This window comes from Nocardia arthritidis, from assembly GCF_011801145.1.
GTDB classification, from domain to species: Bacteria; Actinomycetota; Actinomycetes; order Mycobacteriales; family Mycobacteriaceae; genus Nocardia; species Nocardia arthritidis_A.
Window position 1 is genome coordinate 6,885,703 of sequence record NZ_CP046172.1, and the last position, 57,671, is coordinate 6,943,373.

Annotated in this window: 34 protein-coding genes and 1 pseudogene (1 of these 35 running past the window's edge); 8 read left to right on the plus strand and 27 right to left on the minus strand. The window is 65.4% G+C overall.

Annotation, left to right across the window (positions count from 1 at the left end; translation table 11 throughout):
* A protein-coding gene (locus F5544_RS31150) for an Hsp70 family protein (protein WP_167476485.1) crosses the window boundary here: on the plus strand, positions 1–668 show its 3' portion. Its footprint begins 229 nt before the window's first position; the window shows 668 of its 897 coding nt (coding positions 230–897); its start codon lies beyond the left edge, outside the window; its stop codon occupies positions 666–668.
* Positions 669–981: 313 nt separating this feature from the next.
* Here the strand turns inward: F5544_RS31150 and F5544_RS31155 are convergent, their stop codons facing one another.
* Positions 982–1,476, minus strand: coding sequence for a hypothetical protein (locus tag F5544_RS31155; protein ID WP_167476486.1), 495 nt, complete (start codon positions 1,474–1,476; stop codon positions 982–984).
* Positions 1,477–2,221: 745 nt separating this feature from the next.
* On the opposite strand from F5544_RS31155, the gene F5544_RS31160 reads away from it, so the two are divergent.
* The 3 genes from F5544_RS31160 (at position 2,222) to F5544_RS31170 (ending at position 4,948) form a co-directional block, all read left to right on the plus strand.
* Positions 2,222–2,737 carry a hypothetical protein gene (locus F5544_RS31160; protein WP_167476487.1) on the plus strand — a complete coding sequence of 172 codons (516 nt, stop codon included), beginning with the start codon at positions 2,222–2,224 and terminating at the stop codon, positions 2,735–2,737.
* A 91-nt stretch (positions 2,738–2,828) separates the two neighbouring features.
* Complete coding sequence (locus F5544_RS31165) at positions 2,829–3,560, plus strand: hypothetical protein (RefSeq protein ID WP_167476488.1); 732 nt, start codon at positions 2,829–2,831, stop codon at positions 3,558–3,560.
* A gap of 380 nt (positions 3,561–3,940) precedes the next feature.
* The gene (locus F5544_RS31170) at positions 3,941–4,948 is read left to right on the plus strand and encodes an Lrp/AsnC family transcriptional regulator (RefSeq protein ID WP_203217381.1); all 1,008 of its coding nucleotides are present in this window, start codon (positions 3,941–3,943) and stop codon (positions 4,946–4,948) included.
* Between the two features lie 90 nt (positions 4,949–5,038).
* Here the strand turns inward: F5544_RS31170 and F5544_RS31175 are convergent, their stop codons facing one another.
* From F5544_RS31175 to F5544_RS31230, 12 genes are all read right to left on the minus strand, one after another.
* Positions 5,039–6,274, minus strand: a complete 1,236-nt coding sequence (locus F5544_RS31175; RefSeq protein WP_167476490.1) for a phthiocerol/phthiodiolone dimycocerosyl transferase family protein — start codon at positions 6,272–6,274, stop codon at positions 5,039–5,041.
* Positions 6,271–7,767, minus strand: a complete 1,497-nt coding sequence (locus F5544_RS31180; protein ID WP_167476491.1) for an SDR family NAD(P)-dependent oxidoreductase — start codon at positions 7,765–7,767, stop codon at positions 6,271–6,273. Before F5544_RS31180 ends, F5544_RS31175 begins: the two co-directional genes overlap by 4 nt.
* Before the next feature lie 61 nt (positions 7,768–7,828).
* Positions 7,829–9,079, minus strand: a complete 1,251-nt coding sequence (locus F5544_RS31185; RefSeq protein WP_167476492.1) for a phthiocerol/phthiodiolone dimycocerosyl transferase family protein — start codon at positions 9,077–9,079, stop codon at positions 7,829–7,831.
* Complete coding sequence (locus F5544_RS31190) at positions 9,060–10,565, minus strand: MFS transporter (protein ID WP_167476493.1); 1,506 nt, start codon at positions 10,563–10,565, stop codon at positions 9,060–9,062. The genes F5544_RS31185 and F5544_RS31190 overlap by 20 nt, the downstream gene beginning before the upstream one ends.
* Positions 10,565–12,142 (minus strand): PfaD family polyunsaturated fatty acid/polyketide biosynthesis protein, encoded by a 1,578-nt coding sequence (locus F5544_RS31195; RefSeq protein ID WP_167476494.1) that lies wholly within the window; start codon positions 12,140–12,142, stop codon positions 10,565–10,567. Before F5544_RS31195 ends, F5544_RS31190 begins: the two co-directional genes overlap by 1 nt.
* Positions 12,139–16,830: a PfaB family protein gene (locus F5544_RS46035; RefSeq protein WP_203217382.1), complete on the minus strand. Its 4,692-nt coding sequence runs from the start codon at positions 16,828–16,830 to the stop codon at positions 12,139–12,141. The genes F5544_RS31195 and F5544_RS46035 overlap by 4 nt, the downstream gene beginning before the upstream one ends.
* On the minus strand, positions 16,823–18,979 hold the full coding sequence (locus tag F5544_RS31205) for an SDR family NAD(P)-dependent oxidoreductase (protein ID WP_167476495.1): 2,157 nt from the start codon (positions 18,977–18,979) through the stop codon (positions 16,823–16,825). Before F5544_RS31205 ends, F5544_RS46035 begins: the two co-directional genes overlap by 8 nt.
* Before the next feature lie 149 nt (positions 18,980–19,128).
* Positions 19,129–23,289: a type I polyketide synthase gene (locus F5544_RS31210; RefSeq protein ID WP_167476496.1), complete on the minus strand. Its 4,161-nt coding sequence runs from the start codon at positions 23,287–23,289 to the stop codon at positions 19,129–19,131.
* Positions 23,290–23,309: 20 nt separating this feature from the next.
* Positions 23,310–24,218, minus strand: a complete 909-nt coding sequence (locus tag F5544_RS31215) for a thioesterase domain-containing protein (protein ID WP_167476497.1) — start codon at positions 24,216–24,218, stop codon at positions 23,310–23,312.
* A complete protein-coding gene (locus F5544_RS31220) occupies positions 24,215–24,493 on the minus strand; it encodes an acyl carrier protein (RefSeq protein ID WP_167476498.1) in 279 nt (92 codons plus the stop codon). The genes F5544_RS31215 and F5544_RS31220 overlap by 4 nt, the downstream gene beginning before the upstream one ends.
* Positions 24,494–24,533: 40 nt before the next feature.
* Complete coding sequence (locus F5544_RS31225; RefSeq protein WP_194252441.1) at positions 24,534–26,504, minus strand: HAD-IIIC family phosphatase; 1,971 nt, start codon at positions 26,502–26,504, stop codon at positions 24,534–24,536.
* 782 nt (positions 26,505–27,286) lie between these two features.
* Positions 27,287–27,436 (minus strand): hypothetical protein, encoded by a 150-nt coding sequence (locus F5544_RS31230; protein WP_167476500.1) that lies wholly within the window; start codon positions 27,434–27,436, stop codon positions 27,287–27,289.
* A gap of 250 nt (positions 27,437–27,686) precedes the next feature.
* Between F5544_RS31230 and F5544_RS31235 the strand changes: the two genes are divergently transcribed.
* From F5544_RS31235 to F5544_RS31245, 3 genes are all read left to right on the plus strand, one after another.
* Positions 27,687–28,604 (plus strand): glycerophosphodiester phosphodiesterase family protein, encoded by a 918-nt coding sequence (locus F5544_RS31235; RefSeq protein ID WP_167476501.1) that lies wholly within the window; start codon positions 27,687–27,689, stop codon positions 28,602–28,604.
* A gap of 139 nt (positions 28,605–28,743) precedes the next feature.
* Positions 28,744–29,697, plus strand: coding sequence for a sphingomyelin phosphodiesterase (gene sph, locus F5544_RS31240; RefSeq protein WP_167476502.1), 954 nt, complete (start codon positions 28,744–28,746; stop codon positions 29,695–29,697).
* A gap of 852 nt (positions 29,698–30,549) precedes the next feature.
* A complete protein-coding gene (locus tag F5544_RS31245; RefSeq protein WP_167476503.1) occupies positions 30,550–31,776 on the plus strand; it encodes an MFS transporter in 1,227 nt (408 codons plus the stop codon).
* Between the two features lie 324 nt (positions 31,777–32,100).
* On the opposite strand, the pseudogene F5544_RS47655 reads toward F5544_RS31245, so the two are convergent.
* Positions 32,101–32,193: pseudogene (locus F5544_RS47655) on the minus strand (polymorphic toxin type 28 domain-containing protein); the annotation flags it as partial.
* A 432-nt stretch (positions 32,194–32,625) separates the two neighbouring features.
* Between F5544_RS47655 and F5544_RS31255 the strand changes: the two are divergent.
* A complete protein-coding gene (locus tag F5544_RS31255) occupies positions 32,626–34,635 on the plus strand; it encodes a CAP domain-containing protein (RefSeq protein ID WP_167476504.1) in 2,010 nt (669 codons plus the stop codon).
* An 80-nt stretch (positions 34,636–34,715) separates the two neighbouring features.
* Here the strand turns inward: F5544_RS31255 and F5544_RS31260 are convergent, their stop codons facing one another.
* From F5544_RS31260 to F5544_RS31320, 13 genes are all read right to left on the minus strand, one after another.
* Positions 34,716–35,981 carry a family 1 glycosylhydrolase gene (locus tag F5544_RS31260; protein ID WP_167479596.1) on the minus strand — a complete coding sequence of 422 codons (1,266 nt, stop codon included), beginning with the start codon at positions 35,979–35,981 and terminating at the stop codon, positions 34,716–34,718.
* Between the two features lie 397 nt (positions 35,982–36,378).
* A complete protein-coding gene (locus tag F5544_RS31265) occupies positions 36,379–37,560 on the minus strand; it encodes a hypothetical protein (protein WP_238846759.1) in 1,182 nt (393 codons plus the stop codon).
* 1,315 nt (positions 37,561–38,875) lie between these two features.
* Positions 38,876–40,867, minus strand: coding sequence for an RICIN domain-containing protein (locus tag F5544_RS31270; RefSeq protein WP_167476505.1), 1,992 nt, complete (start codon positions 40,865–40,867; stop codon positions 38,876–38,878).
* A gap of 925 nt (positions 40,868–41,792) precedes the next feature.
* Entirely contained in the window at positions 41,793–44,342 is a 2,550-nt protein-coding gene (locus F5544_RS31275; protein ID WP_167476506.1) for a hypothetical protein, read from the minus strand.
* Between the two features lie 12 nt (positions 44,343–44,354).
* Positions 44,355–46,556 carry a hypothetical protein gene (locus F5544_RS31280; protein ID WP_167476507.1) on the minus strand — a complete coding sequence of 734 codons (2,202 nt, stop codon included), beginning with the start codon at positions 46,554–46,556 and terminating at the stop codon, positions 44,355–44,357.
* Between the two features lie 2 nt (positions 46,557–46,558).
* Entirely contained in the window at positions 46,559–47,071 is a 513-nt protein-coding gene (locus tag F5544_RS31285) for a hypothetical protein (protein WP_167476508.1), read from the minus strand.
* 11 nt (positions 47,072–47,082) lie between these two features.
* Positions 47,083–49,782 carry a DUF6603 domain-containing protein gene (locus tag F5544_RS31290; RefSeq protein WP_167476509.1) on the minus strand — a complete coding sequence of 900 codons (2,700 nt, stop codon included), beginning with the start codon at positions 49,780–49,782 and terminating at the stop codon, positions 47,083–47,085.
* 379 nt (positions 49,783–50,161) lie between these two features.
* A complete protein-coding gene (locus F5544_RS31295) occupies positions 50,162–50,416 on the minus strand; it encodes an acyl carrier protein (protein WP_167476510.1) in 255 nt (84 codons plus the stop codon).
* A gap of 17 nt (positions 50,417–50,433) precedes the next feature.
* A complete protein-coding gene (locus F5544_RS31300; RefSeq protein WP_167476511.1) occupies positions 50,434–51,660 on the minus strand; it encodes a ketosynthase chain-length factor in 1,227 nt (408 codons plus the stop codon).
* Positions 51,657–52,931, minus strand: a complete 1,275-nt coding sequence (locus tag F5544_RS31305) for a beta-ketoacyl-[acyl-carrier-protein] synthase family protein (protein WP_342760388.1) — start codon at positions 52,929–52,931, stop codon at positions 51,657–51,659. The genes F5544_RS31300 and F5544_RS31305 overlap by 4 nt, the downstream gene beginning before the upstream one ends.
* Before the next feature lie 102 nt (positions 52,932–53,033).
* Entirely contained in the window at positions 53,034–53,567 is a 534-nt protein-coding gene (locus F5544_RS31310; RefSeq protein WP_342760389.1) for an aromatase/cyclase, read from the minus strand.
* A gap of 926 nt (positions 53,568–54,493) precedes the next feature.
* On the minus strand, positions 54,494–55,558 hold the full coding sequence (locus F5544_RS31315) for an alpha/beta hydrolase (protein ID WP_167476514.1): 1,065 nt from the start codon (positions 55,556–55,558) through the stop codon (positions 54,494–54,496).
* Between the two features lie 17 nt (positions 55,559–55,575).
* Complete coding sequence (locus F5544_RS31320) at positions 55,576–56,478, minus strand: LysR family transcriptional regulator (protein WP_167476515.1); 903 nt, start codon at positions 56,476–56,478, stop codon at positions 55,576–55,578.
* Positions 56,479–57,671: the final 1,193 nt, after the last annotated feature.

Genomic DNA, 57,671 nt, shown 5'->3' on the forward strand with positions numbered 1-57,671 from the left:
TGACGTCGGCGCCGACCGGCGCGGCCGTCGTCTCGACCTATCCGGCATGCTATTCGAACAAACAGGTGGCTCTGCTGCGGCAAGCGCACGATTCGGCGGGCGGGCGGCGGGTGCGGATGGTGCCGGAACCGATCGCCGCCGTGGAGTGGCTCCGGCACGAGCACGGTCACTCGGACAGCCGTCCCATCCTGGTCTACGACCTCGGTGCGAACAGCCTCGACATCACCGTTGTCCGCGCCGATCCGGACTGCGGCTGCTATGAGATCGCCGGAACATCCACGCGCTCATACGAATTCGGCGGCAGACCACTCAGCGCGCTGATCGCGCGGCAGGCCGCGACGATATCGGCAACAGGCTTCGACCAGCCGCATTCGGAGGTCGTGGACGTGGTGAAGGTGCGGAGCGCACATATTCGCGACTCCATGAGCCTCGTTCGGGAGACGGTCTGGCAAGCGGGTATGCCGATGTCGGAGATCGGCCGAATTCTGGTGGTGGGCGGGGCCTGCCGGGGACCCGAAGCGATGTATGTGCTCTCGGAGCTCGGCCCACAGGTGGTGCGGTCGGCCGATCCCGGACAGTGCGGCGCCGTCGGGGCCGCACTGTACGCGGCGCGCAGTCCCTGCTCCGCGGAACGAGATTCGCACTTCGCGGCCCATGGCCAGCGGTAATTTCCGGAGTCGCGACACCATCGCTGATGGCACTGGCCATGCAGTCGGATTCGGCGTGGGATGTGGCGCTGGGCCCGCTCCAGTCGTCGGCGAAGTTCACGCGAACCATCGGCGACGACGAATTGGCCGTGGCATGCGCGCCGGGCGGGAGTGCGGATCCGGTACGCCGTCACCGCACCGAATCATCGAGGCGACGACAACAGTCACCGAGGTCGCGCTGACGGCCAACCAGCGTCGTTGCGAGACGAGGACACCAGCGGTAGACGGCGACGCGCCACCCGTCGCGCCGCCGTACCGCATTCACACGGTGCCCCTATAACACCACAGCGAGGACGATCGCCAGGTTGAGGATCGCGGTGACCTTGGTGTTCGCGCCTTGCAGCGACCGTGTGCCTGTGCCCGCTTCGGTCTCGCCCGAGGGGTCGATCCCAGCGCCTGTACCGGACTCGACCACCGTCGAGGCGCCGGTGATGGTGCGAGTTTCGTTCACCGTGGCCACCGCCCCGGTGTTGAAGGTGATCGTGTCCGTGGTTTGCGTGACGATCTCCACGCCGGTGTCAATGGTGGCGGAGCCGCTGATGCTGACGGTGGCCGAGGTGATAGCCGGGTCCGTCGGTGAGGAGCAGCCGGTCAAGGTGCCTGTGCCGTCGACAGTCTGATCGGGATGCACCAACAGCCTGAAGGAGCCTCCCGTGCATGCCACATCCACCACCGTTTGAGCATTGGTGGTACCGGCGAGCACCCCGGGAACCGCCAGCGTTGCGGCGATGGCCAGCACGCCTGCGGATTTGCGAATACTGCTGAACATGACGTCCTCCTCAGGACGGAGGTCCGGCGTCGACCAATCTCTTTGTGACCGGCATAACGAACCTGTGACATGTTTTTCGTCACATACCTGCCGGTCGTTACGTAACTTGCATGGCCACCGCCCGGCGATCACCGGTGTACAGCCGGGACCACCGACGACCCATGCACACCTTCGAACAAAAAATCTCAGGCGTGGTCTGGCTGCACTTCTACCAACCGGCCGGTGAATAAGCTCAGTGGCTGGGGTTTCCGCTGATTGCTGCTTGTCGCCGAACTCGCCGACCGAGGCATCGACGGTTGGCTGGAATTGGAATGTCCCTGATCTGCTGTGACATCGAGGACGGTGTCACAGCGGATTTCCTGGCCCCGGCGGACATCGAGCCCGCTGAACTGCGCTGACGAAATAGGCCGGTATCGCTGGATACGAACAGAACACTCGCGACGGTAGCGCTCCGATTCCGAGGCGGGTGGATGGATGACCGGGCCTTACACCATATTGAAGAAGAGCTCATGCTCCTGGCCCGGATCGACTACCGACCCTACACTTCGCCTCGAAGTTCACATGCACCCGCGTTTGTCGCCGAATTTCTGTTGATCATTTCGGCTCAGCAAAATGGTTCGCCACAACGGAGTCGGGATTCCGGTTATCGAATTCGACAGGCGAGAAGACCGGGGCCGCGATCACAGGAATGAATAAGCGCGTCAGTTCCACACTCTCACCATCCACGAAAGACAGGTGTTCATAGATGTTGTCCGCACGACGAGTCGCCGCAGCTACGTTGACAGCCGCCGCACTGTTCGCTCCGCTGTGCCTCGGCGGAACCGCGACGGCGACCCCGCTTCAGGGTTCCTGCTCGGGTGGCGCGGTTAATTTCTCCACCAACCCCATCGGTTTGGTTCAGGGCCCGATCGGCGCGACATTCGTCGGCAACTTCGGCGGTTGCCAGGGCACGCCCGCGGGCGGCGGCACCTTCGTCGGGCAGTTCACCGGCTCCGGGAACTGCCTCGACGTCGCAGGCCAGGTGAACGCCAAGTTCAACTGGGCCAACGGTGAGGTCAGCACGCTGGTCGGTCCGTGGCGGGTGCCCGGCGGACTCGGCGCGCCCATGATCAACACCCTGGCCATCGTCGACGGACCTGGTGCCGGTGGTCAGTTGGTTGTCGACCAGGCCGCGGTGGACGGCCTGTCCCAGACCGGCCCGTGCGCCATCAACTCGGTGCGCTACCTGAACGTCGGCGTCAGCAACCTGCGCTTCAGCTGACATCTCAGCACGGTGGCGCCGGTATTCACCCGGCGCCGCCGTGGTCGCTCCCCCGCCGTCCGATACTCATTCCGACCTGCGAAGGAAACTCGTGGATTATCGCTATCTACCACGAAACCCGCTCCCCACCGGATGGCTGGCAGCGGCGATGATCGTGGTCGTGGTCGGCGTCTCCGGCGCCGTAGGTGGCTGGGTCTCGGATATCGAACGGCACGCGAAGGGTACGACCGTATATTCGAGCGACGATTCCGACGAATCGTTCCGGACTCGCCTACCGTCCACCCGGACCAGAGCGCTCCCCGCACCGTCACCGGCAGTGGCCGCACCGGCCGAGACATCCGCGGCCGCCGAGCCCCCGCCGGTCAGCACCGCGGACCCGGTCCCGGCCCGAACGGTACGTACCGGTGCCGAATGTTCCGGTGGCACCATCAATTTCACCGCGAGCCCGGTGCGGCTGGCAAACAGCCCGATCGACGCGACGGTCACCGGCAACCTCGTCGGCTGCCGGAACACACCGTCGGCCACTGCGACCGTCCGCGGCGACTTCACCGGCGCGGGCAACTGCCTCGACGTCGCTGGCCGGGTCGACGGCACGTTCACCTGGGCCAACGGCGAGATCAGCACGGTTGTCGGTCCGTGGCGGGTGCCCGGCGGCGCGGGCGCGCCCCAAACGAACACGGTCGTCATCACCCGCGGCCCCGGCACCGGCAAGCAACTGCTCATCGACCAAGGTCCCGTCGACGGTCGATCCCAGGTCGGTCACTGCCTCACCGCCGCGGGTCGCAATATCAGCTTGCCTATCAACGGCATACACGTCAGCTGATAGTCCTGCCGATTGCCGAAGGTCGGCTCCGCCCCAAGCGGGCTTGGACAACTACTCGATGCGATGGACCGGCACGCGGCGTCTACGCCGGGTTCCGCGCTTGAACAGGCCAGGTCGCGGACCCCTACCACGTTCGATGTACTCAGATCTGGCCGATATGCAGATGGCTGGGCGGGCATGCCTCGCCCGCGCACACCGTCGTCGGTGTGCTCCTCGATGCTCGAGCGATGCGTCCGAAGCGGAACGCACGGGCCCCTGGGTACCTGACGGCGTCGTCTCGGCGTGCAAGCGCGTGCGTTGTGCGTCCGACAGGTTGCTGTGGTGGAAAACATGGTCGATATCGTGCATTTTCTTTGTTCGCCATTGTTATCGTCAGTGGCGTGCCTCGGGAACTGGAGGAGACCGATCGGCGGATCGTGACCGCACTGATTTCCGATCCGCGCGCGTCCTGGCGTGAGTTGGCGCAGCGGCTGGAACTGTCCGAGCGCACCGTGGTGCGCCGAGCCATCCCGCTGTATGAGAACGGCGTCCTGCATGCCTCGGCCGTGCGAAATCCGTGTTGTTTTCCGGAGATGCTCGTGCTGACCCTGCGGCTCAAATGCGTGCGGGAACGGATCAGCGCGATCGGCGATGCCCTGGCCCGCAGGCCGGACACCATCAGTGTGGTTGTGCTCGATGGCGGTAACGAGATCAGTGCGCTGGTGCAGTTGGACGGTCCGCAGGAGCGGGACGCGTTGCTGCTGCGGGACCTTCCCGCGACAGCCGCGGTGACCTCGTGGACGGCGCAGCGCGTGCAGCGGATATTTCCTACTTCGGACCCGGAACACCCGCCCGCTGCCACGGAGCTGAATCTGGGACAAAGCACGCCCGGACCCGCGCGGCCACCCAACCTACTCGAGGTCGACGAAGCGCTGATCCAGGCGCTGATCCGCAACGGCCGCGCCAGCTATACCGAGCTCGCCGCGGCGGCCGGTGTCACCGCGCATACCGCGCGGCGCCGACTGGATACGCTGCTGCGGGAATACGTGATCCGCCCGATGACGGTGGTCGACCTCGCCCTGATCGGACTGAAATGCCAAGCGCTGCTGTGGCTTACGGTGCAACCGGGTGCATTGGAGGCGGTCGGTCGCAGGCTGGGTGTGCATCCGATGGTGTTCGCCGCCTCCGCCGTCAGTGGGCCGACCAATCTGGTGGTGGCCGTCGCCGCGCCCGGACACGACGAGATGTACGAGTTCGTCACCCGGACGGTCGGGGCGATCCCCGAGGTCATGACGGTGGAAACATCCGAGATTCTGGCCTCGGTCAAGCGCAGCGGGTTGCGGTGCCCGACGCCGTGGCCGCAGTCGCGCGGCAGTAACGGGCAGGCAGTGACCGCGAGCACGCATTAATCGGTCTGGCTGCAGCGGTCCGCGCGGTTACGCCGAACGGGCGAGTTCGGCAACCGTCCCGGCCCCGTATATACGCGCAGGCCGATCGCGTTACAGCAGGGACATGAGGTGGCGTTCGACGGCCGCGATCTTGTGCTCGGCGGTGGCGAGCTCGCCGGGGCTCGCGTCGTAGGACATCAATTCGATACCGAGTCGCCCGGCAAAGGTGCTGATGAAGTGCGATTGTCTGCCGTGCACACCGTCGGTGCTCAACACGCCACTCGGCGGGTTCCGGTAGCTTGCGGGACGAAAGTCCTCGATGAGGAGCCCGTCCGGGCTCGGCAACGGTGGCACCACGCCCCAGTTCGTGCCCATCAGACCCGTCTTCGGGCGGGAAGCGGGCTCCGGAGCGATCTTGGCGAGATCCGGGGTGTAGAGCGCCCCGATCTGGATGCTGCCGCTGTCGAGTTGAGCACTCAGTTGCTCGTTGACCCCGCGTGCGAGGTCGACGAGGTCGGTCGTATCGGTCTCGGCGTGGAAGGGCGAGTACCCCAACAGGTCGGTGGCGGCGGTCGGTGCGACCGCCGGGGTGATACGGGTGCGCAGGTCGACCGCGCTGACATACGAGATTTCCGGCAGCGCAACGTTTTCGACGTCCGCGTGGGCCCGCATGATCGCCGCGGACACCAGCCCGTGGACAGTCACGCCGCGGTCGCGTCCGATATCGCGGAGGGTTGTCGTCGCGTCCGCGCTCAGCAGGCAGCGCGCCCGCGCGGCCACGTGACCTCGCGCGCCGCCGTCGGTCAAGGGTGTCGGTTCCCCACTCGGCGGTGTGAACAGCCGGTTGTCGTCGCGGTCGGTCCTGCGGACGCCGCGGTCGGCGAGCACGCGCTCCAGCGATTCGGGATATGCGGATCGAGGGGGTTCGCCACGCATCCGGTCGGTGTACAGCGACCACAGCTGGGCCAGGAGCGCGAGCCCGTGGCGTGCGTCGGCGACGGTGTGATGGACCAGCAGCGCAACGCATGCCCGAATGCCGTCGCCGACCACACGCAGGTCGGAGAGGATGCGTCCTGGATCCGGGTCGAAACCGGCCAAGGGGGTGTCCACGTCACCCTCGCGCACGCTGATCCCCGGTAAGGGGCCGTCGGCGGCCGCATACACGAGTCGCCCGTCGACCAATCCCAATCGCGCGCGCAGCGCGGGATACCGATCTCGCAGCACCGCGAACGCGTCGGACAGCCGCTGCTCATCCAAGCTGCCGCGCACGCATACCGTGTACCCGATGAAGGCTCCCATATCGAAGAACATTTCCTCGGTCGGTGTCAGGAACCGGATCGCCGTCATGAGCCGACCACTCGGATCGTGCCCGCCTGCTGTCCCGTACCGAGAGCGGCGACAAGCGCCGCGGCGACCGGCTCCACCGGCGCACCGAGCCCCGCGGCCATCGGCGTGGCGTTGAACGCGGTGCGCAACCGATCCGGGCGGGCGAGCAGCCACCGGATGCCCGGGTATTCTTCCGCCGCCGCGGTGATCAGCCCTTCCACCGCCTTTTTCGCGACGACATAACCGGACCAACCCCGCTTGGGCTCGGTCACCCACGCGGTCGAGATGGTCAGGACGGACCCTCCCGACCGGGTAATATCGGCGGCGCAGGCGGCGAGCGGCGCATGCACCAGCGCCAACGCACGCGAGACGAACTCCACCGTGCGATGCGTCGAACCAGGGGCGAGTGCCATTTTCGACGGTACCGGGCAGGCGTTGAGTACCAGATGGTCCAAAGTCCTTCCGCCAGCGTTGATTTGGTCCACAGCCGCAGCGCACCACCGGGGATCCGCGGCGTCACCGGATATCGGGTGGACCAGTTCGCCGTCGGGTCCGAGAGCTGCCACCAGGGCCCGGATCTCGTCGTGGCTGTGCTGATATCCCGCGTAGACGTCGGCTCCGCTCAACGCCAGGGCTTGGGTGATCGCCGCGCCCAAGCCGCGGCTGGCGCCGATCACGAGCGCGGCGCGCCCCGCGAGCGGCCGATCGCCGGGCAGCGCGTCGGACAGTCGCCTCGGGTCCGGCGTGCTCGCGTCCGGTCGGTGGAACACTTTCACCGTGGTGGTGGCGACAATTCCGGCACCGGTGACCGTGCCGTCCAGTTCGAGCATCCGCAGCTGCTCATGCACCGCGCGGACCCTGGCCTCGACCCGGAAACTCGTCACCGCACCGGGTTCGAACGTCGCCTCGACCTGCGCCAGTAGCGAGGCCGAGCCCGGAGCTTCCATTCCGGCCAGGTAGCTCAGCCCCGTCAGGGTTGCGGCTTCGGCGAGGCCGACCCCGCGGGCGGGGAGCGCGAGCTCGTCCAGCAACTTGGCCAGCACGGCCCAGCGGGGCGCGTAAGCCACCGGAATCTGTTGTCCCGCGGCAAAGTCCGCGAAATCGGTGCGTCGAGCCTCGGTCCGCACCGGCACATCGGCGCCACCGTGGACCACGTCCTCGGCGGACCCGGCGCCGAAGGTGGCGGTCACCTGCAGCAGGGTCTGCGGGCCGTCGGTCAATCGGACCACCGCACGACCCCAGCTGTCCTCGACGACGTCGCGCTGGTAGTCGCGATCGAACAGAATTGGTGCGGGAAATCGCACGGAGACCGATGTGAGCCGCCGCGCCGGCTGTGGATCCAGCCCGCTCAGGGCGACCAGTGCGCCGAGTACACCGTAGACGACCGGTTCCCCGAATGCTGTTCCGCGGGCGTATTGTTCGTCGATGTGCAGGGGGTTCTGGTCGGCGCTCGCCTGCCGGAACATATCCGCCAGGTCACGGTCGAAACGCACCGGTGCGGCGGTCACGGTCATGGAGATCACTCACCTTCACTTGTCGGTCAACCGATTCGAGACGAAACGGAAACGCCGTAGCTCACCGCAGCGACAACAGGTGGTTTTCGATGGCCGCGATCTTGCGGTCCCCGACGGCGATGTCCTGAGGGCTCGGCTCGTAAGTCATCAGATCTATGCTCAGCCAGCCGGCGTAGCTGCGGGCCAGGTAGGTCGTCATGCCCATCAGACCGCGCTCATGCAGCTTGCCGCTCAATGGTTTTCGGTAGTGCGACGCCCGGAAATCCTCGATCTCCAGCCCCGGCGGTGTCCGAAGCGCCGGCACGGCACCGAGATTCGTGCCGAGTACGCCTTTCGGACCGGATCCGGAACCATGTTTGGCGAGGTCCGGGATGTAGAGAGCCCCGAGCAGGACACTGCCGTCGCCGAGCTGAGCGAGTAGCCGATCGTTGACCGAACGCGCGAGGTCGATGAGCCGAGTCGACTCGACGTCGGCCTTGTAGGGCACGTAACCCAGCATGTTGGTCGCGGCGGCGGGCGGCACCGGCGGGGTGATCCGGCCGCGCAGGTCGACCGCGCTCACGTAGGGGATGTCGGCGAGGGCCGCGTCATCGATATCGGATTGGGCCCGCAGGATGGCCGCGGATACCAGACCGTGCACGGTCACACCGTCGCGCCGCGCGGCCAGACGTAGGGCCGCGGTGTCATGCGCGCTCAACCGCAAACGGATGTTGGTCGTCGCATAGAACGGCAAACCGCTGGTGTCCAACGGATCCGGCTCGCCTACCGCCGGCGCCGACCATCGAGCGGATTCGTCGCCGGGCTTGCTGATGCCGCGGTCGGCGAGCAGCGCCTCCAGCGATGCGGGGTGCTCGCCGGGGATCGACGTGGGCACGTCGCCGACCATCCGGTCGGTGTAGAGCGACCATAGTTCGGCGCTGAGCGCGAGCCCGTGGCCGGCGTCGGCCAGGCAGTGCGGAATCCACAGGGTCACGCTCGCCGCATCCCCCGCACGGACCACGTGCAGGGCGGACATGGCGTCATTGGATCCCGCGTCGAAGCCGCCCAATGGTGCGTCGAGATCGCCGGTGATCACGCTGATCTCGGGGAGATGCCCAGCGTAGGTCATGAACACCAGCTCACCGTCGAGCGTGCCGAGTTGCCCGCGCAGCGCCGGATACCGGTGGCGCAGCACATCGAAAGCGTCGGACAGTGCGGCCTCGTCCAGCTCGCCGCGAGCCCGCACCGAATATCCGACTACCGTCCCCATTTCGACGAACATCGCTTCGCTCGGCGCCAAGTACCGAATGGCCTTACCCGGTGTTGCGACCAACTTTGCTCTCCTCATCTTCGTTGCTCGGTGTGAATTCCGGCGACTGCGCCGAATCCGGTTGCGGCACGGTCGATCTCCCGCGCAGGCGGGGACGCGGGATGGCGAGCGCGGCGAATACGGCCGCGAGCACCACCGCGGTGCTGAGCCACAGCGCCGCACGCAGGCCGTTGCTGAAGGCCACGGGGATATCGGCGAACGAGTGCAGCGGTGTGCGGTGAAAGTAATGGGTGAAGACCGAGGTGCAGACCGCGACGCCGAGTGCGCCACCGACCTCGCGCAACGTGCTGTTGGTGCCGGCCGCCTTGGCATGGTCCTGCGGGCCGACCGACCCGAGCACCACGGAAGTGACCGGCGCCCAAACCATTCCCATGCCGAGGCCGCCGATCAGCATCGGCGGCACCAAATCCGGATACGGCGTGCCGGGGTGCGCGAGGCACGCCAGCCACCCGAGGGCAACGGCGTCCACGGCCATGCCGAGCGCCATCAACCTGCCGCCACCGATTCGGTCGGTCAGCAGCCCCGATGGCGGCGCGATCAGCATCGGCCCCAATGACCACGGCAGGGTCCGCAGACCGGCCTGAAAGGCGTTGTACCCCATCACCCGCTGCAGATACTGCGCCATCAGGAAGATCGATCCGAACAGCCCGAAGTACAGGGCCACCGACACGATATTGCTGAACACGAAACCGCGAGAACGATAGAACCGCAGCGGTAGCAGCGGACTCGCGGCCCGCCGCTCCCACCACAGAAACAACAGCAGCAGAACCGCGGCGATCACGAAGCCGCCCGCGATACGTGCCGAAGTCCACCCATAATCCGGCCCCTTCACGATGGCCCAGACCGCGACCGTCACCGCGGCACTGCCGAGCAGGGCCCCGGGCAGATCAATATCGGCGTCCGGCCCTCGGCTCTCCTCGATCGTCCGCAGGATCAGCACCACTGCCAGCACGCCGATCGGGAGGTTGATCCAGAAAATCCACTCCCATGCCAGCCCCTGGGTGATCGCACCGCCGACGACGGGACCGAGTGCGATGCCCAATCCGCTGATGCCGCCCCACAATCCAACGGCGGCACCGCGTTTGGCCGCCGGAACGGCCGCCGCCAGCAGCGTCAACGACAGTGGCAGAACAGCCGCGGCGCCCACTCCCTGAGTGACGCGGCCGACGAGCAGCACAGCGAGCGACTCGGACAGCCCGGATATCGCCGACCCGGTCATGAATATCAGCACTCCGGACACGAACACCAGCCGCCTGCCGAATCGATCCCCGAGCCCCGCGCAGGTCAGCATGAGACCGGCGAACGCCAGCGTGTAGCCGTTCACCACCCATTGCAGTTCGGTTTCCGACTCGTGCAGGTCCCGCGAAATCGCCACCAGCGCATTGCTGACGACCAGATTGTCCAGTCCGCCCATGAAGGCGGGAATGGCGCAGGCCACGATGGTGAACCAGACCCGGCGGCGCGCCGATGCCGTTGTGCCGCTTGCCATTACCCGACCTCCGTGCCGACGGGCGCGAGCGGGCGATATTCGGTGAGCCCGGCGGGCAGACCGACGCCGAGCAACCGCAGTTGGTGGACGCGGGAGCTGAACGCCGCTCCGCGCATCAGCTGCACGGCCACGTCGGCGACCCGGCGGTCGGTGGCCAGATAGGTCCCCTGCGCCCACTCGTTGAACGCGCCCATCGCCGGACCGCACCACACCTGGTAGTCGTGCACCCGGCCGGGATCGCCGATGCTCGCCCACCGTGACGACTGGCCTAGGTACCACCGGAAGATCAACGCCATCTTGCGCTTTTCGCTGGCCGCGGCGTTGTCCAACTGCGCCGGATCACGCGCCTGGAAGTAGTCCACGACCTCGGACCAGACCGCCTCGATCGGACGGCGCAGGATCTGGCGTTCCACTCGATCGCGTTCGGCGGGCGGCAACGCGTCGACGCCGTCGTAGTTCTGGTACAGCTGATACAGCAGCTTGGCTCGCATCGGAAACAGCGTGCCGCGCTTGAGCACCTGTACGGTGACACCCATCTCGAACATATCCGCCGACGGCGCCATCTCGCAGTCGCTGACCTTCGCGGCGACCAGCAGGCCCCGGGTCGCCTCGGATGTCCCCGCTTCGACACAGGACTGATTGATCGATCCGGTCACCACGTACTCCGCGCCGCATGCGAACGCGGCCGCCGCCGCGCGGGGAGTGCCGATACCGCCCGCCGCGCCGACCCGGACCGGCTGTCGATAGCGCAGCTCACGCTGGATGCAGTCGCGCAGTGCGATGAGTTCCGGCAGCGCCACCGCCAGTGGCCTGCGGTCGGTGTGCCCACCGGAATCGGCCTCGACGGTGAGGTCGTCGGCCATCGGCACCGAGCGGGCGAGTTCGGCTTGCTCCGGCGAGATCAGCTGCCGCGCAAGCAGATCGGCCACCATCGAGGGCGGCGCGGGCCGCAGGAACGGTTCGGCCACCTCGGCCCGCGACACCTTGGCGATGACCCGGTTGCCGATACGTACCCTGCCGTCGCCGTCACGGGAAAGCCCCGCCACTCGGTATCGGACGATCGTCGGGGTCAGGCTCATGAACGCGGATGCCTCGACACAGGTGACGCCGTATCGCAGAAACAGTTCGACTGCGGCCCGCTCCATCGCGGATTCGCTGGGGCTGTGAATCAGGTTCGCACAGTAGGGCAGGTCCGGTATCTCGGCCCGGAAGCGGCGCAACGCCGTATCGACTCGGTCCGTGGTCAGGCCCGCGGCGCCGAACGATGCCAACAGGCCCGCGCGTGCCAGCGCGATCACCAAATCGGCCGAGGCGATGCCACCGGCCATCGCGCCGGACATATACGCGTAGCGCACCCCATACGCGGTGCGAAAACCGCTGGCGCCCAGCCGCTCCGGCGGCAGCGGCGGCACCGCGGCCAAGACGGTGGCGCTGTCGGTCGGCTCGTCATTGGTGAGAAGGATGGAATCGGAACGGGCCACGGCGTAGCACGGTGCGTCGAGCAGGGCCAACGCGTCGTAGGCCTCGGCCAGGTCCGGAGCGGGCGGGCGGGGATGGGGCGGCGCGTCGGCGGTCATTGCGGGTCTCCTAGGGTTCGGACCTCGACGGCGATGTCGGTCAGCTGGTAGATGCGCAGCCCGGGCTTCCACACGCTGGCATCGGCGATCACGACGATCCGCCCGGGTTCGCGGCGAACCTCCTTGATGCTCGCGTCGAGCGTCATCTCCTGGTCGTGGCGCAGGATCTGTCCGCGGTAGCGCCAGCCGGTCGGGACGCCCACCGGCATTTCGAAGGTCACCGGCCCGATACCGTCGGCGAGTCCGCTCTCGATCACATACAGCTGTAAGGCCTGGACAACGGCTTCCACGCCGAGCGAACCGGGCATCACCGGGTCACCGGGGAAATGACAGGAGAAGTACCAGTCATCCGGATCGATGGTGCGGGCCGCCCAGACGTAACCCTGACCGAATTGGCCGCCGCCGGGCACCACCTTCGCCTCGTCGATCAACCGCAGGTGTCCGTCGGCCAGCCGCAGCCCGGTGCCGGGTTGCGGTCGGAACCACCGGTCGTCGGCCGAAACCGGCAGCGAGGCAACGGCTTCCAGCCCGCCGTCACGCTCGGCCAACCACGGCGGCCGGTAGCGACCGGCGTCGAGTCCCAGCTGCTGCGACAGCGCCTGTTCGGTGAAGAATCCGAACAGCGACTCACCCTCGTAGAAGGGCTCCCCATCGGCATAGAGCCGGTAAGCGAACCGCTCCAGGATCGCACCGGGTATCGCCTGATGCATCAGCAGCACCGATTCGTGCCGGATTGTCTTGCCGCACAAGTCGACCGGCCGCAATACCGTGGCGGTGCCGTCGAGGTTGCGGATGGCGAAATCGGTGTCGGGGACGCTCAGCGTGGCGCCGATGTGATAGCCGAGCAGGATCGCGGCCTGCAGCGAGGTCTCCAGGTACACGCAGTTCGGCATTCCCGGAAATGAATTGTCCTGGTAATACCAGGATTCCGGTGCCGAGTCGTATTCGGTGGCCATCTCCGCACCGGGGACCAGTTCGCCGCGGGTGCCCTTCAGCCGCTGGATCCGGTCCACGAACTGGTAGTCGCCGATGGGGATATGCGGAGCCTGGCGCCCTTGGTAGATGGCGAACTCCGGTCCCAGTGCGATCGCCAGATCGCCGGTGCCCGCGTGCGCGATATTCAGTTCGGTGCCGATCGAAACTTCGCCGCGATGGTTGCGGCGACCCAGGAACGGCATGCTACCGCCGGGGCCGGGACCGATCGGGGTGCCCGGCTTCTCCCGAACTTCCAGCGCCAGATCGCGAATCATGAGGAGCAGGTGGTCACCGGCGCGGACCGTCACATCGGCGACAACGGTGGGCCGGGGCAGCAGCGTGAGGTCGACGATCTCCGCGTGGTATCGGATACCGCCGATATCCGGCGTGAGCTGGCCGTGCTTGCTCACATGGTGGTTCCACCCGACGGGCTGCTGGAATCGCGCATCCGAGAACACCAGGTGCAGGCCCAAATACATGGCGTAGACCTGCAACAGTTGGATCGCGCCCACGAGAATCGGACCGTCCGGCGGGGCCGCGGTACCGGACCCCGCGGTGAGCGCACCGAGGCCCGACGGCCCGCCGAGGCGATCGATCATCGTGACCTCGTCGAGCATGCGCGGCCCGCCGTACGCCAGCCGGATGTCCGGGTTGCAGCCATCGGCGCGTTGATCCCATTCGGCGCCGAACACCGCACCCAGGTGTCCGTCCGCGAGCAGGTCGATATCTTCGGCGGACAGCGCGGTTCGGCCGGTCCTGGCCAGCGGCTTGAACCACGGCTTCGACCAGCCCCGCCGCAGGTAGGGCCGTCGGGGTTGCGGCGTCTGCTCGAGTTGCTCTGTGCCCCTGGCGGTTTCGAGCTCGATCAGCGCCCGTTCCTGAATCTGCGAATGCGCTAACACCAGGGCCCGATGGGCTTGTGCGGTTGCCGCTGCGATATTCGTGATCGCTTCGTTCACAACGGAATTCGTTACCGATCCGGCATTCCCGTGCACGCTCGGATCCGGCGCGACCATCCCGTAATTGCGGCGCACGCCGGAATCCAGCCCGGCCATCCCGTAATTGCGGCGCACGCCGGAATCCAGCCCGGCCATCCCGTCATCGCGGCGCACGCCGGAATCCAGCCCGGCCATCCCATCATCGCGGCGCACGCCGGAATCCAGCTGTCCAGTGGTCCGATCCGCTGAGTTCGATCGTTCCAGGGCGGTCACGGATCCCGGCTTTCGCCGGGGCGACGGGGAAATTCCTTGGGGCGACAGGGAGATCGCATTCAACTGGGCGATTCCCTCCGGAGTCGGGATCGCGACCGGGTACCGGAACGGTTCACCGTCGAAGGTGATGACCTCGTCGGCGCCGGGCTGCGGCGCGCCCCCGGATCGAATGGTGATGTGCATCGGTTCCACTCCCGCTCCCGAATCGAACAGCCGCCCCAGATCCAGCGGCAGCCCATGGCTGGCCAGCCGCGCCAGCGCGTGGGCCAGCGCGGTGCCGAGTGGCATACCGCGCCGATCGATGGCCACCGCGAGATGGTCGGCGTCGGCGAGCGAGTCATCGATCCATCGGGTGCAGGATGCTCCGGGTCCGATGTCGATGAAATACCGGAGACCGCGGTCGTGGGCGGCGCGGACCAACCGGGGGAAATCGACCGGTCGGCGCAGCGCCTCGGCGGTGTGCTCGGCCAGCCTGCGCTGGTCGCTCGCGTCGACCCGGTCGTAGTCGAAGGTGGTCAGCAGCACCAGATCCGACGCCTGGTCGAGGATCGGGTGCATATTCAGCTCGACCATATCCGCGAACTCGGAATCGACCATGGCGCAGTGCATCGCCACGGCGGTCGGTCCCTTCGCCGACGGGCAACCGAGCCGATCGGCCAGTGCGCGGCACTGTGCGGGATCGCCCGCGATCACCACCTCCCGCGGGGCATTGACCTGGGTGAGGTAGACGCGATCGAATTCCTCGACCGCGGCGCGCACCGCCGCGGCGTCGGCGAGCACCACGAGCGTCGTCCACACCGCGGCGTCATCGATATCGTCGGGCAGCTGCCAAGCTTGCCGGACAACGTCTTTGCGGCCCGCCACGCGCCGGGTGAACAGGCCCGCCCGGTCCAGCGCGGACTCGTCGTGATGGCGATAGTCCCAGACCCCGAGGGCGAAGAGCATGCTGCTCTGACCGAGGCTGTAGCCGAATCCCCCGTGCACGGGAACCTCGAGGATGTCACGCAGCAGCCGGGTGTGCAGCAGACCGAAGGTGACGCCGGTCGTCAGCAGGCCGGGCATGTCCTGCAGGATCGTCGCCTCGTGCCGCATGAGCCCGCGACGGTCCAGGCCCGCGACCGAACGCGGATACAGGAACTCCTGGCGCAGCGGCATCGTGAACTCGCCGCTGTCCAGTACGGTCCACAGACCGGGGAAGAGCCGGAACAGATCTCGTCCCATGCCGGGGTAGGTCGAGAACACGCCGGGATAGACGAAGGCGACCCCGCCGCCGGGCCCCAACGGCCTACCGGTGCAGTAACTTCCCGACGGTGTGGCCCATTCCCCCTGCGCGGCAATCACTTCGGGCAGATCGCGCGCCGCGGCCTGCAATTCCTTGCGCAACCGCCCGCCATCGGAGCCGACGAGGACCGCGGCAAAACGACCGACACCGCCGGATGCGGCTCGGGCCGCGCACATCTCGACGGGGTCGGCGCCGATCGCCAACTCCGCCAGGCAATCCCGCGCCGCCTCGGCCAGATCCGCACCGGTGTAGGCGGATAGGCGCAGCAGCAACGGACCACCGCCCGCGACCCAGGCGAGGGGCGTGTCGTATCCCCGGGCACCCCTCCCCGACAAGACGGCGTGCACCGTCCCTGCCGCACCGACGGCGTGCACCGCCGCGTAACGCCGGGGCTCGCTGTTCGGCAGCCAGGGCTGCGCGTCCTCGATCCGGCACAGCGTGCTCTCGGCGACGACGTCCTGGTCGAGCGAAAACCCTTGCGGGGTAGCGGGAAATTCCGCGTGGTAGAGGCAGCGCGCCGCGCCCGCGAGCGCACCGAGCACGGTTCGCGTCGCCCCGCCGATCACCGTGGTCCGCGTTCGCCCGCGATAGGTGTCGATGGGCGCTATCGAGGCGAGCCCCGCGGCGTCCAGATCGGCGACCTCCAGATACCCCACCTGTTCCGGATTAATACCCGCCCGCGCCAGTGCCGCGCGTGCCGCATCCTTTCCGTCCACGAGGACGTCGAGGGTGGCGTACCGCAGGTCGGCGGCGCCGGAACGGACCGGCGTCAGCACCATCGCCACTGCCTCCCATGGCCCCCGCTCACCGACCACGACCGCCTCGACAGCGTTGTCGGACAACAGAACTCGGGCGCGAAACAGCGCGGCGGCACCCGCCGGGAAGACCTCGGCGGGGCCCGCGAAACCAGAGCTGGCGGCAAGACGGCGGGCGGCGTCGCGATCCACACCGACCAGCACCACCGCGACACCGGGCGCGGTGGCACCCGCCCCGGTATCGATGCGGCCGATCCCCGCGTCGGCGAGCGCCTCGTCGACGGCCGAGCCGAGCGTCACCACCATTTCGTCATCCCGGTGCACGCCGGGATCCGTCCGGTCGGGCCCCGACGATCGCCGGGTGTCCTGTTCGAATCGCCGAAATCCGATGCCCGCGATACGGATTCGTTGCTCGTTCGATTCAGGCTGCTCGTTCGATTCAGGCTGCTCGTTCGATTCAGGCATCGGCGTGCCTCCTTGCGCTCGCGGCGAATTTCTCGGCCAATGCCGGGGCACACACCAACTCCATATCGCGGAACCGCAGCAGCAGGTGCCCGTCCCGGTCGTAGGCGGCGACGGTGCAGCCGACCTGCGGCGCGGCGCCGCTGAGTTCGCCCACCACGATGTAGAACGGCAGGTCATCGGGCAGCGGCCCGTAGAGTTCGGCCGCGCCGATACCGGCGGGCAGACAAGGCTGACCGAGGTGGCGCCGGATGTACACCTCGACGGCCTGCAACAGCACGTCGGCGAGCAACGGGTGGTACCGGTCCGTGCCGTAGGCGCCCGCCGCGAAGTTCGCCGCGGGCAGTTGAGCCCGGAACACCATCTCCTCGCCGTCGGCGAGCAGACCGCGCAGGCCGCGCAGCGACGGCCCGTGGAACAGCGTGCCGTCGGCGTACCAGTCGACGGCCTGTCCCCCGTCCAGGTCCGGCAGGCCGATCCGCCGCTCGACGCTGCCCACCAGCCGCGCCGTCGTCGCCCGGTATCGCGGCCTGTCTGCCTCGTCGGTGACCAGAACCGACGCCTCGCCGTCGGAATCGCCTACGCTCACGGTGAATTGGAGTGGCCCGGGAGGGGTGTCGAAGACGACTCCCTTGAGTACTTTGAAACCGGCCGCCGAACGAGGCTCGGACCGCGGATCGACCTGGGTGACCACGTTGAGGATCGCACCGAGGGCCGCGGTCGCGGGCAGTACCGGGACGCCGTCGATGGCGTGATCGGCCAGCGCACGGCTGGACGCCACCGCGCCGAGCGACCGGTGCAGACACACCGGTCGATCCGGTGCGGGCACGGTGGGTGGCGGACCGGACAGCGGCGTCGACGGCCCGATCACACACACCAGGTCCCGGGACCGGGCCTCGGTCAGTTGCTCGGCGAACATCCGCGCACCGTCGGCGAGCGGAATGAGGGCCACCCCGCGCTCGCGGAACATCCGCTCGAGTTCCGGGCCGACCATACCGCCTGCCCAGGCTCCCCAGTTGATCGTCGTCACGGCCGTCGCGGGATTGCGTTGCCGCAGTGCGCAACCGAGACGGTTGAGGGCCTCGTTGGCCACCGCGTAGGTGGCCTGCCCTGGATTTCCGAAAACGCCCGCGACCGAGCCGAAGAGAATCGCGTGCCGCAATCGAGTGGTGTCGACGGCGTCCAGGAGTGCCTGCCAGCCAACGATTTTCGGGCCGAACACCCGGGCGATCGCCTCGGCGGACAGTTCATCGATCAGCTGATCGGCCAACACCCCGGCACCGTGGACGATACCGGTGACGCGGTCGCGGTAGGGCGCCAGCGCCGCGGACAGTGCGACCGCGTCGGTGACATCGACCACGAGATACTCGACCGGCGCACCGTGCGCGCGCACCGCCGCGAGAGTCTCGCGGATCTCACGCTGGGCCAGCAGATCGGCTCGAACACGCTGCACCGCACGCGGATTCGTCTCGAGTCCGGCGGCCTTGCGCTGTCTGGCGATCGTCGCCATCAATGCCTCGGCGGGCACACCACGCGCCCATTCCGGTTCGTCGGTCAGCTCGGTCCGGCCCAGTAGCAGCAACCCGCTGTGGAATCGGGCCGCGAGTTCCACGGCGCAGGCGGCGGTGACACCGCGCGCGCCGCCGGTGACCACGAACAGGTCGGCCGCGGTCGGCTCGGCGACCGGGCCCGCGGCCGTCAGCGGATCACCGGCCGTTTCCACGAATTCGAGGCCGCGCCGACTCTCCGCATCGCGGTAGCCGACCTGCCGCGGCTCGATTCGCGCGTCATTCAATTCGGCGACAAGGAGATTCGCGGCGGCTCGGTCGGCGAGCGCGCCCGCGAAATCGACCTGGCGGCAGAACAGGCCCGGCGCCTCCACGGCGAGTACCTTCACCAAGCCGCCGATACCGCCGACCATCGCGGCCGCGTCGTCGGTGGTATTCGACATTCCGAACGCGCCGTCGAGCCTGGTGACCACGAGAAACGCGGCCCGCCCGCCGCCCGCCGCGGACCGTTCGAGCGTGGACTTGGCCGCGCGAGCGAGCAGCAGCGCCTCGGTCAACGCGGCCGCGGGCTCGTCGGCCGGAGCGGTCGGCGCGAACCAGGCGACGAGGTCGAACCGGTCCATCGCGTCGCCGTCGCGGTGCACGGTCCATCCGGCGACGCGCAGTGCGGCGGCGAATTCGTCGGCCAGCGTGGAATTTTCGCCCGCGAGCAGCGCCGATGGCCGATCCGGGAAGAGCCCCTCTCGCCAGTCGGGAAATGGCAGTTCGCCGAGGCACGCGAACGACCGCCCGATCAGGCTTTTGGGGCCGTCACCTCCCCCTCCTGCGCAGCGGGCGCGCTCGCCCCGGCGCCCGCGCTGGCGAGGAATCCGGCGATATCGTCGAGCGTGCGCAACTCCGTCACCGATTCGGGCGGAGCCTGGGCGATATCGGGGAACTGGTCGCGCAGCGCGCCCATGATCTCCACGTTCTTGATCGAGTCGATGCCGAGATCGGCTTCCATCTCCATCGTCGGCTCGAGCATTTCGGCCGGATAGCCGGTCTTCTCCGCGACGACCTGGAAAAGGAGCTGCCTGGCCGCGGCGACATCGCCGGGGCTCGCGGGTGCGGCGGTGGGCGCCGAGGCGGGAGCAGGCGCCGCCGAACTCGCCGGGGGTGTCGAGATCTGTTCCGGCGCTGGGACAGGGATCGGAGCGGAAGGACCCGCGGGCACCGGAGCAGTCGCCGGGACGGCAGGCGCCGAAGCCGCAGGACCGGGCGAGACCATGGTCGCCGAAGCAGCAGGACCAGGCGGGGCGATCGTCGCCGAAGCAGCAGGACCAGGCGGGGCGATCGTCGCCGAAGCAGCAGGACCAGGCGGGGTGGCGGTCGGCGAAGCAGCGGGAGCGGCCACCGGTGTGACAGGCGCCGCAGCGGCGGGAGCACCTACGGGGGCGGCAGGCGCCGGTGCCGCGGCAGTCAAGGCGGCCGGAGACGCGGCGATCGGTGTTGTCGGTTGCGGCGCTTGTGCCTCCGGGAACCCGCCTCCCACAACCGATTCGGTGTGCGGGGCCACACCTGCCAACGCGCGCAGGACATCGCTGGCATGGGCGTGGGCCTTGCCGAGCGCGACGCTGTGTCCGGAGACGGCGGTGATGCTGTTGAGCACATCGCCGCGGGGCGTACCACTGTCCACCTCGGTGCACAGCAGCGAGCTGAGCCGTTCACCGACCCGCAACTGCGCGTCGAGGAAGTCTCGATGCATCGCGAGATGTTCGCCGAGCACACCGTGGATCGCCGACCCGGCGGGAGCGGGCGACGCGGCGGGAGCGGGCGACGCGGAGCTCACGGGCACCGGTGCGCCTTGGTCTGCGGCGTGGGAAGCCATGGTGGTCATGAGAACTCCGTTCTGGGGTCGAGATACCGGCCGAGGCGTCTCCGACGGTGTCGGGGTGGTCGCGGGCGCGGGATGGTGCTGATGACCGTTGCCGTGGGGGTGGCCGTCGATGGTGCGCTGGCCGTTGTCGTGCGAGTGGCCATTGGTCGAGTGGCCATTGGTATTGGTCGAGTGGCCATTGGTGAGGTAGCCGTTGCCGGTAACCGGACCCGCGGGCGGCGGGTCGGCGGCGATCCGGTAGCCGTCGTTCATGATCTGCTCGTATGCCCGTTTGCGTTCGGGCGGAACATAATTCGCGCCGTTCATCGGAATCCGCATGCCCCTGCCCGCGGCGGCGGAGACTCGCGGCGCGGCATAGCGGTTGATGCCTTGGAGCGGAGCGCCGAGTACGAGTAGCCGCGCGGCCAGGCGCTTGATCGCCCGGTCGGAGTCGCCGCGTGGTCCACCGTCGGCGGCGAGCACCACTACGTCCGGATGCTCCTTCAGGATTCGCCGGGTCAGCCCGGAAAGCACTACGCCGGGACCGAATTCGACGAATACTCGGAAGCCGTCGGCGTACATCCGCTCGACCTGCGGGGCGAATCGCACGGCCCCGGCCAGCTGGCCGACGAGCGTATTCCGGTTGGCTTGCGGGTCGGCGCCGTACGCGGCATCGGCGAGGTTCGGGTACACCGGGAACTCGGGCTCCCGGATCTGGATCCGGGATACCGCTTCCCGGAAACTGTCGACCGCGTGCGCGACATACGGTGTGTGGAAGGCCGCGGCCACCGAGACTTCCCGGCACCGCACCTCCGCGTCCGCACAGCTGCTCGCGAACGCCGCGATCGCCGCCGTACCGCCGCCGACCACCACCTGATCGGGCGCGTTGATGTTGCACACGAACACATCCGACGCGCCGGCGAGCAACTCCTCGGCGCGTTGCTGTCCGCACTGCAGTGCCAGCATGGCGCCCGGATCGGTCGCGTCCGCGGGCCTGGACGCCATCGCCGCGCCGCGGGCCCTGGCCAGCTCGCGGAATTCAGCGGCCGAGACGCTGCCCGCGGCAAACAGTGCGGATAGTTCGCCGAAGCTGTGACCGAGCGCGCCGTCGGGCCGGAAGCCGAGTTCGGACAGGAAGGCGTACTGTCCCGCGGTGAGAGCGCCGATCGCGGGCTGCGCGTAATCGGTGCGCCGCAACGCGGCCTGCTGCGCGAGCCTGCCCTGCTCGTCGAATGCCACGGCCGGGAACACGATCTCGCCCAGCGGCTGGGTCGCGGTGAATTCGGCTGCCGCCGTGTCGAACTCGCGACGCAACGGCGGCAGTGACAGCACCGCCCGCGCACCCATGCCCGGGTATTGGCTGCCCTGGCCCGCGAACAGTGCGGCCACTTTGACCGACCGGTCCGGACCGAGCAGCGCGGATGCTCGGAAGAAAACCGCTTTGTCGATCTCGAACTCGGTGTCGGTGCCGAGCGAGCCCAGCCGCTCGACCGCCGCGGCGCGCAGCGCGGCCAGCTCCTCCTCGCTGTCCGCCACGATCGCGAGCCTGGCATGGTGCGCGGGCACCGGACCGGCGGAGCCGGAGTCGCCGCTTTCGAGGAGCCCGATCAACGCGGCGACATCGGGTGCGTGCCAGCTGTGCACCGTCGAAATCCGGTGTGACACCGGAACATCCGCGGCGATCGGGTCGTACTCCTGAAGCACGCAATGAAAGTTGGTGCCGCCGAAGCCGAACGACGACACCCCGGCCCGGCGCAGCGGCCTGGCCGGATCGGTGATCCACGGCCGCGCCTCGGAGTTGACCTGGAACGGCGAGCCCGCGAAATGCTCGGCCGGGGTGTCGACATTGATGGTGGGCGGCAACACCTTGTGATGCAGCGCCAGCGCCAGTTTGATCATGCCTGCCGCGCCCGCGGCGGCCTTGGTGTGCCCGATCTGGGATTTGACGCTGCCGACCGAGACAAGGCGATTCGGATCGGCTCCTTCGCGATACATTTCGGCGAGCGCGGCGAATTCGGTCGCATCACCCACGGCCGTACCGGTGCCGTGACATTCGACCAAGCCGACTTGTTCGGGACCGAAACCGGCGTCGGCGTAGGCCCGCCGCAGCGCGACGAGCTGCCCGTCGCGCCGGGGAGCGTAGATACTCTTGAATTTGCCGTCGCTCGAACTGCCGATACCGCGCAGCGTCGCGTAGATCCGGTTGCCGTCGCGTTCGGCGTCGGCGAGGCGTTTGAACGCGAGCATGCCGATGCCCTCACCGACCAGCGTGCCGTCCGCCTCGTCGTCGAAGGGCCGGATCCGCCCGGACTTCGACAGCGCGGGCGTCTTCGAGAAGCACATGTACATGAGAATCGTGTTCTGCGCGTCGCATCCGCCGGTCAGCATGAGATCGGCTCGGCCGGAAACCAATTCGTCCACCGCCAGCCGGACCGCGGCCAGCGAGCTGGCACAGGCCGCGTCGAGCGTGCAGTTGACCCCGCCGAAGTCGAATCGGTTGGCGATGCGGCCCGCGACCACATTGCCGAGCATGCCGGGGAACGAATTCTCTTCCCACGGCGCGAAATTCGACACATACTTCGCCGCGATCTCCTCGGCATCCCGATCGGTCAGTCCGCACGCGCGCGCCGCCTTCTTCAACTCCGGAGTCGCCAACCGCCCGCCCAGTGAGAAGGTGATCGAAGTGGCCCCGGTGACGCCGAGTGCGACACCGGTCCTGGACGGGTCGTACCAGGCGGAATCGGGCGCACCCGCGTCCGCCAGCGTCTGTTTGGCGACCACCAGGCTCAGCAGCTGCACCACGTCGGTGACACCGATGGTGTTCGGTGGGATACCGAACTCCATCGGATCGAAATCCACCTTCGGCAGGAATCCGCCTCGCTTGCAATAGGTTTTGTCCGGCACGGACGGATCCGGGTCGTAGAAGTCCGCGATCCGCCAGTGATCCTCGGGAACATCCTCGATGCAGTCGCGCGCCTCGACAACGTTGGACCAGAACTCGGACAGATCCCGCGACTGCGGGAACAAGGCGCCGAGGCCGACGATCGCGATCGGCGTTTCGGACAGCGGCCGACCCAGCGAATGCTGCTCTTGTGACATCTGTTTCCCTCGAACTATCGCTAGTGGGCGCGAACGCCCTTATCGGATTGGTAGGCCTCCGTGGCGGATTCGGCGATCGCGCCGATGTTGTCGGGACCGAGGATCAGGGAATAGTGGTCGGCATCGCAGAAGCGCGTTGGCACCTCGTCGGCATACAACTCCCAGCCGAGCGAATCAGGCATGCCCGGTAATGCCGTGCCGGCTCGCAGCAACCACAGCGGAACAGTCGAGCGGTCCGGGCGATAGGTCCGGGTGAGCCGGATCTGCCGCAGGATCGCGTTGAAGTAGGTGCGCCACAGCTTGCGCAGCCCGGCGACCGAGGTGGCGGGCGCCAGTGCGCCTGCCGCCACCGCATGCTCGAGCAGGACCGCCAATGCGCTGTCGTCGTCGCGGTTCGCGAACTCGGCGTGCGGAATATTCAAGGGGCGGTTGCGCTTTGCGCCCAGATACGAGGCGAACCATGGCATGTACAGCGCCTCGGTGAAGTCCTCGTCCGTGATGTGCTCCAACGGGATCGGCGCGATGCAATCCAGCAACAGCAGCCCGCGCGGGCGCTGGTGCTCCGGCAGCTGCTGCGCTATCGCGTAGCCGACCACGCCGCCGAACGACCAGCCCGACAGCAGCCAGTCGTTCGTGCCGGGCAGCAGCCCGTGCTCGGCCATACCGTCTCGAATCCGCGCCACCAGCGCGTCGAACGCGATATCGGGGTGGCCGGTGGTGAATGGGGCCTCGAAATACTCGCGCACACCGTCCATATCCACGACGTGTAGGTCGAAGACGGGCTCGAGCTTCTCGGCCAAGGGCTGATAGACATCGGCCGAGAAGCCGCCGGGATGCAGCTGCACCATCGGCACGCCCACCGATCCCGGCGCACGGTCGGGCGCGAAGTTCCGCACGAGCGGCGGATGGAGGCTGAGCTGCCGGTTCATGTCTCGCCCTCGTCTTCTGCGAGGTAGTCGGCCAATCCGGCGATGGTCGGGAAGTACCACATCGACGCGACGTCGAGCTCGGAGCCGAGCCATTCCTCCAATTCGCCCGCGAGCACCAGCGCCTCCGCGGAGTCGAGGCCGAACTCCGCGAAGGGCATGTCGACATCGATTTCCCCCGGGGCCCGCTCGAGTCGCACGGCGAAGGCGCCGACGAGCCAGTCCTGGATGTCCTCGAATGTCGGTCGCCCGGGGCGGGTCACCGTATCGTCTTGCATGAACGAACCTTCCAAATAAAACGTCTACCGGGCTACGAGGTCACGCCGGTAGTGATCGCGAACGAGGTACGACTCCGCCATCGGTCACCTCCAGCGACACGTGCTCGGGGATCGGCACCTGCTCGCGCAGTTCGTGCCCGTATTCGATGCCGTCCGGACGCGTCGACAGGACGGTGAAGCCGTGGTCGGGATAGAAGCTCTCGCAGCGCTTGTTCTTGTCCGTCGGCCGGAAGGCGCCGGTGACCGACCGAATACCCCGGCGCCCGGCCTCGGCGAGGATCGCGTGCATCGCCGCCTGCTCGATCCCGCGTCCGAATACTCGGCAGCTGAGCAGGAAGTTATCGATGACGAGGACATCGGCCTCGGTGCGTAGGAAGATCGCGCCCACAATGCCGTTGCTGCCGAACCGATCCCGCGCCGAGATCGCGAGTGCGCGCGAATCGGGGTCTCGGGTGTACTCGGCCACCTCGTCGGGCGAGAGTCGCACGGTAGTGAGGTTGAACTGATTCGTCCGCAACGTCAGCTGCGACACCCGGGCCACATCACTCTCCCCCACCGATGTCACCTTGACCGAAAGTTGCAGTCCGGCAAGGAAATCCGACAAAGTGTCGGCATTCGAACAGAATTCGGACCTGGCGGCTTCCTCGCGGTAGAGCCGCGTACGCGCACCGTCCTCCTCGGTCAGCGCGGGCACCGTGAACCAGTCGTGGGCCAGCAATGCCGCACCGTGATCGGCCGGATCGCCCGCGAGATGAACCACCGTCACCTCCGGAAGTGCCGCAGCCACCTGCGCGCATTCGTGGACGCTGTCGTCGACGAAAACCACACTGTCCATGCCGAGGTTCAGACTCTCGGCCAACGCCTTCACGTGCGCGGATTTCGGGCCCCAATCGGCGAGGACCTGAACGAAGTCGTCCGCGCGCAACACCATGTCCGGATGCTCGCGAAGCACCTCGAGTACGCGCTCGCGGTCGTTCTTGCTGACCGCGGCGACCAGCACGCCTTGCGATCGAAGCTGCGCGATGAGGCTTTGGAAGCGCCGGAATGCCTCGCCTCGCCCGGTGTGCCCGATGTCGATCCCGTCGATCCCGTCGTCGCCGAGGATCCCGCCCCACAGCGTCTGATCCAGGTCGACCGCAAGCACCTTCTTGGCCATGCCATTTCGCGCCCGGATCAGATGGGCGAGCTCGCGCGCGTAGTCCGCGAGCAATGGCTGCGAGAGATGCGCGCTGATGTAGGTGTCCATCCGGGCGTCGACAAGCGGGACAGCCGTGGTCAACAGTGGCTCGATATCGAGCACGACGACCGCATCCGAGGACAGCCCGAGCAATTCGGTGTTGAACGCCCGCCAGACGGCACCGAGCCGAGATCGGTTGCGGTAGTCCAGGATCTGGGCGCTGACGGAACGCGGCAGCGCCATCGTGTTGAGGACGAGCCACCCGGAGTTGCCCGATTCGAACTGGGCGACCAGTGCCCGCAGTAGTGCCAGCTTCTCGGCGCATACCCGCTGCACGTCGTCGACCGTGAACGGCGCACCCACCTCGTCGAGGACGACGGCGTGGTCGAGGACGCAGATGGTGAGGTCGGTGGGCTGGGTATACAGCGGGCCTGCCGGATCGCCGAGTTCGAAGACATAGGAGCCGAATTCGGCCATCCGGATCGCCGGCCGGAAGCCATGGCGGGTGAGCTCCGCGGTCAGTGCGGCACCCAGCGCGTCGAGGGTGCCGTGCCCGGTAATCGCGACTGATATCGACCTGCGCGAACCGGCGCGGAATCCGGACAGCACCGCGCCCGGGGACGGCGCGGTAGCGGGCGCGACGCCCAGCGTGTCGTAGATGTCACGCAGGGTGCGGGCCTCCAGGAAATCGGGCAGCGGCAGCGATCGCCCTACCCGCTGCTCCAACGCGCCGAGCAGCGTGATCAGGTGCAGCGAATCCCACCCGGCGACCTGGTCGAGGTCTCGGGACAGGTCATCGGCAGCGATCGCGATACCAATTTGCTCGTGAATCAACGCAGTGAATTCCAATTCGGAAAAATCGGATGAAGTGAGACTATCTTGCCGCTCAGCACTCATTGCTTGAACACTATTCGAACCCGCTTGCATGGAGGAAATGTATGCGCCTAGAAATCGCCTAGCAACTCTTTCAGGAGTGATTCGAACCACACAGGTATGCAATTTTCGCATACGCGCAGATCACCCTTAAATTCAACGGACTGCCGAGCCCGTCGCCACATCGCGTCAACCCGTTTGTTCTCAAGGAATTTACAAGTAATTAATTAATTTCACATGGGAGCAACTGCGCCAGCCGCTCAACCTAGCCGGATCAGTGGACCGCCTGCGTCGATCCCGCCCCATCCAGGCATCGGATCGACGGTGATGGGCCTGCCGCCCGATCCGAAAAACGGCCGTCAAGCAGGACATTCGGATACACGACGGCCCGCCCGAAACATTCGGGCGGGCCGTGCTCGGCGATAACGCTCGATCAGCTGATCAGAGCCGATCCACTGCTGAGCGCTGCCGATCCACTACTGAGCAGACCCAGCGACGTATTCAGTAGCCCGAGAGACGAGTTGATGATGTTCAGAATTCCGATCGCAATATTCATGGCACACTTTCTGTCACACTGAATTCTCGCCTTGCTCAGGATCCGAGAAGTCGACCGGACGTCGACGCCACAGATACTTACGTAGGCCCGAGCAAAATGCGAGACGCAACCGCAACCTTTAACTATCAGTTAACCTCCACCTTCTCCGGGGGTGACGTGTCGGCCCGATCGGGTTCGGATTAGGTATTCAATGCGCGGTGCACACCTTCTCGAGCCCCGCGACGATGCGGTCGGCGGTGCTCGACGCGATCTTCACCGCCCGCCCGTCGACGGTGAAATCGAACTGAAAATCCAACGCCCACACCACCTTCAGCGCATCCGCTTCGATGGATGACATCGCGGAACGCCCGGCCCGCTTGCCCGGGGAATGGCCGCGCACCTGCACGCCCCCGCGCGCCAGAGCCGACGCCCTCGTCGAACCGCCGCGTCACCCACACTGAGTTAGTGGACCTATAGGTTCGGCTTCCGGTTTGCCGACCAGGTCGCGCTGATGTCGGATCGGAAATTCGCCGAGGTTCGTTCGAGTCGGCATACTGATGGCGTTCCGACGGCGTTGTTGGACGCGAACATAACTATGGGGAGAGTGAATGCGAAAAACGTTGTGGGCCAGTGCCATTGCAGCGACCGTGCTCGTGTCGGCCGCCTACGTGGGTGGTTGCGGCGAGACTGCCGCACCTCCGGCAAATGATGGGAAACCGTTGATCGTGGCTCATCGGGGCGGCACTGCCGACATGCCGGAAAACACGGTGGCCGCCATCGAGACGGCGCTGAGCAATCACGCGGACGCGCTGTGGCTCACGATTCAGGCCAGCAGCGATGGGCAGGCGGTGCTCTATCGACCGCAAGATCTCAGCGCGCAGACCGATGGTTCTGGTCCGGTGGCCGCGAAGACAGCCGAGGAGCTCACCCGGCTCAACGCTGGGTACAACTTCGCTGATGCGTCCGGTGGGCACCCCTACCGCGACCGTCCCACACCGATACCGACTCTGCGCGAGGCGCTGGCGGTGATACCGGGTTCGGTGCCGATCTTCCTGGACCTCAAGCAGTTACCGGCCGGGCCGGTGGTGTCGGCTACCGCGGCCACACTGCGTGATACCGGCAACCTCGATCGGGTGACGATCTACTCGACCTCCGCCGAGGTTACCGACGCCGCGACCGCGCAAGGTTTACATGTCGCAGAGAGCAGGGAGCAGACCAGAAAGCGGCTGCTCGATGTCGCGCTCGGGCATGTGTGCGGCGTTCCGGCAGTCGCGCCCGGAGTGTGGGTGGCGCTGGAGAAGCGTCTGAAGGTCACGGTCTCCGAAAAGGTGACCCTCGGTAGCGCCGGTACCGATACCGAGGCCGCGCTGTGGGATCGGGAGTCGGTCGACTGCCTGCGATCCGGCGCCACACCGAAGCTCATGGTCATCGGGATCAACAGCAAATCCGACTACGACGCCGTGAAAAGCCTTGGCGCCGACGCTGTTCTGGTCGACTCACCAGCAGCGGCGAAAACATGGCGGTGAGCCGAAGCGAGTGGGCGTTTTGTCCGAAATTTTCTCGAGGTTCGCTATCAGCACTGATAGTTGTCGTGTCATGTACCGTTCATCGATGCGACACTCTCCCACCCCGGATCGTTCGCATGGCCCGGTAGATCTGTGTCCCATGCACCTGCGAACCATGCTCACATCACTCGCGCTCGCCCTGGTCGGGATGTCGTCCACCCCGATCGCGTCGGCGGCCCCAGCCGATCTGAAGATCGCCACCTACAACGTTTTCCTGTTCTCCCGCAACGCTTATCCGAATTGGGGGCAGCAGGCCCGTGCCGACCTGATCAAGGCGGACGGGGTTCTCGCGGGTCAAGATGTCGTTGTGCTGCAGGAGATGTTCGACAACGAGACCTCGGAACGCCTGCTGGCCAACCTGTCCGACGCCTACCCACATCAGACCCCGGTCATGGGGCGGTCCCGCAGCGGCTGGGACTCCACACAAGGCTCGTACTCCAACACCGTCCCGGAGGACGGCGGCGTGGCGGTGGTCAGTCGCTGGCCGATTGCCGAGAAGATCCAGTACGTCTATAAGGACGCCTGTGGCTGGGATAACCAAGCCAACAAAGGCTTCGTCTATGTGAAGACGATGTCGCCGAACGGTCCGGTGCATGTGCTCGGCACCCATATGCAGGCGGATGCGACTCGTTGCACCGTTCCCGAGGCGCCGATCCGGGCCAAACAGCTCGACGAGGTGGTCACGTTCCTGAAGGCCAAGGCGATCCCCGCCGACGAGACCGTGGTCTTCGCCGGAGATCTGAATATCGACCGGTCTGCCCCGGAATACACTGACGCGCTGCGCCGACTGAACGCCCGTACACCCGAATCCACGACTGGTCACCCATTTTCGTTCGATCCGCAGACCAACTCCATCAGTATGGATCGCGACAAGGGACATCCCCGCCAACAGCTCGACCACGTCCTGTTACTGAACGGCCATGCCGGACCGGCCCGTTGGAATAACGAGACCCGCATGATTCACTCGCCGAAGTGGACCGTCTCCTCCTGGGGCAAGGAATACAGCTACACCGACTATTCCGATCACTACCCGGTCTTCGCCACTGCCAACTGATCTTCGGTCCGGGGCGGGCGTTGTGCCCGCCCCGGCTTCATGCGTCACTATGGCCTCGCAATAGTGTTGGCCACCAACAGTTTCCACCGGAACGCTGGCGGCAGATCTTCCGCCGCCGGCCTCCCTCACCGGTGCGCTCGTCCCGATGGCCGTGCCGAGCCCGGACTGGGTACTGAAATTCGACACCGCCCTGTCGAACGCCTCCGACCGGACATCCAGACCGATCCCACGCAACACAACCGGTGCGAACTGACCCGGTGTCGCGGTCCCGAATCTGTGCCCGGCGTCAATACCGCTGTCCTACCGGCGATCTCGACCGCGACAGGACAGGTCTTCGCAGCAAGACGAACCACTGCGGGTGGCCCGCTTCAGATCCGAGATGACACCCGCCGCTAGCCCGGTCACGGTCACCACGCTTTCGTCACGATCGGTAGTCGTCGTGACCGGCGACGCTATCGGATCCGGAAGTACGGCGGCCCGCTCGCCAGGGCCTTCGGTAGGTATCGTTGCCGTCCGGGGCATTTCCGACATCGAATTGTGCTCCGCCCCAAGTAAATTCGTGCGGTTGGCACATAGGCCCAGTGATAGAGCTCGGATAGCGTTCATGGCGCCGGAGGTCGCACACGCTAGGTAGGTCTACTCGGAGAAGACATCGCGCTGCCCCTCTCGGGCGCCGCGCGGACAGCCCGACCGAAGTACTCCGCACAGCGCGCCTGGCCGTTCGAGTGTTCGGCGTGATACCGCAAAAAGCGGCCGAATGGTGGCCAGGCCATGCACCCAGCAGCCAGTAACCGTCAGGCCGGTCTGCACATAACGCGCCGACCAACTGGAAGCCGAAAAGGAGCATCGCCGATGCCGATACCGACCACAGAGCAACAGATCGGCGATCGGCGTGCCGCGCTATCGTCGGTCCGGCTGATGTTCTTTCTGACCGGACTGCTCTCCGCGACATGGTTGGCACGCGCGCCGACTATCAAGGCCCGGCTCGATCTCGACGACGCGGGCATGGCCATCGCCTTCGCCGGGCTGAGCCTCGGTGCGGTGCTCGGTCTGCAATTCGGCAAAATCATCAGCCTGCGATTCGGCAGCCGAGCCACGCTGCGAGCGGCGATGCCGTTATTCGCGCTCTCGCTATGCGGTCTGGTGCTGGCGAACAGTCTGGTGGCACTGACCGCGGCCGTCGGCATCTTTGCGGTCGCCAACAGCATCGTTGACGTCGCGATGAATGCGCACGGGATCGCAGTCGAAACGGCGAGCGCGCAGCCTCTGCTCTCGGGAATCCATGCCTGCCACAGCCTGGGAATGATCATCGGAGCCTTGGCCGGCGCGGCCGCCGAGCGAACGCAGACGTCCCTCGGTGGCCACCTCGCCGGTATCACGGTCGTCGTGGTAGTAGCGGCCGCCGCCGGTACTCGCCGATTGCTGCCGTCAGCTGTTGACCGTCTTTCCGATACCGCACCCCATCCGCAGGCCGGACAACGGCCACGACGATGGCCGACCCGATTGATCGTGCTCGGGTTACTGGCCTTCTGCGTGGCACTGGCCGAAGGCGCCGCCAACGACTGGACCGCCGTCTACATCCACGACGCCACCGGTGCCACAACCACCGTCGCGGCACTGGGATTCGCGGTCTTCGCCGGATCGATGTTCGTCGGCCGACTTCTCGGCGACCGGCTGATCGCCGCATTGGGTCCGGCCAGGCCATATCTGGCCGCCACACTCACCGCCACCATCGGAATGACGGCCACACTACTCATCGGCGGCACAACCCCCGCACTCATCGGTTTCGCCCTGTTCGGACTCGGCATCTCGTTCAGCCTGCCGCTGATCTTCTCCGCCACCGCCACCGTGCCCGGAATGCCAACGGCCCAGGCCATCGCCAACATCTCGATCCTCGGCTACCTGGGATTCTTCACCGGCCCAGTCCTGATCGGCTTCATCGCCAACAACCACGACCTCAGCACCGCCATGTCCATCCCCGCGATCTTCATGGCATTCGCCGCCGTCGGTAGTACCGCCCTCCGCCATCCCAGCAACAAAAAAACCGCGCTCGAACACCACCGCGCCGAGACCATCTAGCCCGCACACGCGACAAATTGAGTGGGCGGCAATACTCCATGAGATCCCGTCATTTGCGACAGTTCGTCGCTATCGCGGAGGAGCGGGGATTCACCCGTGCGTGCTCCACGGACCGACAAATGCCAACGGTATGCCACGGCGCACGGTGTTTTCGTCGGCCAGTTATCGCCCGCGGAGATGTATCCCATCTCCACGGGATCGGGTCCTATCGGAATCCAGCACAATTCGCAGTCGTTGAGAGCATTGAGCCGACGAATCCCAAGCGATTAAGCCGTAGCTCGGGACGTTCTCCCTCCGATAGGCCCGGCCAGCTAAATCTATTGTTTATCTGCCGTCAGGCTTTGCCGCAACGACCTCGCCGTTCAATTCCCGTCGAGCGGCATCGAGATCCCCGTCGGTCAGATGCTCCTTGATCCGATCGGTCGGCCGGACGTCCGGGGCGTTTCCCCTTGATGTTCAAGGTTGTGTATGTGATAGCGAAGTCGGATTTCGGACCGGCTGTGCTGCGTGTAGCTCGTTCTCAGGACTTGTGATCAGGCGGTGAGTTTGTAGTCGTCGTCGGAATGGTTGCGTTTACGGTAATTGAACGCCGCGGTTAACAGCGGATTTTATTCCGGTTGTCGTTGAATCGGACTTCACTGTGCTTGAAGAGCACTGGAACCGCTTTGTCGCAGCTTGGTCGGGTCTCTATTGTTCGCACCGAACAAAGATGTCCGCGCGGTCTGGACAGATTCGTTGCCGGGAGCGCGCGATGTGTCCGGACACCACCGAATTCGCGATTCAACTCGACGAAGAAAGTTGATAATGAGATTCAGCGTTTCAGCTGTCCGTAGACGTCGATCCCGGGCCATGGCCGCGGTGCTCGGCGTCGTAATCGTCGTCGGTTCGGCGGTGGCGAGCCCGCAGGCCGCCGCCGAACCGACGCCCGATGGCCTCGATGCCGCGATCGAGGCGACATTGTCGGACAAGATCGGCGCCGATAAGAAGAAGACCCCCATCATCGATCGCATGCGACGCAACGGCGACTGGGTGTTCGGTAGCGCGACCATCCCGGGGGACGAACAGAATGATCCGGAACCCAGGCTGTACGTCGCCGAATTGGGTGACCGGAGTTGGAAGGTCGCGCTGGAGGGCTCGCCGGAGTTCGCCGGTTTGATCCGGCAGGCGCCGGAATCGTTCTTGAGCCGGGGGGAGAAGGAGACGTTCTCGGGAGGGGCCGCCGGAGAGCCCCGCTCGGGTAGCGGTGGGTTCTCGTTGCCGTGGAAGGAAGGGGCCGCCTGGCGGATGGTCGGCGGGCCGCACGGTAACGAAGGCAGTAGCAGGCCGTTCAATTCGATCGATTTCAACGGTGGCGACGAACGGGTGCTGGCTGCGGCCCCGGGGCGCGTCACCTACGGCTGCAATGGTGGCCTGGTCCAAATCAGTCACCCCAATGGCTACAAGACGACGTACTACCACATGACCGACCTGATCAGGGTTCCACCGGGCACCGAGGTCGCTGCGGGCACCTACCTCGGCAAGACGGGCACACAGTTGCCCTGTCGCGGCAGCGCCGTGGGAAACCACGTGCACCTGGCCTTCTGGCAGGGTAACAAAGCGGTGCCGGTCAACGGCATGACCATTGGTGGCTGGACTTTCCGTGAAGGACCCGGCGCTTACGGCGGATACGCCGAGCGCAATGGTAAGCGTGTCGACCGCGGTGGCATGCTCGTCAACTACGGCGGTGGCGGAAACCCGGGGCCTGAACCGAAACCCGGGACGCCGAGCCCCCCGGCCAGCGCCGAGCCGAACAAACCGGTAGGGCCGGGCTCGGGGACCGTTCGCCGGGGGGTCAACCTGCGGACCGAGCCGAGTCTGGATAGCCCAAAGGTCGGCCAGTTACCCGACGGTGAACGCGTGACGATCGTGTGCACCACGCGCGGCGGCCAGGTCAACGGCATCTGGGGTCCGACAACCGTGTGGGACAAGCTCGATACCGGGCGATGGGCCAGCGACGGCTTCATCCACACTGGAACCAATAACCCGGTGGCACCCGAATGCCCTGGGACAGGTCCTGCGAAGCCCGATCCCCAGCCGAGCCCCTCGACCAGCGCCGAGCCGAACAAACCGGCAGGGCCCGCCTCGGGGACCGTTCGCAGGGGGGTCAACCTGCGGACCGAGCCGAGTCTGGATAGCCCAAAGGTCGGCCAGTTACCCGACGGTGAACGCGTGACGATCGTGTGCACGACACGCGGCGGCCAGGTCAACGGCATCTGGGGTCCGACAACCGTATGGAACAAGCTCGACACCGGGCGATGGGCCAGCGACGGCTTCATCCACACCGGAACCAATAACCCGGTGGCACCCGAATGCCCCGCGGGGGATCGCGGGCCGACCGCTCCGACGACACCGGTCCAGCCCACGCCCGCCCCCGGCCCGGCCCCAGCACCGAACCCGGCCCCGAGGCCGAACCCGAATCCGGCCGATGGCCAAACCGCTTGGGAGCAAAAGGTATTCGAAATCACCAACGCCGAACGCGCCAAAGCCGGCTGTAAACCGCTGCGCATAGACGAGCGACTGACCCGCGCCGCACGCCTGCACAACAAGGACATGCGGGACCGGCGCTTCTTCTCCCACAACAGTCCCGACGGCCGCGGCCCCGGTGATCGGGCAAAGGCGCAGGGATACACCGGTGGTGTCGGGGAGAACATCGCCCAGGGCTACCGCTCGCCCGAGGACACCATGCGCGGCTGGATGACGAGTAGCGGCCACCGGGCGAACATCCTCAACTGCTCCTATCAAACGATCGGAGTCGGCGCCTTGGACAACGGCAGATCCGGCCAGGGCCCGTTGTGGACACAGGTCTTCGGCATGCGCTGATCGCCTGACCTCAGACGTTCGCTCATTTCCGGCACGAAGTGCCGGAAATGAGCGAACGTGCTCTGGACCGGAATCAACGACTACGGGACGGTGGCCGGGGTGAGGCAGCTGGCGGGTGGGTCGACGAGGATGCAGAGGGCGGGGCCGCGGGTCGGACGATAGTCGGCGGGGACGCCGTTGCCGGCGATGATGCCGCTGTAGGCGGCGACGGCGTCGGTGGCGCGGCGGGTCAGTGCGGAATCGGTGGGCACGTCGACGGTATAGAGACCGAAACGCGGGCGGTAGCTGCCCCATTCATAGTTGTCGGTGATGCTCCAGTAGTTGTAGCCGATGACGTTCATCCCGTCGGCGGTGGCGCGCTGGATCCAGTAGACGATGTCACGCAGGTGGTCGGCGCGGGTGTAGCCGTCCGGGCGGGGCAGGCCGTTATCGGTGGGCATGCCGTTTTCGACGATGTAGAGCGGCTTGCCGGGGAACAGGCGCGAATACCGTTGCAGCGCATAGTAAATGCCCTCGGTGTGCAGCGGCAGGTCCCATATCTGGGATGATCCGCCCGCCGATCCCGACAACAGGATGGCGGGCAGCGCGATCGCCTTCCATGGTTCGAATCCGAAGTAGTAGTCGATACCGATGTAGTCGAGTTTCGCGCCGATCCTGGCCAGGGTCGGGCCGTTGACCTGATCGTCGTTACCGGCGACGTAGCCGAAATTGCTGGTCACCCACGCGTCGGGGCGCACTTGGTGAATGTAGTCATAGATTTGGTTGTGTGCCTCGGCGACCCGGTCCAGCATCACCGCCGCGTCGGTGCCACGGTAGCGGGCCTCCATCGTGATGTAGGCGACCGGTTCGTTGATGGTGACCCACAACGGGTTTCGCGACGCGTAACGATCGACGACCTTACGCATATCGGCCAGCCAGTTCCCCACCATGGCTGGGTCGGCCCACCCACCTCGGTCGTATGCCCATCCCGGATACACCCAGTGATCGAGCGTGATCATCGGCCGCATGCCCGACGCGGCGATCTTGGCGATCACCCCGTCGTAGAACCGGAATCCGGCTTCGTCCCACTCCCCGCTGTTGTTGGGCTGCAGCCGGGACCATTCGACACCGATCCGATAAACCTTGGCCCCGAGCGCGGCCGCCAGGTCGATATCGGCGCCGTACCGATCAAAGAAATCGACCGAGTCGCCGTACCGGTCCATCTCGGGGTGGGCGTCGATATAACGCCGCCAATTGCTGTCGCGCACATGACCTTCGGACTGAAACCCCGACTCCGCCACACCCCACAGAAAACCCGGCCCCAATCCAGGAACCCCACCCGCCGAAGCAGGCGCGGCGACCCACATCCCCGACACCAGCAGCACCGCCACCGCCGCACCGGCGGCCACGGTGCGACAGGCCCAACAGCGCAGCAACCCCGAACGCCGTAGGGCGCGCTCCAGGCAAACATCGACGCGGCCGATCGATGCGATGGTGGTGGTCGTCGGAATCACCCGGCTTTCCATTCATGTCGTACCGATGTCCGGCGGCACGGTTATGCCGAATCACCATCTGTATCCGCTCTGGAGCCCACAATGAACGACGCACAGCATACGTACAGCAACAGAAATCTGCGCAGAAACACCCGCGAATACGCCGAAGATCTTCCCCGATGAGTTGAGCCAGCAACGATTCTGTCCCGCCGTTCGCCCACAAAAGCGGTGCTCCCGGCTGGATGGGCAGCCGAGAGCACCGCGCCGATATCTACTTCTCGACGAAGCTCGCCATCAGCTCGTCGTATTGTTCCTTGGTCATCTCGTCCAGCCCGGCGGATTGGTCTACTCGGGACGAACCGAGTCCGATGGACCCACCGTCGTAGACCAACCGATCCCAGTCGGAGCTGGCCGACAGACTACCGATTTCCTCCGGTTCGCCGGCCGTCCGGTCCGGGTTCCTGTATCGATTGATATCCGCCCGCACGGGCGTGCGTGCGAATTCACCGTCACAGTTCCAATCGATCGGCTCGTTCGCCGGTACCTGGGTGACCCAGGTCAGGCGCCCATTCCGGACCGGACAGGTGTAGGAGGTACCCCAGCCCGCCGCACCCTCACCGAGGCCGGTCATCTCGTCCAACGCGCCTTCGTCCAGCGTCGGCAGATTAACGTTGGAGTACCCGAAGTACGGGCTATCGTCCTGCCGGGGCACTCCTCGCATTTGGAAGAAATAGTTCATCACGCTCAGGAAATTCGGTTTGAAGTGGGTGTGGTCGCCACCGCCGTGTGTCAGCCCGAGGTTGTGACCCAATTCGTGAACGAACGTGCCGACCTGCATATCGTCGTTGACCCGCCACCCGCACGACGGACCCATCGTGACGATGAAGGTGTCCGCGGGTATGCCCAGCGATATTCCGCTGCTGCACCTGCCGTTGTAGCGGTCCGCCCAGATCATGTAGTGGAAAACCTGGGCGCGATTGCCGTTGAAATTCGCCTGTTTGATCTCGCCGACCTCGGTGTCCACCGGTGACAGATTGTTGTCGTCGGGGACAAGATTCCCGCCGCCCAGTCGGTACCGGTCGCCTCTCTCGTCCCCCGCATCCAGATGCAGGGTGATTCCCGTGCTTCCGTCCGGGTTGGTTACCGGTGCGTCGGCGAATACAGCGACGATGCGATCGAGAACCGCGGTCGAGGGCAACCGGCCGGTCATATAGTCCATCTCGACGAAGATGTCCTTGCGGTTCGGATTCGCACCCATCGCAGGCAGGTCGATATCGATCCCGCCGTCACCGTCGGCGTCGTAACCGCGCGTCTCCCATTCGTCGGGCAGCCCGTCGCCGTCGGTATCGACCAGTGCGGCAGGCGGCTGCGCGACGGCCGTGACCGGAGCGACGACACCCGCCGCGAACAGCAGGGCAAGGCATGCGATGAACGTCGTTCTGCGAACCGACATTCCCGACCTCCTTCGATAGCACAGGCGAAGTCACAGACTTCGCATAACAGATGGACAGGAATTGAGAAAGAATTCGGCAGCACCGCGGTTCCTCTTGCTGCGGCAGGATGGCACCAGTCGTTTACCGACCGAGACTTCCAGGGAACACGTGGTGATCGTCAGGTCGTTTCGGTTGCATCAACCAGGCATCGAAGAAATCGGTGAGGTTCATACCGGATCGCCTTCTCGAATCCCGGCAGCGCGGCATTGCCGAATGTGTTCGTTCTCGTGTGCGTCGCCGTTCCTGATGCGCCTTATCGGAATAATCGAATCGGACGCCGGTGTCACAAGTGCGATCGTCGAATCGGGCGAAACTTCGCAATGCGAGCTCGAACAACATGAGAGTATGTCCGAAATGTCCATTTGTCAAAATTTGATCCAGAGGATAGGAAATGTTTCATCCGCGTTAGATTGGCGTTGCATCCACGCTAGAACTTGACCACCGTTACGGCGTTCCAGCAGCCGACCGTGGACGTCATTCCTGACGTGCCGCAAAACAAGGGCGGCGACTCCGAAGTTTGGGCGCTCTGCACAAACTTATGGCCTCGCTACCAGCCACCGTAAACGTTCGCGCCTCGAAACAATGCCGTCGCTGAAAGGACTTCGGAAATCGCCGAGGGCGACTTCGGACGGCGACAGCGAACCGTCTGTGAACCGCTGGCGACGGCGGTTTGCCGGACAACTAAATACGGCCGCGGTCGGAGGACGCCGATCGGAGGGACAGCCTGCCGAGGGCCATCGTTTGCAGTCAGGGGATTCCATGCCTGAGCCCAAGGGCCACCGTTCTCGGTCGAACATGCAAATACACCGAAGGCCGAGGCGCCCGGGACGTGATTACCGCGGATCCGTACGTCCTGGGATGGACCGCATCGGCGTTGCAGTGCACAGCGTTTCGCCGGAACAGGGAGCCCTGAATATAGTCCTCCGGGCTCCCTGTTGTCACTGCATCGGGCGGCGTACTGTCAGATTATGTTGTGACAGTTTCTCCTACCCCTTATCTACTTGGGCACAGTTGGGTCGACCGGCTTCAGCGAGGGGTTCATTGAGGGCAGGGTCGCGTCTGATCAATTATCATTGAAGGAGTTTCCGTAGACGTCTCCCACAAATTTGATCACGAAGACCTTCGGCTTGTCCAAATCAATAACTAACCGCTACTCGAGGCGCGCCGTTCCCTCCGGACAATATTTCACCGGACCGCGGAACCCGGAAGTACGGTCCTACGGGCTCCCAGTTGTCACCGCATCGGGAGGCGTACCGTCGGTCACGATAAACTCGGTTACCTGCGATATCCGAGAAAGGTAATTGATGGATAATCCGAAGTCTCAAGAAGGAACTTATTCTCGTATCCAATATCTCCATATGTGGTGAAGTTTTTGGTATCGTGCTCGGCATCGAAAATATCCGTATCATTGTACTGAATCTTCAGATTATCCCATTTGTTCTTGAATATTTTCCAGTTACCGAACTTCAGTTCCTTTTCGAGCCCAAGGACTCCGTATACGGTGAACCAGCCATCCGTGTGACTGATATCGACCACGTTCATATCCTTGGTACCCTTGTGCACTATCCTGAAGTGCTGCGATGACGAGTCCTTGAACAGGCACCATTCGCCGAACTGAAGCTCGCGCTGAGCGACGATATCCTGTTCAGCTTCGAATACTCCGTATACGGTGAACCAGCCATCCGTGTGATTGATATCGACCACGTTCATATCCTTGGTATCCCCGGTACCCTCGCGCACTATCCTGAAGTGCTTCGATGACGGGTCCTTGAACAGTTGCCAGTCGTCGAACTGCAACTGCCCGCCGGTGGTGATATTTTTTTCGGCTGCGAGATCTCCGTATACGGTGAACTTCTTGGTGACAGCCTCGGCATCGAAAATATCGGTACCGCCGTACTGGATCTTCAGGCTGTCCCATTTGTTCTTGAATATTTTCCAGTCGCCGAACTTGAGCGCTCCTGTAGTAATTGTCACATCACCGCCGACGGTATTCGTCCTCACGTCCCAGTTGAAATTGTTGTCCAGGCCGGAGAAGTGTGAGTTACCGTCGACATCCAATGTGCCGCGAACTATGAGGTTTCCGAGTTCGAGGTCGGGTTTGCTGACGGGGACGGTTTGGGTGAGGTAGTGGTTGACGGCGTGTCCGCCGGTGGTGAGCGATGCTCGGAGGTAGAACGTGGTGTCGTGGTTCAGCGCCGGAGAGGTCCAGCTGCGTAGGTTTGTGACGTCGACTGGGGGGTTGTCGTCGTAGAGCAGGCTGTAGCCGACGCCTTGGGAGCCGCGCCAGGTGAGGGTGACGTTGCCGCCGTTGCTGATGGTGGTGTAGGGGGTTTCGGCTTCGAGGTTGGTGGGGATGAAGTCGCCGAAGGTGAACCGGTATGGGGCTTTGCCTATGAGGATGGTGGTTTTCGCGGGCTTTCGGTTTGCGTCTGTTTTCTCGCTGATGTCGAGTTCGGCGACGCCGACGGTGGTGTTGACCGCGAGTGTGAGGGTGAATGCGTAGCCGGTGTCGGTGATGGTGACGTCGTGGTCTCCGGCGGGAGTGGCGATGATCGCGCCGCTGCTGGAGTCTTTGGTGAGTGCCCAGTCGGCGCTGGGGGCGACGCTGTAGGTGACCTCGTCGAAGTGGTCGGTGAGATCGGCGGCGGCTTTGCCGACCGGCAGGGTGAATCGGAGTTCGGAGACGGTGACCGGCGTGGTCGGGTCGGGGTTGGACACCAGGATGGTGACGGTGGACAGCTCGGGGGTCGTTTTCGGGGCGGAGAATTTCCAGCGTTGGTTGTCGCCCCCGTTGGGCGTATATTGCTCGACGTTGGCGCCGTCATCCTTGCTGGCGCGGGTCACATCCAGCGCCTTACCACTGCCGACGTTGATGAGGGTGAAGCTCTGCCCGTCCGTGGCCTGGACCATCTGCCACTTCTGGTTGTCATTCCCGTAGAACGTCCACTGTTCGACGTTCGCGCCGTCATCCTTGCTGGCGCGGGTCACGTCCAGCGCCTTACCACTGCCGACGTTGACCAGGAAATAGGTGTCGGCCTGCCCGGTCGGGCGCAGTGCCCACCGCTGGGCGTCGGTTCCGTTGGGCGTCCGCTGTTCGACGTTCGCGCCGTCATCCTTGCTACCGCCGGTCACATTCAGTGCCTTGCCGCTGCCCACATTGGTGATCACATAGTCGTTCGGGGCGAGATTGACTTGCAGGGGGGCCGGGTTGGTGACTACGGCGTAGTCGAGCAGACAGATGGTTTTGTCGAGTGTTCGGATGAACATCGGCGTTCCCTTCAGGCTTTGTCGGGGTTGGTGGATGCCGTACGGCGCAGTCGGCCGGTGTGCAGGGCGGGGGGTGTGGTGGGGATGGTGGCGGTGGTGTCCGCGGCAATCAGCGGGGTGCTGATCCAGCCGTCGGTTGTCGGCTCGGCCAGATCCCAGGTGCCCGTTCGGGTTCCAGGACGCGGCACGACCAGGCCCGATGCCGGTTTGCGGTCGGGGCCGGTGCGTACGCCGTCGCTGGCGAGCAGCGGCCCGACCCGGAAGGACACCTGGAGGGCGCGCATGGCGCCGTCCACCTGTTCGGCGGGTAGCCGCAGCGGTGTGGCGGGCAGGATGTCGGTGACGGCGTGCACCGCGGCCCTCGGGTCGATGATCATGGTGACGGCCGCGGGGCCACCGCGCAGGGATAAGGGGAAGCCGGAGCCGATCGGGGTGAGGTAGTCCGGCGCCTGCGCGGGCCGGTGCACCGTGTGCATCGTGGTGTAATCCGTGCCGAAGAAGTAGCCGATCAGCCCGTCGGAGAGCTGCTCAAGCGCGCCGAGCCGGACCTGCCACGGATAGTCGAGGAAGTCCGGGGTGGGCGGGGTCAGGGTCGGGTCGAGTTCGTACTGCCAGTGTTCCCAGCTCGGGTCGAAGGTCGGCGGGCCGTCCAGTTCGAGTTCGAGCCGTGCGCGGACCAGGGCCAAGGGGCGGCCGGCCAGGACGGTCATGGTGGTGTCGTCCCAGTTGCCGAGGGGGTTGACGGTCCACAGTGTCTCGTCGATGGCGGTGAGGGTGCCGGTGAAGGCGTCCGCGCCGGCGGCCACGAGCCCGGTGAGAACGTCGGCCAGGTGGGGCAGGTCGCCGCGCAGGCTGTCGAGGGTGGGGTAGGCGGAGTTCGGCGCTGGATCCCAGGTCGGTGTCGGCTGGCCGGACGTGTCGACCGTCAGGCGCAGTTCACCCAGCGCGGCGCCGGTCGGGCCGTAGCAGGCCAGGCTGTTGTCGAGGTGGTCGGGCAGCAGCCAAGCGCAGACCGGATCGGCACCGGTGCCGAGATCGACCACTGTGCTGTCGTCGCGGGCGTCGAGGTAGTCGAAGCGCAAGCGGGCCGGCTGGTGCAGACGCGGGGGAGCTCGACGAATCGCTTCGGTTCCAGGTCTTCTACCGTGATCTTCGGCCGCAGGTCCTCGGGCAGGACGAGTTCGCGCTGGACGTAGTTGTCGGAGTTGATCGGGTTGATCGCCTGCCCGAAACGGTCCACCACCGCGAGTTCGATGAAGCTGAACTGTCCCGCGCGGACTTGGGGGAAGGTTGATTTCGGCCAGCTGCGCTTGGGTGTGGTCCCGAGGATCGGGACATGTTGGAATTTTCCGCCGATCAGGTCGACCACGGTTTTCTGGTCGGGTTGGATGCTGGCGGGATTGACGTTGGGTGCGGGGTCGCGGCGGGCGATGCGCTGGTCGAGCCCGTCGAGGGCCTGGCTGAGCAGATCCCAGGTGGCGATCTGGTCGGCGAGCGTGGTGAGTTCGGTGCGGGTGGCGGGGTCGGCGTCGGGGTGGGTGTCGATGTAGTGGCGCAGCCTTGAGGCCAGGTTGAAGGTGGCGTGCGGGGTGAGGTAGATGCGCCCGGTGTAGACCTCGTAGTCGTCGGGGGCGCCGGTGCCGTTCCAGTCGTAGTAGGCGCCGTCGAAATCCCAGTGTCGCTGACCGTCGCTCTGGTACGGGATCGGGTAGTAGCGCAGCTGGTAGATCAGGTACAGCGGTGACCACGGCTGCCGCCATGCGACCGCGCCGTAGGCCGGTAGCGTGCCGATCACCTTGGCGGCCGGGTCGGCGGTCGCGCCCGCGAGGGTCCCGGCGAGCTGGGCTTGGTCCAGGAGCCAGAACTCGTTGAACAGCCCGTTCCCATCGAAGCCGTTCGGAAGGGCATTCTGCGGGGGGCGGGGTACGGAGTCCGGGGGTGCGACGATGCCGTGCCCCAGGTCGATTCCGCTGACCAGGTCGTTGTTCCCGCGGCACGGCAGTGGAGCGGAAAGGTCCGGCGCCGGTGGGGTTTTCACGCCGTTGAGCAGCACGACCGGGTCGTTGGCCTGGTAGAACTCCGGCAGCGGTACCCGGCGCAGTGCCAGCCCGGCTGGCAGGCCGTGGTCGGCGGCGTAACCGGCCGCGGCGGTGGCCAGCTCGTCCGGGGTCGCGCCCCACGGGATCCGGTGGGGGTGCTGGCCGCGGGTATCGCGGCGGGCGACGAGATCGGCGACGAGCTGGCGGATCCGCTGAGCGAGGGTGCCGTCGGTGTCAGGGTCGAGTTGGGTGTCGAAGTCGTCGGGGTCGAGTAGATCCTCGGGAATGTCGTCGCGCTGGTCGATCCACCACAGGCAGTACAGTCGCCACCGCATATCCGCCAATTGGCGGACCAGGTCGTCGTGCGCGGCTTGGTCGGTGATCAGGGTGGTCAGCCAGTCCGGAACGGGTGCCGGGGTCTGCGCGGCGGTCTGGGTGGTGGCGGTGATCTCCCAGGTGTATCCGCCGTTGGAGGGGCCGAACCAAGCCCGGTGGACGGCCTGATCAATAGCCTCCGCACCGTCCTGCCCGGTGTCGAGCAGGCCGTATTGGATGGCGTCGAGCAGGCTCGCGGCCTCGGTGTCACCGGTTTTCATTTCGATGAGAGCGGTCAGGGCGTCGATGGAACTGTTGCCGACGGCCACCTCGATGCCCGTGTCCGAGGTGGGGCGGTCGGAGTCAGGGACGGCGCCGGCGCGATCCCAGGCGACGCCGAGCGCGGTGCCCGCATACAGTGACCGGGTTGGCGAGCCCTGTCCTGATGCGACCGGAACCCAGCCGAGCGTGGCCGGGTCGGCGCCGTCGGCGAGCGGGTCGGCGCCGGTCGCGGAGTACCAGCCGATCACCTGGTAACTGAGCGTGTCGGAATCGGCCACATCGTCGAGTGGGTCGTGCAGGGAGAAGACGTTCTCGTTGTAGGGCTGGTAGGCGGTGAAAGTGAGCAATCCGGCGCCGGCGGCGGTAAGGAATAGATCGCGGGGCGCGCCTTCACTCCACGAGGCGGCGGGGACTTTCCGGCCGATGTGGACGCTGGAGCGGCTTTGCTTGTACGGGTTCAGGAATGCGGAGGTGCCTTCCTGAGAGTCGTCGGTGACGAAGTCGCTTTCCACGACCCAGGCGGTGGCGGTTCTGCTGTTCTGGGGGCCGGAGTAGCGCAGTACCAGCCACCGGTTCGGGACCAGGGGGAAGGTTGTTTTCCCACTGGCCGGGTCGTGCTGCCCGCGCCGCAAAGCGTGCGGGAGCTGCCACTGCAGGTACACGCCGTCCGCTGCGGGGTCGGTCATGTCCTCGTTGTTGGTGAAGGGTTCGGGTTCGGGGCTGAGGTTGTCGTCGAGCGACCGGAAGTTCGCGCGCCAGCGCTGGAATGGGACGGTCTCGCGGACACGGTCGTTGACGACCAGCACCTCGAGTTCCATGGGAACGATCAGAGAGTTCATGGAGCGGTGTCCTTAGGAGCGGCGGAAGGTGATCTGCTGGGTGGCCTTGACCAGCTGGATGGCCAGCCCGGCCGCGGTGATCCCGTCGGTGGGCAGATGTCCGGACAAGGTCTCGCTGAGCGCACCGACCAGCGCGCCGGTGTCCAGGACGCGGGTATCGGCCGACCGGAAATACTTCGTGACATCGGACAGGGTCACCCCGGGCAACGGTGTGCCGGGCGCACCGGTGAGGTCGCGGCCCTGGATGATCTCACCGTCCTCGTAACCGAGATGCATGCCCTGCGGCGGCTCGGTGAGCACCAGTTCATCGATGATGCCCTCGAAGAGGAACATCAGAACATCGCCGGCCAACGCGTCGGCCCGCAACGCGGTCGTCGGCCCTCCGCCCGCGGTGACCGTCATCCGCAGCGCCGGCCAGGCCGCGACCAACTGCGACCGCACGAGGAAACCGGACATCGATGCGGGGATGTCGTCGAGCACGTCGTGCAGCAATGTGGTCAGGTCGGCATCGAGGCTGGTGGCGACGCCGATGCTCAGCGCGCCGTCGATCAGGGCCGTCTGCCACGCCCGGTCGACGTAGAAGAATCGCAGGCTTTCCGACGGCAGCAGCCGCCCGTGCGGCACGAGATGGTCGAACGGGACCGGGTAGAGCATCGCCAACCGGCCCAACCATGCCCGCACCGGCGCGGCCTCGGCTGCGGTGGCCTGCCGCAGCGCTGTCCGCACCGCCGGATCGGCGAGGTGCGCGCGCAGCACACCGACCGGCGTGCGCGTGTCGGGGGCCGCGACCCCGGCTGCCGCGCGTCCGTCGACACGCCGCGGAGCGTTCAGTGCGCCGGTGAGGCGGGCACCTAGACCGCCGGAGACCAGGTGGTCGAAGCGGCGGCTCGCGGCTTTCGGATGCAGCGCGACATGCGGGTCGGTGGTGTGCCAGGCGCGGGATCGCCCTGCGCGCCCCCGACGGGTGTCCGTCAGTCGGGCGGTGAGCCGACCGACGCTCCGGCGCCACTGCATCAGCGCGGGGGCGAAACCACTGTCCGCGAGCGCCAGAGTCCGGCCCAGGGTCCACGCCGCCGCGTAGCTGGAATCGAACACACCCTGCTCGGGCAGGTAGATCAGGCGGGCGTCGGCGGTGGTGCCGTGCTCCACCGCGCCGGGCAGCGGCTGCGGCGGTACCGGGCACAGCGGGCCGCGATACCAGCTCAGGGTCTGTTCACCGGAGGACACCCGGTAGTTCAATGGCACATAACCGCTGGACAAACGGTCACGAACCGGGCCGGTGGTCGCCGCCGGGGGAATCCGCAGCGACAGGTTCGCCGGATCGGTGACGCCCGGCGCAGCCAACCCGCGGACCAGCGTGCCGAAATGCGCTCCCCCATCCGGCAGCGACTGGAACGACCAGTTGTACAGCGACACCATCCGCAGCGGTTTGTCCGGGGTGGTGTCGCCTGCCACGTAGGCGCGGAATCCCTCCAGCGACACCAGGTGAGCGACATACTGTCCGCCGCCCACGCTGGGGAACCGGTTGCCGACGACAACCGCGTGCAGTTCCGGATCATCGGTGGGATCGGCGGCCGCCAGGTGACCGGCGCGCCCGCCCGATCGGGTGGCCTGCACCGACGGTTGTGTCTCCTCGCCCTTGCGGACGTGCGCTAGCCAGTGCAGTTCGGACAGACGCGGAACGACCTTGGTGAACACGTCAGCAGGCACATCGATGCTCCGGCACACCTGCGCGCGGACGTCAGCGGGCACGGTGGCGGGATCGATGTCGGGGACAACCACAGAGTCGGACTTGGTGAGCAGGTCTGCGACGGTGGCGGACCTGGTCACACCGGCGGCTTCGGGATCGCCGGGGAGTTCACCGGCGGCGAACACCAGCACCGCTACCCAGGGCACGCCCTTGTCGCCGGTACCGAGTTCGCGTTCCCAGGGCAGTGGCGCACGGGCCAGCGTGAGGTGCGGCAGCAGTTGGTCGAACGGTCCCGCGGCGCCGGGGGGCGGATAGGCTCCGTGCACCGCGTCCGCCGCCAGGGTGAATTGCGGGGCACGCACGCTGAGGGTGCGTGCCGTGGGGGTGTCGAAGAACCCGCCGGTATCGATACCGTCCACCTGTTGGCGGACACTGATCTCATAGGTGCCCGCCTCTAGTTGCGGGATCAGGCTGTCGTGGAATTGGAAGGCCGTCGCGCTGGACTGCCGGAGAACTTTCGTCATGGTCATGCTCCCGAGGTGGCGACCAGCGGCGCCGCGGCGAGGTCGTGGGTGACCAGGCCGGCGTAACCGGTCATCGAGTCGTTGCTGCTGGGGGCCAGATCGACGGTGGCCAGTACCGTGTAGAGATCGTTGCGGGCACGAGTGGTCTGGTCGGTGGCGATACCCGAGGCGATCGTGGCGACCGAGCCCGTATCGGTCCGCGGTACCGGCCCCGCCGGGGAGGCCGATGCCGACAGGGGAACAGCGCCATCGGGTGTGATCGGATCGAGGTCGAGCACGCCTGCGGCGACGTCGAGCGAATCGGCCAGGTGCGGTGCGGGCACGGTGATCTTCAGTCCGGTCAGCCGATCATCGACCAACCCGGTACCGGACAGGCTCGGCCCGCTGCCGTCGCCCCACAACGACTCGGGAACGTTGCCTGCCACTGCTTCGGCGCTCCATCCGCTCACATCGACGCTCGCGCCGCCGCGGGTGACGGTCACCGTCTGGGTGGAGGTGAGTCCGGTCTTCGCCATCGGACGGATGTTCACACCGTCGTCGCGGGTGGCCACCGTGCGATCGCCGAACACAACATGGGAGGCGGGGAACGCGGTCGCGGTGGTGAAGCTGAATCCGTGGGTGGATACAACCCATGGAGCGGGTCCTTGGGTGTCCCGCACCAGATCGGTGCTCTCCTGCTCCGGCTCCAAACCCTTGACCGGGCGAATCTGGTTGATCTCCGTACTCGGGGAAGCTGGGTGCGGAACTGGTCCCACGATACGGACGGTCGATCACCGGGCTTGTCGGCACCGAAGCCGATGGTGAACGAGACGAACCACAGATGCACCGTCGCCTGCCCGCCAACCGGTGGACCCCACAGATCCAGATCCACCCCCAGCTCCGCGCTCAGCGTCGCGTGCACGAACCATACGTCGATCGTCAACGACACGCCGATCGAGACGCCGATATCGACAAGGAACCAGAACGGATCCCACTCCACCAGCGCATCCAGATGCGCGGTGAGCCACGCCTTGAGCGCACCGTCGTGGAAGGTCAGCGCCAGCGCGCCACCGGCCATGGCCGCATGCGGCGTCAGCGCGAAGTACGCCTCGCCGCGCATATTCACCTCGTTGCTGATGCCCCAGGTGTAGCCGACGCGCGGCACGACCGGATAGTGGTCGGGCACGGTGAACGCGGGGTGATAGCCGCCGAGGCTGATCACGAACTCACCCTGGTGCGGCCCGCCGACCCACACATTGGCGGCCAGCCCGCCGGTCAGCGCACAGGCAGGGGCCATCAGGTAGGAGTTCGGTGTCAGCTGGGCAGTCAGTGCCAGCAGTCCCTCAGATTGCCGGTACAGGGCTTCGGTCGCCACCTGCACCTTCGCCCATGGCGCCTCGCCGTCGGGACGGTCCTGCGGGAACTCCGCCGTAGTGAGGCCCAGCAGCGCGATCACCAGATCATTACCGAACTCGACCAAGGCCAGAGCGGTGGTCTCGAACATCTCGAACGTGGTGAATCGCAGACCGATCGCCAGCCAGTTCTCCCCCGATGCGGGTTTGACCCAGGCGTGGTCGCCTGCGGCCAGTACCTCGAGCACATGCAGCGGACCGGTCCCCTGGCCCCCTACCACATCCGGATTATCCAAGCCGGCGACCAGCGGGAACTTATAGACCTCGGCGACCTCCGGCACCCGGACCGCGCTGTTGTAGCCACCGCCCAGATACGCTCCCTTGACCCGGAACGGCGGAGGTCCGAATCCGCCCTCCTTGTCGGCAGCTCCCACACTGCCGAATAGGAAGACCGACGGTAGACCGTTCGTCAATTGGGCATATCCGCCCGCGATACCGACCGCGACAGCCGGAGTGGTGAGCATGCCCAGCCCCTCCAGCCGGAAAACATACTCATCGGTTGGCTCCTCGTAGATCGCCGCGCCGATCAGCTCGATCGGGCCGCGATCCAGTTCGAAGCCGATCCCGCCCATCGCGAAACTGAATTTCTGATGCGCCCCGATGGGCACTCCGATATGGAACTTGATGTCGACCACCAGGCCCTTGACGTTGGCCTGGAGGCTGACCTTGATCAACGGCTTGCCGTCTTCGAAACCGGGCTCGATGTACTTCAGCCGGATCGGGCCGCTGCCCGAGGTCGACGCCGCCTTCTCGACGACACCGTCGCCGTGGGCAATCGAGGTGGACACCTGTTCGTCCGGGGGCGACCAGCTGCCCTTGGACTTGCCTGCCAGCCATGTCACCAACATCGGCAGATCCTGACCACCGAGTTGGTAATCGAAGCCGAGACTGACCCCCTTTTTCAGGCCATCCGCCGGAAAGACCGGAACATCGTGCCCGGCCTCCCGCAGCCGGGTATTCCACGGCACCACGTCGTCCATCGACAACGATTTGGTGGTGAACATCAGCGTAATACCCTTGCCCACCATCATGTTCTCGGCGGGAATCAAGCCCGACAGCACCGGAACGGCGCTGGTGTCGAAGTTGAACAGCACCTCGACGACCCCGAAGTAGGTGCGCTTGCCGCCCGTCTCCTTCGAGGAGGCCAGCACCCAACGCACCTTGTCCACGACGGGAACGTCGGTGAGATCCACATCGCCGGACACCACATAGGGCTTGCCCGCCGAACGGTAATGCTTGTACCAGACATGCTTCGTCGCGTAGCCGACCGCGTCCTTGATCGACGGGAAACCCAGGGCTTCCGCGACATCGCTCAGCAGCAGGTCGGCCTCATCGACAACACCGTCGATGGCCTGACTGATATCGTCGCCCAACTGTGTACGAAGGTCGATCGGCGGTGCCGACCCACTCGACACACCATCCGCCGCCGTCTCGCCCGCGCTGTATACCAATGCCGCGCCCACATCGTCCAGAACCACGCGCGGCGTATGGAATCCATCCTCGGCCAGCTCACCGTAGTCGGCGTCGACGGTCCGCGTCCGCACATGCCAGTCAGCCAACGCGATCTCCACGGCGAACGAGGCCAGCGCCTGCCCCGACGCGATGAATTTCGCATCGACCGCCAGCATCGACGAGCCGCCCAGCGTTGTCGTCCCGGAGACGGTCAAACCAGCCACATCGGAACGCGCATTCGTGATGATCAGCGTGCTGTCGGGAAGGTGCGCATCGAACACCGTCGACGCGTTCGGCAACCCCAACTCCGCACCGGTGATACTGACGGTCTTGCCATCACCCTCGCGTAATTTATCTCGCAGCTGCTCAACAGTCATGGCCATCGAAAAATTTGTCCTCACTTTGCGGGCGGATGAACGGTTGACGAACTCGCAGGGTCACATTCGAAACTCTTGATCACGAATAGAAGGAGAAACACCCCGGGCAACCGAAACCTGTTGCACAATTTCTGCCCAACCCCTTTCGAATCGATATAAACAGGCACGAATAGCACCGGATTTCGGTAGATACGGATCGGACCACGATCTTCGCGGCTCGGGCTCTGGAAACTCTGGCCGCGCAACAGAATCCGCCGGACATGGCCGAGTAGCCAATTACAGCGGAAATAAAATGCCGGTGAGCATATCTCGAGCAGGAATGGCCAGTAGTCGCGACGCGAGACACGGTCTAACACATGACCTCGACCGCCAGCGCACTGCCACCTCAGTTATCGGCGATCGCGGCGTTGACGAATTCGAGCAGTTGCCGTGGGGTGGTCATTTCGATCAGTTTTTCTTCGGGTAGCGCTACGTTGTACCGCTGCTCGACGCGAGCTGCCGCCTCGATCAGCGCGAGGGAGTCGTAGCCCAGATCTTCGAACTGATAATCTACGAAATCATTCTCGTGAACGTCGATCTCGGGATTTCCAGCGCTCGCGATCAGGATTTGGAACAGGTCCTCGCCGGTGACCGTACTCATTTCAGTTGTTCTCCTGCCTACCGCCTGTCCGCAAGAGCGCGGATGACAAGTGCCGAATTGAATCCCCGTTTCCCTCTGGCCAGCACCAGCGCACACGCCACCGGTCGGGCCAGGGGTTGCCCTAGTACCACATCGACCGGGTAGGTATCCGGTACTTTCGTGGTGCCCGCGATCGCGGGAATAACGTTGTCCCGCACGGCCAGCAGTGCCGCGACGACGTCGAGCGGTCCGCCGCCCGCGTAGAGCCGACCGGTCAGCGCTTTCGGTGTTGTCACCGGCACTCCCGCTGATCCGAACAGCGCACCTATCGCCTCGGCCTCGTCCCTGTCCAGTTCCGGCACGCCCGCCGCGTCCGCGAAGACGACGTCGACTTCCTGTGGGCGGACTCCGGCGTCGGCCAAGGCAAGTTCGGCTGCTCGCCCCAATCCTGGTACTCGTCCCGACCCTGGTTTCGGATCGAATGTCGCGGCGTAGCCCGCGATCTCGCCGTAGCCGCGGACTCCGCGTGCGTGTGCCGAGTCGGCCCGCTCCATGACCAGGATCGCACCGCCTTCACCTGGCACGTATCCCCGCGCATCCCGGTCGAAGGGCAGGTAGGCATCCAGTGGGTCATCGGCGTGGCTCAGTCGTCCACTGGCAATGTGGGAAACCCAGCCCCAAGGATCGAGCGAGGAATCCACCCCGCCGGTGACCACCAGTGGTGTGCCGCGCCGGGCAGCGCGGCGCGCGTGCCCCAACGCATCGAGTCCACCCGCCTGCTCCCCGACCAGGACGGCGCCCGGCCCGCGCAGCCCATGCCGGATCGAGATCTGGCCGGTATTGACCGCATAGAACCACGCGAACGACTCGTAGACGCTGACCGACCGCGGACCTTCGGTCCACAACTTCTTGAACTCCCGATGAGTGAACTCGAAGCCACCGGTGGCGTTGGAGGTGATGACGCCCATGTCGTAGTCGCGCAGCGTGGCGGGATCGACTCCTGCGTCTGCCAACGCCATCGTCGCGGCCGCCAGCGCGAATCGAGTCGAGATGTCCGTCTGCGCGAGCAGGCGCTGTGGCATGAATTCTTCCGCGTCGAAGTCGAGCACCTGCCCGGCGAGCTGAGCAGGATATGGCGACGGGTCGAACCGGGTCAACCTGCCGATCCCGCTTCTTTTCCCGAGCGTCGAGGCCCAAAAATCCTTGCTGCCGAGACCATTCGGCGCGACGACTCCGACTCCGGTCACGACGACCGGGGATCTCATGCGGCGACCTTACGTAATACCATTGCGCTCTGAAATCCGCCGAAGCCGCTGCCTACGGTGAGAACCGTGTCCACCTTCTGTTCACGCGCGACCAACGGCACGTAATCGAGATCGCACTCCGGATCCTTCTCGTGCAGATTCGCAGTGGGCGGAACCACATTGCTCTCCATCGCCAACAAGCACGCGGCGATCTCGATCGAGCCGATCGCGCCCAGCGAGTGTCCGACCATAGACTTGATAGAGCTGATCGGCACCCGGTAGGCGTGCTCGCCCAGGCTGCGCTTGAAGGCTGCCGTCTCATGACGATCGTTCTGCTTGGTTCCGGAACCGTGTGCGTTAACGTAATCCACTGCGGAGCAATCGATCTCGGACTCCTGGACCGCGACTCGGATGGCCTCTGCCAGCTCCCGACCATCTTTCTTCAATCCGGTCATGTGGTAGGCGTTCAGGCGAGTCGCGTATCCGGTTATCTCACCGTAGATGTGGGCGCCTCGGCGACGCGCATGTTCGAGTTCCTCGACGACGAATATCGCGGCGCCCTCCGCGAGGACAAAACCGTTGCGGGAGCGGTCGAACGGGCGGGATGCGCTCTCCGCCTCCTCGTTTCGGGGCGTCGTCGCCCTGATGGCATCGAAGCAGGCCATGACGATCGGCGAAATCGGAGTGTCGGTCGCACCGGCCATCATGATGTCGGCGGTACCCTCGCGGATGAGATCACGTGCGTATCCGACAGCATCCAGACCCGACGTGCACCCATCCGAAACCATGGTCACCGGACCCTCCGCACCCACCGCCCAGGCAACTTCGGCTGCTATCGCGCCCGGAGTCAAATAGTCGAACATGTGCGGCGAAAGATAGTCGGCGTCAACCATCCAATCCCTCCCGCTGTCCGACAACACCAAATACTCGTTCTCCAGACTCGTCGCCGCGGCCACGGCACTGCCGATGCTCACCCCGACCCGATACGGGTCCAGCCGATCCGGTTCCACTCCGCTGTCGGTCAGGGCTTCTCTCGCGCAGACGACGGCAAATTGGGCCGACCGGTCCATGCGGCGAATCTCTCGTGGGGTCAATCCTTCGCCGAGCGGGTCGAATTCACATTCCGCGGCGATTCGCGAACGGAACCGACTCGCGTCGAAGAACGTGACCGGTCCGGTCGCGGTGCGCCCAGCGGAAAGCAAGTCCCAGAAGAGCTTCTTACCCGAACCACCGGGGGCCCGTATGCCGATGCCGGTGATAACAACGCGACGATCCATTCCCTCCTCCTCCATTGAATACTCACTCCGCGCCGTCGACCAGACCGACGACCCGGGACTAGCCGGCGCCGACAATCGAAATCGGGAAACACACCACGGTGAGATCGATGAATCGCGTCACCGAGCAGTCGTTTTCACGGCTACTCGTTTCTCGGCGAATTCCTTCACCGCACCGAGGTCCGCCGCACTGTTGCGTTCGACAGCAGTCTGCAACAGCTCGTCGACTTCTTCGTAGGTGAAGCGGCCATCGACCTTGCCATCGATCGGTTCCCGCGGCTCGAAATCATGGGTGAGGACGAGCTGGGTGCGCGACTCGTCGATCGACAGGGCTCGCCAGTCGCCACCCATGTATCCCATCAGCGGTGCGTTCTCCAGCTGCCGGTAGGAAATTATCCGGCGAGTGACATCGATATCACGCCTGGAGACCCACGATTGGACCTCCCCGTTGACGTCGACGGTCAGCCGGGCGATCTGGTGCTTCGGTGACTCCTCCAGAATCTCCACGGCCCGGGTGGGCGGAAAGATCCGGGCGTATCCCTCGACATCCACGAGTATCTCCCAAACGACCTCGAGCGGAGCGTCGACGGTGACTGTGTGTTCAGTGTGTCGCATTATTCTGATCGCTTTTCTGCAGAAGGATTCAAGGGACATTGCTTCATGGTTGGCATAAATCGCCTAGTAATCGAGTGCGGCCACATGCGGTTGATGAATTCATGGACCTTGGGCCTGCTGTACTACAGCACCGAAGATATGCCTCGGTGAACATGATGCAGAGATATCCTGAGTGAATAGATCAGTCCGGTTCAGCTGCACTTCGTCCAGGAAAATCCCGTCGCATAACGGCCGTTCGCCCCCGAAACTTCGTATCCGGCGGCAATTACATTGCGTGGGAGGTTACAGTCGAAAACCGTTCTGCATCGACCTGACCGGGGTCGACCGCATGCCCTGCCCGTTCCGATTACATGAACTGCGACAACGATCTCGGATGAGATGGATGAGGTTCTTATCCAGCCGACAGCTGTCGGATGCGGTCGCCGGTCCTACAGACTCATATCCGTCGCACACAACGCATTTAGTGCCGAACTCGAGGTCGGCACACCTGAAGCATTACCCCGAGTTACGGCATCCCCGAATATCCCCGGAGCACGCCGAAGCTCCGCCAGTGCAGATATCGATCCGATGCGATAATTGCCAGAGGCGTCCATAATCTCCATCCGTCCGTCCATCCATCACTCCGTGACGGTACCGCGACTTCGGTTATGAACGCCATGTGCGGAAGTACCAAATTCTTCCTACCCGCCGCACAGTGGCAAATGATCTCCGGCGACAGAGCCAGGGTTTTCGCGCCGACGGTTGCCCGGTCGTTGTGAGCCCCTCGACGTCCCTGTCAGCCAGCACTGACCACCCCGCTCCCGCCACGTCAAGTGTCGAGTGACGATTCCGGATCGACCGGCACAGGATGATCAGGACCACCTCCCGACCCAGGGTTCCGCGCTTTCTCATTGCACCCCAACCACTTCCGGCGTGTCGCCGGCTCGGGCCACCGGCCGATCCGCTACCCGGAATGACTCACTGCCTCAACCTCGGTGGATGTCGAGGCCATCGGCCAGCACCGGCCAGGATTTCTTGAAGGCATCCTGCCAATAGCCCCACGAATGTGTTCCGGTCGGCGTGAAGTCGTAGGTCGCGGGTATTCCGAGTTGGTTCAATCGGTTTTGCAGGTTGTGCGTGCACATATTGGTGCTCGCCTCGATGACGCCGCCGAGCAGTATTTGAGTCAGCAGCGCAGCGGGCCCGGGCGTGATCAGGTGCGGATCGTCGATCCGATCGTAGGGTCCGGGGATGCCGGTGCCGGACGAGATGAACAGATTCACGCCGCGCAGCTTGTCCGCGTGCAGATAAGGGTCGTTTTCGGACCACAGCGGGTTGTCATCGGCGCCCCACATGTTGGCGGAATTTCCGCCGCCCCAGATATCGACCGCCATCCGCACTGCTCGCTTTCCCAACGGATCGCTGGTTTGTGCGCAACCGCTGTAAGACGCCACGCTCCGGTAGAGGCCCGGTCGAGCTTCCGCCAATGCGAGCACAGAGGTGCCTGCCATGGATAGACCGGCGATGGCGTTGACTCCGTTGGTGCCCAAGGCGGCATCGATCAGTGGCGGCAGTTCCTCGAGGAAGAAGGTTTTCCACCTGTTGCGACCCAATTTCGGGTCATCCCGGAGCCAGTCGGTGTAGTAGCTCCAGGCGCCACCCACCGGCTGGACCACGTTGACATTCTTATCCGCGAGGAACTCACCGACATCGGTATTGCGTCGCCACGTCGCCAGATCCGTGCCGCCGCCTGCGCCGTTGAGCAAGTACAGCGTTGGGCGCGGAACCGAGGCATCCGCTGGGCGCTGGACCTCGACGGTGATCTGCTTGTCCATCGCGGCGGAATAGATCAGCAGGCCGAGGCTGTTGCCGCTGCGGATGACACCCTCGACGATCTTCGAACCGTCGGCGGTGATCGGTGACCCGAGCAGTTGCCGGGTTGTGATGATCGGATCAGCGGTCGCCACGGCATCGTCGATCGTCAACGATGTCGCGACGGCAACGGTTGCCAAGGCGGCGGCCGCGACTCGCCTGCACGCTCGGAGTCTCATACGAAAGCCTTTTCCTTTCAGACCGCGCACAGGCGGGTGGGTTCGACTGGTCTGGGCAGGACGGCTTCGGTGAGGATGCGCATCAGTTCTTCGACCGTCGGCGTCATTTCCGTGGCGTGCGCCAGGATGCTGCGCTGGAGCGGGGATTCCAATCGAATGGCGGTGACGGCTCGCGACGATTCGCTGAGTGACATCAGCGGGACCAGGGCGACGCCGACTCGGTGCGCCACCAGGTTCAGTGCCGCGGTCACGTCCGGCGCGGTGACCGCGTAGCGGATCCGCACACCCGCCCGGCGTGCCTCACGATCGACGAGGTCGGTGATATCGGAGCTGGGCGCGCATCTGATCCACGGCATCTCGGCGAGTCGGTCCCAGGATCCACGCAGGCGACCCTCCTGGTTCGGCGGGCACGCCACGACCAGCTCCTCGTCACCGATGACGTGGACGAACTTCGCCGACGAACGACGGAGCGGACCGAGCGCCAGATCGACAGCGCCGCTGTCCAGCGCGCTGCTCAATGCCCGCATATCGCAGAACGACCGGATCTCGATAGCGTTCACCCCTCGCCGATGTGGCATTCGCTGGATCAGCGACGGCAACATTTTGTTGGCAAGGGTCGGAGTCGTGCCGACGGTGATCATGCCGTCGGGAAACTGCTCCCCGATGGAAATCGCCTGATCCACCGAATCGAGAATGTTCGAGGCGTGCTTGTAGAATTCTCTGCCGAACTTTGTCAAACCCGATCGTCGCGCCCCCGCACCGAACAGCTTGTGGCCGAGCGAATCCTCGAGCACACCCATCTGCTGTGACATCGCGGACGGGCTGACGCCGAATTTCCTGGCGGCAGCGGACATCGAGCCCAACTGCACGACGCCGACAAAGTATTCGAACTGCCGAAAGGTGACAGCACTCGACCTCACCGGAGCACATTCCATCGGTAGCCCCTCACAATCGGAGCACCGGCCGGAGCCTGGTCCAGGCCGGTGGGAATTGTTGCCGAACCGGAGGCCGCACGGGTCCGGTGCATCGCGAGCCGATCCAAGAGCCCGATCGGGTCCGACAGTGACGGCTTGGACGGACCTAGCGGCAACGGGCTCGGGTATCGACCCGGCTCGGAGCCGAATTCGTTGATGGAGCCGGAACGGATATGACCGTGCGGATCGAGCCGAAGCGAGGTGGCCAGGGAACGCGCCGCCGGTCGGGCATCGGCGGTTACCGATGCGGCGACGGTATTCGCCGTACCGATGGTCGACCCCACACCCACGACGCCGGCGCGGCGCGATTCGGAACCGCCGCCGCTGCCAGGAGCTTTCGTCGGTGTAAACATAGAAATGACCTCGCTGTCGATGTCCTCGTGTGTGCTGACAAAACAAATGAGCTGTTGCGAATTAATCACCTACACTGGGCATAATCGATTGCACAGTTCGAGCGGGGCCCGCGCTGCGCTATGATCCGGTATGACATGGTTGCCGAGTTTGTGAAGTCCACCTCGGCCGTTACCCCGGTAGCGTAGGCCGTGATAGTTCTCGCGTCAATCGGACATACTTCATAAATCACTGTTGCCCAGCTCACCTTCGAGAATGAGCCGACTGAAATGTGCTGTGGCAATGCCAAGGCTTCGGAGTAATCCGGTTAACCGGGCAGCACGCAAAAGTTAACAAATGGCCTCCGGTGACCGCATCTACCATTCTTTGACCGGGTCGGCCACCTCTTCGAAATATCGCATACCAAGAATGTTGAGCCACAACTCAATGCACTTGAATAATGCATGGAACGGCCGGATCGGGCCAGCGCGGGTCGCTACCTGTTCGCATCGGAACACAGCCGCTCCACGCCACCAAGGGCGTACCCGAGGCCGGACGTCCGCACACTTCCAGCCCGCCAGTACCCGTAGCGGGCACCATGCTCCCGAACGCGCGCCTGTCTGCGGCTGCCCACGAACGAGGCAGGTCCAACCTCGACTTCGGTGCTGCCGCGGAGGTCGTCGAGCAGATCGCTAGCAATCATTCAGCTATCGCTCGGTCGATAGCGGCAGAACCTGACACGAACCCTTGGTGCGGCTACTCTCGGCCACCGAGGCCCCCATTCCCCGGATCAAGTCCGGGGCAATCAG

Bases quoted from the DNA above. Each gene is read 5' to 3' on its own strand.
- F5544_RS31180 (WP_167476491.1), bottom strand. From the start codon at position 7,767: ATGACCGTGACCGCCGCACCGGTGCGTTTCGACCGTGACCTGGCGGAT.
- F5544_RS31190 (WP_167476493.1), bottom strand. From the start codon at position 10,565: ATGGCAAGCGGCACAACGGCATCGGCGCGCCGCCGGGTCTGGTTCACC.
- F5544_RS46035 (WP_203217382.1), bottom strand. From the start codon at position 16,830: ATGCCTGAATCGAACGAGCAGCCTGAATCGAACGAGCAGCCTGAATCG.
- F5544_RS31260 (WP_167479596.1), bottom strand. From the start codon at position 35,981: ATGTGGGTCGCCGCGCCTGCTTCGGCGGGTGGGGTTCCTGGATTGGGG.
- F5544_RS31160 (WP_167476487.1), top strand. From the start codon at position 2,222: ATGTTGTCCGCACGACGAGTCGCCGCAGCTACGTTGACAGCCGCCGCA.
- F5544_RS31300 (WP_167476511.1), bottom strand. From the start codon at position 51,660: ATGAGATCCCCGGTCGTCGTGACCGGAGTCGGAGTCGTCGCGCCGAAT.
- F5544_RS31305 (WP_342760388.1), bottom strand. From the start codon at position 52,931: ATGGAGGAGGAGGGAATGGATCGTCGCGTTGTTATCACCGGCATCGGC.
- F5544_RS31255 (WP_167476504.1), top strand. From the start codon at position 32,626: ATGGCCGCGGTGCTCGGCGTCGTAATCGTCGTCGGTTCGGCGGTGGCG.
- F5544_RS31280 (WP_167476507.1), bottom strand. From the start codon at position 46,556: ATGACGAAAGTTCTCCGGCAGTCCAGCGCGACGGCCTTCCAATTCCAC.
- F5544_RS31210 (WP_167476496.1), bottom strand. From the start codon at position 23,289: ATGTCACAAGAGCAGCATTCGCTGGGTCGGCCGCTGTCCGAAACGCCG.
- F5544_RS31290 (WP_167476509.1), bottom strand. From the start codon at position 49,782: ATGGCCATGACTGTTGAGCAGCTGCGAGATAAATTACGCGAGGGTGAT.
- F5544_RS31220 (WP_167476498.1), bottom strand. From the start codon at position 24,493: ATGCAAGACGATACGGTGACCCGCCCCGGGCGACCGACATTCGAGGAC.
- F5544_RS31270 (WP_167476505.1), bottom strand. From the start codon at position 40,867: ATGTTCATCCGAACACTCGACAAAACCATCTGTCTGCTCGACTACGCC.
- F5544_RS31245 (WP_167476503.1), top strand. From the start codon at position 30,550: ATGCCGATACCGACCACAGAGCAACAGATCGGCGATCGGCGTGCCGCG.
- F5544_RS31295 (WP_167476510.1), bottom strand. From the start codon at position 50,416: ATGAGTACGGTCACCGGCGAGGACCTGTTCCAAATCCTGATCGCGAGC.
- F5544_RS31155 (WP_167476486.1), bottom strand. From the start codon at position 1,476: ATGTTCAGCAGTATTCGCAAATCCGCAGGCGTGCTGGCCATCGCCGCA.
- F5544_RS31235 (WP_167476501.1), top strand. From the start codon at position 27,687: ATGCGAAAAACGTTGTGGGCCAGTGCCATTGCAGCGACCGTGCTCGTG.
- F5544_RS31195 (WP_167476494.1), bottom strand. From the start codon at position 12,142: ATGACCGCCGACGCGCCGCCCCATCCCCGCCCGCCCGCTCCGGACCTG.
- F5544_RS31175 (WP_167476490.1), bottom strand. From the start codon at position 6,274: ATGACGGCGATCCGGTTCCTGACACCGACCGAGGAAATGTTCTTCGAT.
- F5544_RS31265 (WP_238846759.1), bottom strand. From the start codon at position 37,560: ATGTCGGTTCGCAGAACGACGTTCATCGCATGCCTTGCCCTGCTGTTC.
- F5544_RS31315 (WP_167476514.1), bottom strand. From the start codon at position 55,558: ATGAGACTCCGAGCGTGCAGGCGAGTCGCGGCCGCCGCCTTGGCAACC.
- sph (WP_167476502.1), top strand. From the start codon at position 28,744: ATGCACCTGCGAACCATGCTCACATCACTCGCGCTCGCCCTGGTCGGG.
- F5544_RS31215 (WP_167476497.1), bottom strand. From the start codon at position 24,218: ATGAACCGGCAGCTCAGCCTCCATCCGCCGCTCGTGCGGAACTTCGCG.
- F5544_RS31275 (WP_167476506.1), bottom strand. From the start codon at position 44,342: ATGAACTCTCTGATCGTTCCCATGGAACTCGAGGTGCTGGTCGTCAAC.
- F5544_RS31310 (WP_342760389.1), bottom strand. From the start codon at position 53,567: ATGTCCCTTGAATCCTTCTGCAGAAAAGCGATCAGAATAATGCGACAC.
- F5544_RS31230 (WP_167476500.1), bottom strand. From the start codon at position 27,436: ATGTCATCCATCGAAGCGGATGCGCTGAAGGTGGTGTGGGCGTTGGAT.
- F5544_RS31285 (WP_167476508.1), bottom strand. From the start codon at position 47,071: ATGGCGAAGACCGGACTCACCTCCACCCAGACGGTGACCGTCACCCGC.